We start from the raw sequence: 44,196 nt of genomic DNA on the forward strand, positions 1-44,196 counted from the left end.
GTACGCCTCACTATTATAAAGAACCGGTGCAACACACCACTCTTTTGGCATGGGAATGTTTTGATGCGTCGACCGCTGTCATTATATGACTCGGTTAATAACCAGTCAATGAAGGGATGCATCTCTTTGATGATGTTGCATGAAAAAAGAAATCTGAAAACACGTTTTGTGATTTCGTAACGGCTTTCAGATTTCTTTTTTGGGATATAAACAAGGACACTAATTGAGACTAGCTACGAATGAAGTTCAGGACCTCATCACGTTTCTGCTCCAGCAATTCCTGGGTTTTGGCCTCGGCGTTCAGGCGCAGCAGTGGCTCGGTGTTGGATGAGCGTACATTAAACCACCAGTCGCCATAGTCGAAGGTCAGACCGTCCAGATCATCCACTGATTTCGCGGTCTTCCCGAAGTGCTCCTGTAGCGATTTTAGCTTGCTCTGTGCGTCGCTGACCGTGCTATTAATCTCTCCACTACGTACCCAGTGATCGAGTGGCTTGATAATCTCGGAGAGAGGCTTGTCTTCAATTGAGACCAGTTCCAGCAAGATCAGCAGAGCGATCAGACCAGAGTCGGCGAACCAGTTGTCACGGAAATAGAAGTGACCGGAATGTTCACCACCGAAGATGCCATTGGCCTTGCGCATATCGGCTTTGATAAAGGAGTGACCGACGCGGGTACGCAGCCCTTTACCGCCTAATTCCTCGATCAATTCTGGTACGCTCTTAGAAACGATTAGGTTGTAGAGAATAGTTGAGCCTGGCTGTTTGCGGAGGAGGCTGTTTGCAACCATTGCCGTAACCATTGAGCCATCGACCAGATCTCCATGCTCATCAACCGGGAACATACGATCAGCATCGCCATCAAAGGCTGCTCCCAGGTCTGCTCCTACTTCACGCACTTTCTTCTGCACATCAACCATATTCTCTGGTTCAATCGGGCTGGCGGGATGATGGGGGAAGGTGCCATCCAGTTCAAAGTAGAGGGGCACCAATTCGCAGGGCAGGTGTTTGAAGACACGTGGCATGATCAAGCCAGCCATACCGTTGCCTGCATCTACCACAACCTTCAAGGGTTTAATCTTTGTGACATCGATAAAGGAAAGGGCATGCTGGACATAATCATCGATCACATCTTGCTGCGTGACCGTCCCTTTTTTGGCGGGCTCGGTAATGTTTCCACTGACCGCCAGATCCCGAATATCTCCCAGACCCGTATCCAGGCTGATTGGACGAGCTTCGGCACGGCAGAATTTGATACCGTTATATTTTCCGGGATTGTGTGAAGCAGTCACCATGGCTCCCGCAGGATACGAGAATTTGCCAACCGCGAAATAAAGGCCGTCCGTAGTAATCTGACCCAGTTCGATTACATTGACACCCTGGTCGCTGATACCTTTGATCAAGGATGCTGCAATCTGAGGGGAAGAGACACGCATATCGCGACCAACCGCAATCTCAGGTACATTGAGGTACTGAGCAGCGGCGCGCCCGATGAGATAAGCCGTCTCTTCATTCAACGTTTCTCCATAAACCCCACGTACATCATACGCTTTGAAGATAGAGGGATCAACTGTGGCATGAGAAGTACTCATGATTATGTGTGATTCTTCGCTGACTCTCTGTGGAATACACAGAGATGGGCGAAGAGTCATCTCCTTTCTTGACAGAACGCTATGTGAATGTAGCCAGAAATCCTGTATGGTTCTGAACTAACGCTTCTCACAGAGTAAGTGTTTTCCATATTTCAAGCAGCACCCATAGTTCGCCTGTGCTGCGGGGATCGTATATTTGTCCCACTTCGCTGAAGCCTACCTTTTGGAAGGCCCTGCGCGATGGATGATTTGCCAGCGCCGTCTCCGCGTACACGCGCCGTATGCCTGGCAAGGTGAAGAGATAGCGCACTAGCGTCCGAATCGCCTCTGGTCCATATCCCTGGCCCCATTTGTCTTTATTACCCAGACCCAGGCCGACTTCAACCTGTCCCAGCCGATTATCGACATTGAAATAGGTAATAGTGCCGATAGGGGTGCGTTGTTCATCTTCAATAATAAACCAGAATTGACGTCCATTGCCACGGACATAGTTGCGTTCAAAGGTTGGCAAAAACTCAATCATCGATCTCGAATAAGGACGATGCATATCGTAGCGCCAGACTTCGTCATCGCGCTCCCAGTGAAAGACGGTATTCGCATCCTTCAAGGCGGGGCGGCGCAAATGGATGCGTTCACCCTGTAAGAGCTGTTCCTGACCTGATCCTGTCGTTTTATCGCTTTGTAGCTCTGTCATAACAACCCCAGCGTACTTGCAAAACTCGTTCCTGCGGTCAAGGCTTCGACCCTAAATGCCTCTGCCACTGTCTGCCCAAGGTCCGCGAAAGTAGGGAGCACTCCCAGATTTACCCCTGACCGCACTGGCTCTCCGTAGGCCAGCAGGGGCACACATTCGCGTGTATGATCGGTACCGCGATACGTAGGGTCAACGCCATGATCCGCAGTAAAGAACAATGCATCGTCTGGACGCATACGTTTTTGTACCAGTGGAAGCCATTGATCCACCTCGCGTAAAGCCTGGGCGTAGCCCTGACTATCCCGGCGATGTCCCCACAACATATCAAATTCTACCAGATTCACGAAAAGGAGGCCAGTGAAGTCTTGCTCCAGGAACTTGAGTGTTGAGGCCATGCCTTCACGATTGGTTTCAGTATGATCACATTGGGTGATACTGCGTCCTGCGAAGAGGTCCTCAATCTTGCCCAGGCCAATCACATCTTTGCCTGCTGCCGCTAAGCGATCCAAGAGCGTAATGCCTGTGGGGGCCAGCGAGAAGTCGCGGCGATGTTCTGTGCGTTTGAAGGTGCCGGGCTTGCCAATAAACGGACGGGCAATCACTCGTCCGACCGCATGATTACCGGTAAGCATAGCACGTGCAATCTCACAGATATGATACAACTCAGCGAGCGGGATGATATCCTGGTGAGCAGCGATCTGGAAGACGCTGTCGGCCGATGTGTAGAGAATAGGCGATCCTGTGCGCATATGTTCTTCACCCAGCTCTCTAATGATCTCAGTGCCGGATGAGACCTTGTTCCCAATGACTTTGTGCCCGATCTTTTGCTCAAACTCTGCAACGATAGCGGCGGGGAAGCCATCGGGATAGGTTGGCAGGGCCTTGGAGAGGACTACCCCTGTCATTTCCCAGTGTCCGGTCGTGCTATCTTTGCCTGCCGCGGCCGAGGCCATACGTCCATAGGCACCTGCCACATCTGCCCGTGGGGGGGTCCCCAGGATGGGTGTGATATTGCCAAGTCCAAGACGACCCAGATTGGGGAGTTCCAGGCCACCGATTGCCTGCGCGCAGTGTTCAAGCGAACTGGCTCCTTCATCTCCATATGCTCGTGCATCGGGATTTTCGCCAGCTCCTACGCCATCCAGCACGATAACAATTGCTCGCTTTAGTTGTGTCATATTACTGTATCCTTGTCATTTCCAGTTTGCTAGCGGGGATCAGTGGTGCACCAATCAATGGTAACGCATAGTTATAAAAGGCCTGCGTGACCATAGTTTTATCTGCATTTAAGTAATGGTCTGGTATCAACCGTTGGACGTTCGCGACCGTATCAAGATCAGCCAGTCCAGTGGTGCAATGATAGTCTGGTTCGGTGTGTCGCACCAACGTTATCATCTTATCACTTTCGCCAGCCAGTAGGGCTTGTACACCCATCTTGCCGACGAGATAAGCCTCCTCCTGGTCCGGTTTGGAGATGCTGGTGGATGACATCCGTTGGAGATCCCCTGGTTTGTCGAAGCGGGCGCGGATCTTTAGTTCGCGTTTGACCAGTTCGACAAGATATTGGGCTGCTCCACTGAGCAAAGGATGCTGAAAAGCATCCAGGCCAGCCTGTCCGGCTGTTCCTAATGCCTGTCCTTTATCGTCACGCATCGCTTCGGCTACGACAATAATCACGTAGCCCAGACGTCGATAGATATCCTCAACCTGGGTCAGGAATGTCTGTTCGCGGAAAGGTTGTTCGGGTAAGAGCAAAATATGGGGTGCGTCTGTTTCGCTGCGCTTGCCCAATGCTGCAGATGCTGTGAGCCAACCTGCATCACGTCCCATTGTTTCGATAACCTTCACTGGATAATGCCAGGGAATTGAGAGCGTGTTCAGCGTGGAGTCTTGCGTCGCCTGGGCGATAAAGCGGGCCGCGCTTCCATAACCGGGGCAGTGATCGGTAAACGGCAGGTCGTTATCAATTGTTTTGGGAATACTGAGTATGTAGAGCTCATAATTGGCCTGACGGGCCGCCTGCGCGATTTGATGTGCGGTATCAGCCGAGTCGTTGCCACCAATGTAGAGCAGATAGCGGATGTCATAGCGTTTCAGGATCTCGATGGTGCGCTCCAGATCGTGGGGTTGCAATTTATAACGGCACGAACCCAGGGCGGCGGATGGCGTGTGTACCAGTTGAGGCCAGATAGAGCTCGGCTGCTGGCGTAGATCGATAATATCTTCTTTAAGCAGACCCTCAATGCCGTGATGCATGCCATAGATACCGTTGATGCGTTGACTGGTCAGAGCTGCCTCAACCGCGCCAACCAGGCTGGCATTAATGACCGCGGTGGCACCGCCGGATTGCCCAATGATCAAGTTTCCAGAATGTATAGATGACAAAGTAGTATCCTCTTCGTTTACTAGCTGTCGCAGCTATGATTTACCAACGTTATTATAACAATGCCACTGCTATGCGTCGAGTATTTATGGGAGCTTATCAGGAATTTCAGCATAATCGGCTGTGCGACTGTAAATATACTTCTATGCTCTGGTGCATGAAGCTACTCATCTTTTCATTCATCGAGCATCTTACACATTGGCGATAGTTCTGCCAGGGAGTGAGTTGGTATATGAGACAAAAAATTATCCTTGACTGTGATCCCGGCCATGATGATGCGATTGCTTTATTGTTGGCGGCCCGCCATCCAGCACTGGAACTGCTGGCCGTGACAACTGTAGCCGGGAATCAGTCGGTAGAGAAAACCTCTCTGAATGCGTTAAAGATCTGTTCGCTGGCTCATATTGAGCAGGTCCCTATTTCAAAAGGGATGAATCAGCCCTTGATTCGCCGGGCCAGGCATGCTGCCGATATCCATGGCGACTCTGGTCTGGATGGACCTGCTCTTCCCACGCCTTATCTTTCATTGACTTCCCAACATGCGGTCGATGTGCTGATTGATCTGCTCTTACAATCGGATGGAGATATTATTCTGATACCAACCGGACCCCTGACTAACATCGCTACTGCCATGCGACGCGCACCAGCAATTATCCCTAAAATCAAAGCCATCTCGCTGATGGGGGGGGCGATCAGTGTGGGGAATGTCACGGCCAGCGCGGAGTTTAATATCTGGGCTGATCCTGAGGCGGCAGCGCTTGTCTTCGCGTGTGGTCGACCAATCACAATGGTTCCCTTAGAGGTGACCCATCAGGCATTGGCAACGGAAGCAATCATGCAGCGTTTACAGGCTATGCATCAAGCGGTGCCAGATTTTGTCATAGATCTCATGCGCTACTTTGGTGAATCCTATCGGCAGGTTTTTGGCTTTGCTGCTCCTCCCCTGCACGATCCTTGCGCTGTTGCAGCGGTTATTGATCCTGATATCATAGTTTCTAAAGATATGCATGTAGATATTGAAACGCGTGGAGAGTGGACAGAAGGACGTACGGTCTGTGATCTCTATGGCAAGACTGGACTGCCTCCAAATGTACAGGTAGGCTATGCCTTGCACGTTGAACGTTTCTGGGATCTCTTGCTGGAGACGTTGGCACTTTATGCCTGAATGGAAACGCTGTTTGCGGTTAATATTTGTAGGATAGAGAGGCCCCAACCATGAGAGGAAGGGGCTGCCATTGCGACTCCAGGATGCAAAAGACAAGATCTTATTTAAATTTGATAATCCATTTCCCAGGGATCTTTGCCATTCCAGCCTTGCGTGAGTTCCTGGTGCTTTTCGAGCGTTTCACCGCCTTTGACGAGAAGTTCCGCTGGTTTGGAGACGACAACCGAGTTGGGGGGCACTGATTCCAGTACGAGCGTCATGCCACCGATTTTGCTGCCTTTGCCAATGGTGATAGGACCGAGGATAGCAGCTCCCACCCCAATCGTGACATCATCTTCAATGGTTGGATGGCGTTTGGGCTTGCGGAATGGGCTGGGTCGCCACCAACCTGTTGCTCCCAGCGTAACCTGATGGTAAAGCATGACGTTATCACCGATAACTGCCGTTTCGCCGATCACGACACCTGCTCCGTGGTCAATAAAGAAGCGTTTCCCAATTTGAGCTCCGGGATGAATTTCGATACCGCCCGTAAGCACACGTGCAAACTGTGATATCAGACGTGGGATAAAGGGAATGTGCGCTTTATAGAGTGCATGTGCCCCACGGTGGAACAGGATCGCCCAGAGTCCTTGATAAAGCAAGGCTTCAATGATGTTCTTACATGCCGGATCTTTTTCAAAGATAACATCGATATCGTCAGACCAGCGTGTTCTCTTGCGTGGCGTTTTCTCTGGAACGGGAATGAAGATGCCTGGTGGAAGTTCAGGCAACGATGAAATCTCCTCACCACCATCTATCATGGTCGGGCTTTGCTCGTTTTCTTGTGCATCCAGAGGAGTGCCTGTTTCCTGTGATGCACCATTAGGTCCCTGTGACATACCTGTTCGTGTCCTTTTCTCTCGATGACAATATCTGTCTAGGTCTTCTCTTTGGAGTGTAGGACAGGGATTTCTGCTTGTCAAGTCTGTTTAGTTCTCCATTTCAGCATCCAAAAATGGAAACTCAACGAATTTTTCGAATTTTGAGAAAAATTGCTTGATAAGCTATTGACAATTCGCAAGCACTCCGGTATACTGTCGAAGTGCTAAGAAATGAGCACACAAAACGTGGTGACCGTAGCTCAATAGGCGGAGCTCTGGATTGTGGCTCCAGTGGTTGTGGGTTCGAGCCCCATCGGTCACCCCACTAAAAACGCGCTGTATCCCTTAAAAGATACAGCGCGTTTTTTTATGTGTCTCTAGTATGTCTGCACCATATAAAAATAAAAAAGGCTGTGTTTATCAAGTTGATAAACATAGCCTGAAGAACATGATGTGTTTGATTCCCATGCTCTCCACGATCTCTGTGCATGAGTTTTCGCACCTGCGGTGCTCAAAACAGTTTTTAGTGTGTGGTGCAGGAAAGGTGCACAGCACCTTTCCTGCACCACACACTAAAAAGGGCGCAGGCGCACAAGCGCCTGCCAGTCAGGGAGCAGCAAGATCCCGATGATACTGAGAGTCTGACACATTCTGAGCAAATACAGCCCTCCCATCCCCATGCACAAAATTATAGTATGTGATACAGGAAATGTTCTTTGAACATTTCCTGTATCACATACTATAATTTGTTGAGCACCTTGCGTGCGAAAACTCATGTGCAAGAACAGATATTTTTCTCTACAGGACGATTGATCAATTTTCTTGACAAAGAGCTTTTGGGAACTTATGATTGTTTAACGATAATTATCCCATTAAAAGAAACACACAGCGCAACCCCTTTTATAAAGCCTGTGTCTTTTCTATCTACCCCAGATTTATTTCCGTCACCTTTTGCGTTTGGAGAAAAACATATGTTCGAACCGTTACGTTTCAATAAGCTCCTCAAAGCTATTCCGGGCTTAGACCATCTACAACTCACACCCAGGGCTGCGCATCACGCGAAATCTCCTATCTATGCCCATATCAGAGAAGAAGTTGATGTTGAAAAGGTCAAGCGTACAGCGCATGGCGCGCAGGAGACGCATATACATGAGGATATCAAAAAAGATATCAAAGTGACGCCAGCGCGTGGTCAGCATGCTACTGAAGTGCAAAAGAACGTCAGTAAAGATATCAAGATTAAGCAAGTGCAACAGGTCAATGGAAAAACTATTCATACCTCAGAAACACTAACCCATGTGCAAACGCAGACTTCTGAGACGTTAGCGCATGTTCATGCGACCTCGTTTGCCGTTGCCTCAATCGAGATGACCCCACCGCATCCACCACGTGAAGATACCCCGATCTATCTGCAAACGCATCGCCATCTGGTCTATAAATTGGATACGCCCTGTGCTATTTGTGGTGTACGCCAGAGCACCCTGCATGATTCCACAGAGAACCCGTTTGGTGCTCAGGACATAGAAACCCATCATTATCCCATTGAGCGCAGTTTACTCAACGCCTGTGATCCCAAAAAAATTCATCTGATGTTTCCCCAGGTAAAAGATCACCAGACATTAGAAGACTTTATTGATTCAGAAGCAAACATCATGGTGCTTTGTGATATCCATCATCGCCATCCCCACTATGGAATTCATCATTTGCTGGCGCAGGACTTCTTTATCCAACCTTATCTGTTTGGTGGTTATCAGGTTGTGGCGGATGCAGCAGATGCGGCGAAAGTATTAGCTACCAACGAACGTGTGATCCACACACATAGCGCCCATAATTAACTTCTGGTGCTGACAATGTTGTGTCTATAATCAATGGCAACAAATTCGAGTCGTCTATCGTCACTACTTTATGACTGTGGGTGTTATCCATCATGATTGCTGTGGTTTTAGGAAGTTTCACTGGATACGGGCTGACCCACAGTCATTATTCTCTTTTGCTGCAGCATATGCTCGCATAAAATAAGGGAACAAGGTCACGTTTCTGCTACGGCTGAGTAGATTATTACTATTACCTCAGCACTCTTTTTTTATAGAAGAGATGCCAGAGAAGCTGAGTTTTTAATCGATAAACTTATCGATTAGAGCCCTGAACAGGCATGCACAAGATGATATATTAAGACTTTGTCAGACCTATGCGGAGGCTGCTTTAATAGGAGTTTCCCGCATCCAGGTTTATTAAAAAAACTCCTTACCCTTACTTGGATCCCCTCCAAAGTTTCACCACCCTCATTGCTGCTCGTCGCGAACACAATAAAGACAGATACAAAACTATCCATACCTGGAGATTCACCATTTGCCAATAGAGCTCAACCTATACTTTATTAATCTATTATTAAATTTACTCAATTCACAGAATATACATGCCTTGACATATAAATCAGTATCGGGTACATATGAAGTGGCAAGTAGCCAACTGGAACTTTCCAGTGAGACTTCCTGATAATTGGTGAAAGGAATAACGTAATGGTTAACAGCAATCAAACACAGAGCGCATATCCAGAGTTTCTGTTGAAGGTAGAAGTTGACGAGTTGACCGATCTCGATTTACAGAATGTCTTTGGTGGTTGTGGTGGTGGTGGTGGCTACGGTTGTGGTGGTGGCTACGGTGGTTACGGTGGTTGTGGCTGCGGTGGCTACGGTGGCTACGGTGGTTACGGCGGTTTTGGTTTTGGTGGACGTGGTGGACGTGGACGTGGACGTGGACATCATCGTGGACGTGGACATCATCGTGGTGGACATGGGCACGGGCACGGGCACGGGCACGGGCACGGTCATTAGTTGTGCATGTTGCCATGCAGCTTATAGCATGGCAACCTCAGCTCTTACGTTTTTGCCGGATGTGGATGAGATGATAGCGGTATTGACAACGTAGCGTAAGAGTTTGATTTTCTCTTCAGTGGAGCACATGCAGTTCTCCGGTACTTTTTTTCAGACACTAGAGAGAATGGCAGTGCGCTCCACAGGAAGTTTGCTCCTGGTGGTACTCAGAACAGCGCCTATGGCAGTCACCATCTGTGTAATACAGAGGTACTGCCGGTGGGTGGGAGTGCAGAGAAAATGCAACAAGCACTGAAAGCTCCTTCTTTTATGCGAAGGTGATTGCTTCAGTGCTTGCTTCTGGTTGAAGAAAAAAATGAAGAGTCCGGATAAAATGAAATGCTAGAAACATGCTTGCCGCCATCCATCTGGCAGAGGATCCATACCAGGATACCCTGGTGATGGTTTGCTCTGTAAGAGAAGGTAGGCGCGCAAGACAGCGACTGAAAAAATCAGTCGAGGTAGTCTTGCAAGTGATGTGTTGTACTCAATTGACGAAGTTTGCGGAGCGCTTTAGCCTCAATCTGACGAATACGCTCACGGGTCACATTAAACGTCTTGCCGACTTCTTCCAGAGAATGGCTTTGCCCATCCACGAAGCCGAAGCGAATCTGAATGATCTTGCGCTCACGCTCGGAAAGATTATCCAATACCTTATTAATCTGCTCTTTCAGCAGTTGGCGGTCCGCGCCTTCCGTTGGGGTTGTTGAGGTCTCATCCTCTACATAGTCGCCCAGGTTCTTATCGCTATCCTCACCAATTGGTGTTTCCAGGCTGACAGGTTTCTGGTTGACGTGAATGATCTCCATCACCTTCTCGGGAGAAATGCCCATTTTATCGGCGATCTCCTGCGAGGTTGGTTCGCGACCCAATTCCTGTACCAGGGCACGGCTCACACGGCCCATACGATTGATCGTCTCGGCCAGATGTACTGGAAGGCGGATTGTGCGTGCCTGATTGGCAATGGCACGGCTGACAGCCTGACGAATCCACCAGGTGGCATAGGTGCTAAATTTATAGCCCTTCGTATAGTCGAACTTGTCCACTGCTCCGATCAAGCCAGTATTGCCTTCCTGGATGAGATCTTGTAATGACAAGCCACGACCCGTGTATTTTTTTGCGACACTCACAACCAGACGCAGGTTCGCCTCGATCAGATGGCGGTGTGCCTCTTTTCCACGCTCGATCGTGCGGCGGTCAGGGTGAACATTGAGTTGTCGGGCGCGTTCGCGCTCATTTTTACTTGCTTCAATTGCCTGGGCCAGGCGTACCTCTTCCGCTGCTGTCAGCAGGGGGGCACGTCCGATCTCACGCAAGTACATTGCAACCGAGTCATCAACATCGCTGGTACCCGCAATCAGGATACCATGTTTCTTAAAATGGGCACCCTCTTCAAGCTCTTCATTCTCCTCTTCCTCCTCCAAAAATGCCTCATTCTCTAACATGTGACTGTGAATATCCTCAATTACATCATATGCAGAGTCAGGGTGCACATTCTCCATGCCAAGTGGCAGGGAAGTCTGTGATTGCTCTTTATCTTGTTCTTTCAGCATAGTCGCCATTGGAATCTCCATTATAAGAATAATAACTGCATAAACCCAATGCCTATCAGTGAGTGAAGCGCAGCAAGCAACGCCAATGCGGCATTACTGACTGCACATAAAAAACGTGTAGAAGTGACATTCAAGCCAGATGATCTGGGCAGGCACTCTCAATTTGCTGGTAGTATGAATGTTAGACGACCGACATAGGGAAAACTTAAAGCTTTGTCCCAAAATTCACAGTAGCAAATCAGACATCGTGTAAATAAACGAGCGTAGTTGGGGAAATCCAGGAGTATACTGCCAACAATTGCGCCGATCTCATGCGTAGATGGTGTCGTGTAGTAGCGTACATCTCTTTTACTATCACTCTATCATAACACAATTGGGAGCTTTTCTATTCCCTTGTTCTACCTCTGTTTGATCCCTGACAAGCCCCTGGATATTTTCATATGTTCACTGCTGCAATCAGCAGGACTGTGCCTGGTAAGTGGCCGTTGTCGCCTCGTCCTTGTGCCTCCTGGAAACCTCTCACCCTGGCGCTCCCGCTTGCTGCGCACTACAGTGCGACTAGCATACGCTCAGCCATGATCCAGGCTCATTTCCTGTACACTTTGTGACAGATAGATGTTTCCATCGGAGAAGTGGGCGTCGTGTATCGTGCCATTTCGCAACCACGCTTGCGACAAGCTAAAGCTCATTCCGCCTTGTCTGGGATGGATGCCTCTCACTTTGTTTGTGTGAGCGTACCGTGAACCCGTCTCCATCCCTTGTCGCCAGAGTGTATGCCTGGCCCATCAGTTAGCCATTGAATGAGATACACTTTTGATAAAGTATACCATATCTGCTTGCCTGATCGCGCCATTTCCAAACTTTTCTGTGAGTATTTGGCTATTCCGTGACATTTTTGTGAATGACTTACCCTTTCCACGTTCCTCCCTGCCGACCCGTTTCGCTTGCTTGCCAGAGTTTTTTTGGGGTCGTTGCCTGGCATTCTCTCCACATACCAGTCAGATTTATCCGGGACTTTCTTCGGACTTTCTTCCTGACTGTCGTGTCTTTTTGTCCTTTTCATCATACCATCTCCTCATAATTCTCTCGTGAGGATTTCGTGAAAATAGTGCCAGTAGGGACGCTTCCTATGCTGTATTTTATATTAAATATCCTTGTTCGCTTTTCGCAAGCTATGATGAGTTACTAGTACTATAGAGAGTTTTGTGTCATAAAAGCAGAGGAAATGGTATGCTAAAGAGTGTCATGGTAGATGTTCATTGAAAGCATAATGGGGCTTTCCAAATTCACCAGAAAGGGTGCAGGAGGTGCAGGTGAAAAATCAGCGAACTGGAAAGCCCTGAGATGATGCCTATTTGTTTGCAAATGAGCAGGAATGGAGTAGTATATGAGTCAGCCTCAATCAGATCCTTCGCCACTGCGACGTTTTAGTGCGGATTTACCAGATGCCCGGGGGACACAGGTGAATCGTCTGCATAGCAGGATTGCTACCCAGCCTTTTCGTCCTTTACCATCTCCTACGGGCGCAGCTCCTTATCATGTGGTGCTGGCAGATATTGTGCCGGTGCAAACGATCCAGAGTATCGAGACGGCCAAAAAAATGGTCTTTCATACCATCGGAGATACCGGAGGGGTGAAGCGGCCAGAGGATCAGCAACTGGTGGTCTCGCATATGGAGCAAGATTTTTCGGCACCCGCGCTTGAGGATCACCCGGCCTTCTTTTATCATCTGGGCGATGTGATCTATTACTATGGTGAGGAAAATCAGTATTATGCTCAGTTCTATGAGCCGAATTCTCATTATCCCGCCCCGATCTTTGCCATCCCTGGCAATCATGATGGGGATCTCCAGGATCAGTCTGTGCCGTCATTACAGGCGTTTGTGGAAAACTTTTGTACGAAAGAGCCGCAACTGGCAACCGCATCTGGCGATGCCCCACGGGATACTATGACCCAGCCCAATGTGTACTGGACTCTGGATACACCGCTGGCTACCTTTATCGGTCTCTATACGAATGTACCGGAGGGTGGCGAACTGGATGATACACAGATTGCCTGGTTTCATAGCGAATTACAGCAAGCTCCTACGACCAAAGCATTGATTGTTGCGATGCATCATCCCATTTATTCGGCGGACAGCCATCATTCAGGTAGCCAGTATATGGAAGGTATTCTCGAGGCTGCCATGGATGCTACGGGAAGGATTCCTGATCTGGTGCTGACAGGTCATGTGCATAATTATCAACGCTTCACGCATCAGCACAATGGTAAAACTATCACCTATCTGGTTGTTGGCTCGGGCGGTTACTGGAATTTGCATACCATGCTCAGTGCCATCCGCAATCCTCCCACACCGATCGAATTCCCCTATCCTTTGCCTGATCGTCCTGATGTCAGTTTGCATGCTTTCAGTGATAACCGACATGGGTATCTTAAAATGACCGTTACTCCACAGGCTATCAGCGGTGAATACTATACCGTCCCTCGCTCACAGGAATCCTGGAGCGCGCCGGCAGTATTACTCGAACAATTTTCTATTCCTCTCTCCCTCGGTTGATATTCTGTTTGCAATCCCTCGCCTGGGGATATTCTCATACTATTAAAGGAAGCGGGATGATCAAGGATAGTCGGGATTCAGGTTTGTTCCCCAATTTTCTCTCCTATCCACACTGCCTGAGCGGCAAGTAGGAATAGTCTGGTTTCGATCAATGATCAGAAAACTGATCATTGATCGGTATTAGTAAATATGGATGATCTGGAAAATTTCTCTGGCGCGGAAAATGCGGCTATATTGCCGCCTAAAGTTGCGTTACTCTGTGTTGTTTGCGCTATAATAAGGTGCTATACACTACTGTATGCGATGCGAGTGAAATATAATCTTCCCTGGATATGAAATGCAGCTTTTCGTCTGGCTTGTTGGAAGAAGATTGAGGTAACGAGTGAACAAAATGGCTATCCCTATTCAGAACGCCCTGTCTACCATTGAAAAGGAGGAGCAGGTGCGCATTCTCTATGCCTGCGAGTCTGGTAGCCGCGCCTGGGAGTTTGCCAGCCCCAATAGTGATTACGATGTGCGCTTTTTATATGTACGCCCTCAGAAAGATTATTTGCGTCTGGATGCCTTGCAGGATGTGATTGAGCGCCCGATTGTGGATGATCTGGATATCAATGGTTGGGATATTATGAAGGTGCTCCGCTTATTGCGCAACTCAAATCCTCCCTTGCTAGAGTGGCTCTTTTCTCCTATTGTCTATCTCGAAAATTCGCGTTACATCGAGGAACTGCGCACGCTCGCCCGGCGCTCTTATTCATCGGTTGCGCTCTTCTACCACTATAGTCGTATGGCGTATCGGAGTTATCATCAATATATTGAAGGCAAATCTACTGCCTCGTTGAAGAAATATTTCTATGTGCTGCGTCCAATTGTGGCGTTACTCTTCCTTGAGCAGCATCAGACGCTTCCTGCAACCAGTTTTGTGCGCACATTGGCCGAGGTGGAATTGCCCGCCGAGGTGCGCGAGCATATTCAGCAACTGCTACAGGCCAGGCAAGCTTCTGAGGAGATTGGTACGGGTCCTGTTGATCCTGTTTTGAATAGCTTTATCGATGTGCAGCTTGCTAAATGGAACCGGGCTTCATTTGTGCAGCCTCAGGAGAAAAGCGGTTTTGGTGAGCTTAATACTCTCCTCCTTCATATCCTCAATGAGGATGCAGTCGTGCCTCAAGAAGTCTGATGCAGGGTCTCTCGTGAGGGCCAGCCAGTTGTTATTCAGTTGGATCGGCTAGCTGATGATTTGCAAAATAATCAATCATAAACTGGCGAAAGCAGCTCACAGCCTTCGAGCGATAGCGACTTTCCAACCATGCCAGACCGATAGTCCGTCGACAGATGGGTTTGTCGATACGCAAGATTTGTAATCTCGGGTTGGCCTGACTGCTCAGGCTTTCCCGGCTCATACCGGCGGCGAAGCCCAATCCCAATCCTGCCAGGACCAGTCCCTGGATCACTCCTGGTTCGTTGCCTTCAAAGACAATTTTGGGAGTAAAGCCTGCTTCCTGGCAATAGTAATCGGTAATATCACGCAAGCCATAGCCTGATTTGACGCCCACAAATGGCTCATTCGCAACCTCGCTCAGATCAATGCTGGTGCGTGTGCCCAGCCGGTGCGTCTTAGGTACATACAGGCAAATCTCTTCGGTAATCAAGGAGAGCCAGCCGATGCCGGGATGATTGATGCGGGGCGAGGTGAGGCATAGATCAATCTCGCCGCGCTCAAGCTGATCAATCATGGTTCGGTTGGTATGTTGATAGAGGCGAAAACTGATGTGGGGATGTTGCGTGCAGAACTCACTCAGTATCTTTGCCAGTAAGGTTACATTGACGGTTGAGACAGCGACATGTCCATGCTCCTGATCCAACATATCCTGAATCTGGCGTTTTCCCTCTTCAAGTTCAAAAAATGAGCGCTCGACCTGTTTGAGAAAGATCTTGCCAAAATCGTTGAGCCGGATTTGCCGGCCTCGACGCTCGAAGAGCTGCACCCCCAACTCTTCTTCCAGGCGCGCAATCATCTTACTCAATGAGGGTTGTGCGATGCTTAATTCTTCCGCCGCATGTGTCATATGTTCGTGGCGGGCGACGGTTTGAAAATATTTTAATTGCAGTAGATCCATAATTTTTTTCCTGCTATTTCTCGCTTATAGCTTCCAGGGAATAATGATATAGCAAATTATATATTGGAAATTATAAATATTCAAGCGTATACTAGGCGTATAAAACAGCACTAAACTCTTATCTCTCACTCTTCTTATAGTATTGTTTTCAAACAAGTATCGATGTGACAATGCTGACAAGCCGTTGCATGCGTAGTTTGAACCCCACAAAAAGTACCAATGACACACAGTGGTGAAGGTGATACAGCGTGGTAAAGGATTATATAAAGGATTTCTATGTCTCAAACGAAAAGTACACGGGCTGCTCGGCCCGTAGGCCCGCGTTATAAGTGGGTTGCGCTCTCTAACACGACTCTGGGCGTGTTGATGGCGACCCTGAATGGAAGTATTGTGTTGATTTCGCTGCCTGCGATCTTTAAAGGGGTTGGTGTCAGCCCGCTTGCTCCAGGCGAGTCGAATTATCTGTTGTGGATGTTGATGGGGTATATGATCATTACCGCTACACTGGTTGTGACCTTTGGACGTATCGGTGATATCTTTGGGCGTGTTAAATTTTATAATCTTGGCTTTTTGATTTTTACCATTGGAAGTATTCTCCTCTATTTTACGCCCGGTACCGGGAATACTGCTATCATCTTTATGATTCTTTTCCGCATTGTACAGGCAATTGGCGGTGGTTTCTTGATGGCGAATAGTACCGCTATCCTGACGGATGCCTTTCCGGCCAATCAGCGTGGTATGGCGCTGGGAATCAATCAGATGATTGCGACGCTGGGTTCGATTATCGGTCTGGTTGTGGGCGGTGTCCTTTCGGTGATTGATTATCGCCTGGTCTTCCTGGTGAGCGTGCCGGTCGGTATCTTTGGGACCATCTGGGCTTATCTGATGCTGCGTGAGACGACGCCAACTATGACCAAACGCCCGAGCATCGACTATATCGGAAATATTACCTTCTTTCTGGGTCTGACGATTGCCTTGATCGGCCTGACCTATGGTATTGAGCCGTACGGCACTTCCTCCATGGGGTGGGGAAATCCGTTCGTAATTGGTTCACTGGTGGGTGGGATTTTGCTGCTGGTCCTCTTTGTATGGATCGAACTGCATATTAAAGATCCGATGTTCCAGTTGCATCTGTTTAAGATTCCCGCCTTTACCTATGGCAATATCACAAACTTGCTTGCCAGCCTCTCGCGTGGCGGTTTGCAGTTCATCCTGATTATCTGGCTGCAAGGCGTCTGGCTGCCGCTCCATGGCTACAGCTTTGAGGATACTCCCCTGTGGGCTGGTATCTATATGCTGCCACAGATGCTGGGCTTTGTCGTGATGGGACCCCTCAGCGGCGTGCTGTCAGATCGTTTTGGCGCGCGTTTCTTCTCGATCTTTGGTCTGTTTTTGCAGGCTGTCGGTTTTATATTGCTGACGTTATTGCCGATCAATTTCAGCTATATCTGGTTTGCCCTGACACTGGTTATTATCGGTGTGGGACAGGGAATGTTCTCGTCGCCCAATACCACCGAGGTGATGAATAGTATGCCGCCATCCATGCGTGGAGCTGGCTCTGGCATGCGTAGTACCTTCCAGAATGCTGCTCAGGTGATCAGTATGGGTATGTTCTTTAGCGTGGTGACGGCTGGTCTGGCCTCCTCGCTACCGAGCGCTCTCTTTAACGGTCTCACCCAGGCTGGCTTGCCGGGCAAGATTGCGACCGGGATTGCACAGTTGCCCCCGGTGGCCGCCCTCTTCGCAGCCTTCCTGGGCTACAATCCTATGCAAACCCTCTTGCCCACAGCCGTGCAGAAACTGTTGTCACCTGCCAGCATGAGCAATCTGGCTGGCAAGACCTTTTTCCCTAATCTGATTGCGAGTCCTCTCAGTTCTGGCCTGCACATCGCCTTCTACGTTTCAGCCGCGATGTGTCTGGTTGGCTGTTTCATCTCGATGATCCGTATACGTCCCACGGTCATTGAGGATGAGAGCCTGGTTGAGCAGGTGTCCGAGCCTGTCTTCGATACAGTAGCTTCGGCTGCTGAGTAAGATTCTCGCCCTTTGCTTTCCATTTTCTATGGACAAAAAAGGAGCCGCAGTATTCAATGCTGCGGCTCCTTTTTTGCTCTGTTTGTTGCGACACCACTGTTTAGGGCTCGTCGACTGGCACTTCTCGTTCTGTCGGATCTGGATGTGAGGTCTCTTCGCGCAATATCTCTGGAACCGCCTGCTCGGCATGCCTGCGAGCGCACTCTTGCAGGAGCGACTGTTGGCCGGTCAGCCAATGTTGCAAATCGAGCGCCTCCTGTGGCGTGAGCGTCAGACGGACCCCTTCTCCTGTGATTGCCAGTGCCCCTTCTTGCTCATGTAATTCCACCACATGCTGACCTAAATCGCGTGTACTCACTGCTTCTTCCTTTCTACACATCTGGTACAGGAATAAATAACCATGGAGAGTGAGTATTCAGTTCCCCATGCATCTATCATAACATTTCTTTTGATACGTATATCCGTCCTCATCCGCTACAGGCCCGCTGCGGATCTCATCTCTGCCATAAGATTTACGCAGGCCTTAGCCATTTTGAGCGCCATTGACGCGAAACATCATACAGCGCGAAACATCATATATATCATATATAAAGAACAGAAAATCACCATTAAAAAGATACCTTTTTGGGAGTGATGATGCACTATTATCCATTCATATCGGTAGGAATTGTGCAGTAACTGCTTGTCATAAGCTCACTTTTTTCGTATACTTATGAGGCTATTGGCAGTCTTATACTATAGTACTATACTTATTTCTGCTCTAGTATTTTTATCAATGTTTTGGATAAACTCTCTTTATTGGCGTCATACTTTAGCAGAGGATAGCACTTCTTTTCAATGAAAGGTATCATATGACCGCCTCACTTAGAGCAACCGTTGTAGGTTTAAATGAGTATTCTGATCGACGCACAAAGGATGCCTGGCTAAAATTCGCCCGTGCGGATGCGGAGGCTATTGGTCAACTGCTCGCTTCCTCCAGCGCATTCCAGGTGGAGCGTGTGGATGTGTTGCTGGATGGGCAGGCCAACGAGTTCGCGGTACAGGAGAGCTTGAACTCGACCTTTTTCTCACGTCGACAGATGAGTAATACGGTGGCGCTCTTTTATTTCGCAGGCCATGGGACGCCCCATCCTTTGGATGATCGTATTCTTTTATGTTGTCATGATGTTGATCCTGCTAATCCCAATCATGGTGGCATCCGTCTCAATGATATTTATGATTTGCTACATAGGAGCGGCGCGGACTGCAATATTGCGATTATTGATGCTTGCTTTAGCGGAGATATTATCAATGTACAGGATATGAAGCGCGTTTACCATATTTCGCCGGTAGAGCAGGCGAAGAAGGCTATCGAGACGTTACAGGGGCGTGAGGATAAGACGATTGCTATTTTTGCCGCCTGTCGTTCTTCAGAGGAGGCACGCGAGACGAAAGAGCGCGGGCATGGCATCTATACCGATGAGATTCTTCAGGGCTGGCGCGATGGCCTGGCTGGCGATGAGCAGGGCGTTGTCAGTCTGCTGGGGCTGGCCCACTATCTTTCCCAACGCTTTGCCCGTGATCGCCAGGTCCCGCAGTTTACTATTCGCGGGGCCGGTCAAATCGAGCTACAGCGGGGACAACCTCGTTCCAGCGAGGCAGTGAAAGAAAAGATCGAGCCTCTCAAACCCGGTACTAAATTGACTAATGTGTATGGAGAGATTCACCTGCCAACCTTTATCCCACAACAAGCCGCTCACATTTCGCGCCAGCAGCTGATCATCGGTAGCGTTGCGCTGCTTGTTGCCTTGCTGCTTTGTAGTATTGCCACGGCGACTGTACCCGTATTAGGTGGCTTCTTCTTTGGTGCGTTCGCTCTATGGGGAATCATTGCCCCTATCCTGCTGATTGCTGTTACACGCTGGTCCATTCCTGTCTTTGTGGTGCAACTTGCCCTCCTGGGAGGATATGGCTTTGATCATTTCCAGTGGCGTATCCCGGTTATGAATCCCGCTCTGGCTTTTCTGGCTAGCTTTGAACCTATTTATTGGCTACTCTTACTACTTGAAACTGCTATGATTGTTTTTATGGCTTTCTATCTTTCTACACGCTGAATGCAGCTATGAGGATTCTATAGATTTTAATGAATAAAAAGCAATGGCAGGTAGTACCGTAAGGGTGGGGGATTATAGAAAGATGAAAGATGAAAAATGAAAGATGATTATGTATGAGTGTTGGTGATGGAGAGAGAAAAATTCACACGATTGGGATTGATCTGGGGACTACCTTTTCCGCTGTGGCTATCCTGGATCAAAATGGTCAGGCACAGGCGCTTCCCAACGCGGAAGGAAGTCTGACAACCCCATCGGTGGCGCTCTGGCATGAAGGGACCTTTGTTGTCGGTCAGTCCGCTTTGGATCTGGTACAATCTGCCCCTCTGGAGCAGCGCGAGCCATTGACGGCTTCTCTGGTGCGCGGCGTAAAGCGTATGATCGGACAACCGCCGGATGGTGGTTTGTTGACTGGTGGCTTTCGGACCACGCCTGTCGCGGTTTCGGCGGCGATTCTCGCCAAGCTGGCACGCGATGCATCAACCCAACTTGGCTTTCCCGTTAGCCAGGCAGTGATTACCGTGCCAGCTCATTTTGGGGATGGCGAACGGAGCGCGACAAAGGCTGCTGCAGAGATGGCCGGATTACAGGTCTTGCAGATGATGAATGAGCCAAGTGCCGCTGCGTTGGCCTATAGCCATGGGAAAGCGGTCCAGCCGGGCGTGGCACTGGTCTTCGATCTGGGTGGTGGCACCTTTGATGCTACTGTACTCCAGCACGATGAACAGGGGAATGCGCGGGTACTGGCGACACAGGGGATTGAAGAACTGGGCGGTATTAATTTTACCAATAAGCTGGCAGGCGAGTTGCAGCGTCGCTATGAGAGTCAGACGCAGCAGCGTTATCCCTCCGATCATCTTGCCAGTGATCTGTTAGTCGTCGAGGCTGAGAAGGCCAAATGCCAGTTAAGCGAGCAGAATGAGATTACTGTCGAACTCGCGCCCATTGGCGCTCCTGCTGCCAGTATTATCCTGACGCGTCGCCAGTTTGAGCGCCAGATCAATCTGCATTTGATCCAGTTACAGACAGCAGTAGAGATTGCACTGGAGCGGGCCCGGCTCACGCCTGAAAAGGTTGAGCGCGTGCTGCTCTGTGGCGGCTCATCGCGCATTCCAGCCGTACAAGCGATGCTGGAGGATCTGTTTGGGAAGCCACCTGAGCGTATTTTAGATCTGGATTTGAGTGTCGCCCTTGGGGCGGCTTATCAGGCGGCGAACTGTGAGCGTGTTCAGCAAGGGCAGGAAGCGGGCCTTCAGCTGCTCTCTGGCGGCCTGATCGTGGATTGTGTAAGTTACGCGGTCGGTATCGCGATCCTCAATGCACGCGGTGATCAGCAGGTCAAGCTGATTATGCTGCATGCGGGCGATCCACTCGATACCTGGAGTCCACCCTACGCGGTCCGCCTTGCCAGCGCATCCAGTAATTTTCCACCCATCGCGGTCTATCGCGGTGAAGAGACTCAGCTTGATGCGGCAGATTATTTAGGTGAGACGATTGTTACGCTGCCGCCTGGCTTGAATGCGGGAACCCGTGCCATGATCCAAATGTTGCAGGATCAAAGTGGCCTGATCCATATTCAAATTGTGATGAATGAACAGATTGTACCGGGCGCACTGCAACGTGTACAACACTGATTCGCATGCAAAAAGAGAAAGGATTCCCCGATGCCAAAGGATGAAAATAATACTATTGTTGAGCTGGATGATGAACATAATGTGTTCATTTTAACGGAAGAGCAGTTACATCCCAATCTGATCGGTTTCCATCGCGTACAGGTCGACGCGACTGAGAAATGTCTGATTTATCGCGATGGCCTCTTATTTAAGACACTTGGACCGGGGCCGCATCGCTGGTGGAATGGCTTCCGTCATAAATGGAAAAAGCAACGTATCAATATGCGGGTCGAGATGCTCCCTTTTTCCGTCAAAGGGCGCGTCAAGGGACCTGCTATGCCGCAGGACGTGCCGGGAGCCGCCGCTGTAGATCTGGCCTGCGATGTGACCGCAGCGCTTGATCTGGTTTGTAGGCTGGCCGACATTGATACATTTTTGCAATATCGCAATCCTCTCTCGGTTTTCTCCTCTTCCTTCCAGAATATGGTCGTTGAATTGATTGGGAATCTTCCCTACGACCAGTTGGGCAAGTGGGCCGTTGATCTGCGCACACAAATCTATGATCGCTTAACGCTTCCAGGACGCGATAATGCGGAGCGCCGCGTGGGTATTCGCGTTGAGGAGGTCTTTGTACGCGAGTTTAAGCCCAATACCGCGCATGATCGCAATATGATGGCGAACTATCAATTGGTGGAGCGTGTACGCCGTGAGGTTGCTGAGGCCGAGGCGAAAGAACAGGGTGCGGTCAAGACCGCTGCCTCTCTGCGTGCTCAGGGCGAATTGCTGAATATCGCGCCATCTATTCTGGCCTTGAAGGATACTCCAATTGGTATCGAGTTGCTCAAACATGATGCGAGCCTGCGCAATATGGCCTTCGCGGCGGGCCTCAATCCTGGTGTCAATATCCAACCTATTCGGGACACGACCGGACAACTGACTTCAGGGCAAACCGGCCAGATTGGATATCTAAATCCACCGTCCGCCGATCCTCGGGGCATACCAGCGCCACCTCCGGGAGCTTCAGGACCTCTCTATAATAGCGCCCAGCCTCAGGTCTCTGGACAACTGTATGACAATACGACGCTATCAAACACCTCACCCTTCTCCCCGCCCAGCAGCGGATCGCCATCCGGCGCACCTGCGTCAGGTGGAGAGCCAGTCGAGAGTGCCCGCCGCGCTCGTGAGTTGGAGGCGTTGCAACAGCAGGGATTTATTCCTGTGGGGGTGGGCAAGGTTGAGCCACTGCGCGATCAGAATGGCAATCCAACCACGCGTGAATGGGTCTTGATGGTCCAGTCCCCCCGTGCGGATGGTTTTCCTTTGATTGTTTTTCACTGTCCTGTGCTTTATCCTACCGTCGCACCAACTGTGCAGGTACGTCAGGCCACTGGAAGCCTGACCTGGACGGTACCCAATACTCTCAATAGCTGGCAGGCCGGTCGCCTGCTGGTAGAGATAGCGCAAGAGATCAATAACGATCTGCCGTAGCATGGACCATGTTCGTGGGCCGCTGGGTCGCATGTGAGAAGAGGTGCAATGCAACTACCGCAACCGTATATCCATACTTCGCCACGTATGATTGCTATGGTGGATCGACCGCAAATGGTTCCGCGTGAAGGTCCAATTGCGGATGCCGTCTATGGCTATCATACGCTCTGGGCTGCTGAAGTACCGTTTATTCCTGCCTATGTGCAGACAAACGAAAATACTTTTGAACAGGATACCTCGTTACATATTACACGCGTGCTTGAACGACAGGTGCGCTTTCTCTATGATCTGGCGCAATCGCGCGATAATCATTCGACCTTTGAGATGCGGCTGGTGGCGTGGCCGCAGGAAGGCGGCTATGCGCAGGTCGGTATTGCCTTCATCGGGAAGGTCTTTCATCCCGATGAGCGGATTTCGCGTCAGTTGGCGTTGGGATTATGGGATAAGTTCAGTGCCATCTTTCCTCACGAGGCTCCGCTCTCTTATCCTCTGGTGCCAATCCAGGAGGCGGCTGATCCCAATGGTCTTTCCAGCCATAGTTTCGCGGAATGGTTTGAGCCGCTTCCGCTGACACAGCTCACTGATCTGCGTAGCATCGTTGAATTGCGTAAATATGAGGATTGGCCGACGGTGCGGGGCATCGGTGGGGTCATGTATGCGCGAGACTATATTCCTCATCCTTTTGTGGCGGCCCTGGACTATACTGCTATGGCGCGGCTCTTCGAGACGATGGCGCGTCAACGCGAATTATGCATGGTTGCCATCACGCTTCGTCCACAGCGCCTCAGTGACCAGGAAATCATTGTCCTGCACGAGCTTGCGAGCTGGTATCAGAAATCATCCCAGGGGGAGACGGTCATCAGCGGGCCGCTGGTTGAAGCTATGCGCGAGCTGCAAAGCGATATCTTTGAAGCGTATGTGCGCAGGCGTGCTGACCTGGGCTTGAAGGTCTATGAAAATCTGGTGCGTGAGCAGCGTAGCCTCTTTCTGGTGCGCTTGCAAGTTGTGGGCGCTCCCATTGCACAGGATGATCTGATTGAGGCGCTGGGTTCAGAGGTGATGGCGAATGCTGGCAATGCTTATCCCAGCCGCTGGACGCGTGTTGAGCCAACGGCCCGGGATAGTCGTTGGGCACGCTTTAACCTGCAATGGTTGGAGTTTGTGCGTTGGGGCAACTCGCCCCTGGTCCAACAATATCCACCTCTCCTGCGCTTGCGCCAGCTTGTGACTGTCCAGGAGGCAGCGGGCGCGTTTCGCCTGCCGATTGCTCCCAGCCACGGTGGACTGGCTGGCCTGGATGTACGAGATGAGCCTTTTACCCCGCCGCGCATCCTGACTGCGCCGGGACAGGGCATTCCGCTTGGTCATATCCTGGATCGTGGCACTCCGACCGGGACTACGCTTGCGCTCCCATTTGCCAATTTGCAGCGCCCCACACTGATCCTTGGGGATGCTGACCGCCCGCGTGAGTTGGCTTTGCAGCACATCCTTGTTGGCCTGCTTGCCCGCAATATTCCCTGGATTCTGATCCGTGGGAGCGCTCCATTTGATAGTGATGCCACGCAGGTTCTGGGGGTGCGGCGTATCTCGCTTGATTCCCTGCTGGGAAGCGCAATACTGCCCCTGCATCCTTTCCTACCCCCACCTGGCATTACCTATCCTGCCTTTCTGGATAGTCTGGTCAGGGTGCTGGCGGCATCCTATCGACTGGATGGAGCCGCCAGTATTCTCTTGCGCCGCGCCCTGCACACGACCTATGAGGCGCAGGGATGGACGGCTACCACGCGTGGACAGGTTATTGAACTGGATGCATTGGCGTCCTGTCTGGAAAAGCTTGCTCTCAGTCCGGAAGTCCCAGTCGAGGTTGGTACCCTGCTGCGTACACGCTGCGTCCTGCCCCTGCGCGATCTGGCAATCGTTGCCGCGCCTTTGTTACATGCCAGTGCCACAGCGGCGAGCGACCTGTGGTCAGAAGCTACGGTCGTCGAACTCGGTGAACTGGGAAATGATCTGCATACCCGTGTCTTGCAAGGATGTTTATGGTCCTGGTTGGCGCTGGCGCTGAGTGCCCGGCCTGCCACCGCAGGGGATGGCGTACGTGGCATCATCGCATTGGAGGACGCACATGGACTCTTCGCGCCTATCAGTGACGAGCAACATGCTCATGAGCAGGCGAGCACAGCAATACTCTTGCCGCTCCTGCTCTCATTAGGACGTGCTCATGTGGGAACCCTGCTCAGCGACCGGCGTCCAGATCTCTTCTCCTCTGAGTTGATCAGTAAAGCCGGAGCCACGCTTATCACACAAAGTTTTAGTCTCAGTATGCAAAGATCCGCCGCTGCATTACTGAATTTATCCACGCGTCAGCAAGCGCGGGTAAGCCGCTTAAGCGAGCGCGAAGCCGTCATTTCTCTGTATGGAATGGAAACAGCCCTGATCAATTTATAGATCATGCGCAAAGAGGAGCAGGGAATGACGATCCCATAGGGGCGAATAGATGCGGGATTGTGAAGGGGGGTTGGGTTCCGAGGTCGGGTCCCGGTTCACTTTCCTATATTAGCAGCCAATAGCATGATAGAAGGGATTGTAATGAAGGATATCAGCAGCTTGCAAATTGATGCACGTTGCGTCAAGTGTGGACGGCTTTCAGGTGCGGACGTCACACTCTATGAGATGCGCAACCATTTGTTTATTTGTGCGGACTGTCAGCGGGAGGCGGAACAGCAGGGCAAGCAAATCGCCTGGGCTTCGACTGATACAGCTCCCGCTCCGCTCTCTTCTGCATCACAAGCTCAGACTCAGAGCGCTCAGACCATTGCCGGGCCGCGTCGCACAATCAGTCTCTCCCAGCCTCCGCCATTGCCGCCTGATAGTCTCTTTGCGGTCCTCTCGTTGCCGCTTGATGCGCCCCTCTCCACCATCGAGGCTGCGCTTGAGAAGAGTATGAAAGGTTGGATGCGTGCGCCCCGCTCGCCTGAGAAGACAACGATGCTGGATCGTCTGCAAGAATGGCAGGAACTGATCGAGGATGAAGAGCGCCTGGCTGCATACCGTGAGAGTATGAAGCCACAGCGCAAGGGAAACGCGCTCTCGGTCGGTGGCCGTCTGGTATTGACCACTCAGGAATTTGTGGCTGCCTGTGAGGCCAGTCAGGAGGGATGGGCGGATGGTGAGCGTTATCTGCGCATGGGACAGCTCAAGCATTGGGTGCTCTTCCAGCTTGGTGATGTGGCGCTGGCAACTGATATTGGGAATTATCAGACCTGGAATAAGGTGTCTGACTTCCATGCCTTCAATGAGGCGCTCTATCGGATGGACATGCAGCGCCCCTTCCGGCTCTACAGCGAGACAAAGTGGCAGCCATTAAGTACCCTTCCCAGCGCCAGAGATCCACAGGAGTTAGCCGCGCTGTGCGATCAACACTGGCATCTGGGGGAACGCAATCTCTTTGAAGGAGCCATGGTTTTCTGGCTGGCTGCCTGTCATCAGCTTCCCGATGTGCGCAGCTATTTTATTGAGCACCTGGCACGCTATGATCGCAAGAAAGATCAGCGCGGTGTCGGCCTGGAACTCTTATTGGAACACGCTGTACCGACATTGGAGAAACCCCAACTACGGGTGACCTTTGATGGCGAGGAAGATGGCTATGCGATTAAAAATTGGGATCGTGAGCTGAATCATAAGCTGGTGAACGTGAAAGTAGAGAATTTGACACGTGGTTTTGTCAGCTTCAAGCTGCGCCTGGATGCCAGCCCGCAAGGCGATTGGGTTGAATTGAAACCCGATAATCCCTTATTTGCCCATGGACTTAAAAAAGAGGCATTTCCTGTCCAATCCTTGCTCTCCTTCTGGCAGCTATCCCGGCTTGCGCGTGGCAAAAGCTATCAACGCAAACTGGTCCTCCAGACGCTCGCTGCTAAGAATGAGCTGGTGATTGTACAGGAGTTTCCGGTTACCATACGCACTCAGAGCTACTATCAGGGATTGCGCGGCAAGCTCTGGCTATGGGGATTGCGCGGCAACCTGCCGGGCCTGTTCTGGAATGCCCTCATTGCTCTGCTGCTCAGCTTTACCGTCTTCAAAATTCTGCCCCTCCTGGTTCCTGCCCCCTGGTATAGCACCTGGACAACCCCCTCTGACTTTATTTTTCCTCTACTCCAGATGTCGGTTGTTGAGGCTGTCGCGCCATTACAGTCGCTCGATCTGCTTGCCGTATTGATTTTTAGCGCTGTGATCGCTTTTGCTGGCCTTAGATGTGGTTATGCTAAAGGGCATCGCGACGAAAGTCCACGCAGTAACGCCCGTAGCTATCGGCGTTGGACAGGCTGGCTCTTTTTCTTTTTGATTGTTGGCGTAATCTGGCGCCTGCAATATCCCATTCTTTCCATTTACTTACAGGATAACAATAATCAGACGCTGCTGAATTGCGCGCCCTACCTGATTGGTGATGGTATACTCTGGCTACTCTGTTTTGTAATCATGCAAGTTATCGTTCTTATCCGTTCTCAATTAGAAAAATATTTACGCACGCGTTACGCAATGCTGTTGGATTTGCCAGGGAGGGAATAGGTATGATCAATCATAATACTGTGCAGGCGAGCGAAAGCTATTATGAAGTATTGGGCGTGGCGCAGGACGCCAGCCAGGATACGATCCAGCAAGCTGTGAAATCCTATCGGGAGCAGCTTGAGGCGCGCCTCAATAATCCATTGCAGATGAAAGCCGCCAGACAGACACTTACCAGCACGCTCCCGCTCATCGAGCAGTACTTGCTTGCCGGTGAGGAGGCGCGGGCGGCCTATAATCAGCTGCTGGAAGAGGCGCGTCAGAAAGCGCGGGGTGAGCTTGAAATCGAGGATACAGAGGGGCTGGATGACCAGTTGCCGCAGCCCTTCTTCTTTGATCCTTTTACGGCCTACGATACGGAGATGCCTGCCCTGACGTTGCGTCAGGTCGGCCTGAAGTTGGATGAGGAATGGCCGACTACCCATAAATGGATTATGCATACCACGCGTGATGTGCATGTACTGGTAGGCTATCTGATCTTCGCGGCAGGCCGTAAGCGACTCGCGCAGCAGATCGAACGTCTCATTGAGGCCATCTCTGAGCAGCGTATGAATATCAATGAGGGTATTGAGCGCTGCATCGCTATTCTTAATCCCGCTATTGAGCGTCCAGGTGTCGGAATACAGGGTCCCTTCTTTGACGGCGCGACCTATGTTTTCAACGCAGGTGACTGCCTGCCTGATCAAATTGAATACATTGAATTTACCCTCTATCATGAAGGGCTGCGTGGCTGTGTGTTTGGCACCCTCGCATCCACCACCTCGTGGATTACGCTGAATAATGGCTTGAGTGAGCAACGCTTTGCTTTATTGCCTTCGGGCAGCGATCCCGCGCTGGGAGCATACGAGCAAAAGTGTACCATCGCACTTCATCTCGACAGGCTGGAACCATATGAGAATTATGTCGGGCTGATGCTGCTCAAGATTGAGAATAGCGATCCACCGCGTGAGATTCCACTACAGATTCAGTTCCACCTGCAGGCACGTCCACCACGAGTGCAATTTCAACCAGCGGCACAGACCCTCTGGCTGGGTATCAAGCAACAAGGCGAGACGGCTACTGTCAGCGTACAGGTCGAGAACAAAGGGGATGAGGAACGCGTGCCGCTGACCGCAAGCATCAAGGCTACCAGCGCCATTGGCAGTGTCAAACCCAATCGTTTCCACCATCAAGATACCCTGACTCTCAGCGTCGATACCGCTGACCTGCCGCGCGGCCAACGCTTTGAGGTCAAATTTCCGCTTGACTACAGTTCCATCCCCGGCGCGCGTGGACCAGAGGTGATTACGCTCCAGGGCGCGCTCTATCCCACTTTCTGGCAAAGCCTGCGCGCACAGAGCAAGCTATCAGATCGTTTTTCGCGCGCATTTGGTTGCGCATTCCTGGTTGGGATCGTTTTTGCCCTGCTCAACTCTACGCGCCTGCTTGGTTGGTGGGATTTTTTTGTTGTTGCGCCGCTGGTCTGTCTCTGGTTTGGCTTTCAGATCAGCAATGCCATCACAATCCATCTCAAATGCGCTGGTAATCCTGCGCCAGCCGCCCGGCTTATTCCGTGGTGGTATCGCCTGGGCGTACCGCTTGCTTATGGGTTTATCCTTGCCACCATTTGCTGGTTCGTGCCTGATAGCACTGCTTCAATCATTATTAGCCTCTCAGGTGGCATTCTGATAGGGCTGCTCGGTGGATTTTCGCTCAGTAGCAACATCAGCTTTATCTACAATCAAGGCATATATCATTCCGGGGCTAATTCCGGGACCGAAACTGCTGCGTAGCGTATATGAGAGTCGAAGAAGAGGATAACTGTCCTATGATAACACAGACAACAGATAAACGAGCGGTGATCCTGACCGCGCTTGAGGTTGAGTTTCTGGCGGTACTGGCACATCTCCGCGCTGTGCGTGAAGAGATCCATAAAGGTACGGTTTATACTGTCGGGAGCTTTATTGAAGGTTCCCAGCGCTGGGAGATCTGTCTGGTACAGACTGGCGCGGGCAATAATGCGGCTGCCTTTGAGGCTGAGCGGGCCATTAATTATTTCCAGCCCCAGATTATCCTCTTTGTTGGCGTGGCGGGAGGGATTAAGGATGTCCGGGTCGGTGATGTGGTTGCGGCTACGAAAGTCTATGGCTATGAGTCAGGCAAGTCGCTTTTTCGTTCCTCATTCCGATCGCGACCGGATGTTGGCGAGTCCAGCTATGGTTTGATTCAGCGTGCCAGGGCGGAGGCGCGCAAGAACAACTGGCGTCAGCGTCTACTTTCTTCTACCACCGCAGCTAGCGCGCAGGCACAGGAGAGCGAGCCACCCATCGTTCTTGTTGGAGCGATTGCCGCTGGTGAAAAGGTTTTGGCCTCGGCTGATGCTCAGATCGTCACCTTCCTTAAAAACACCTACAACGATACCCTGGCCGTCGAGATGGAGGGACGCGGCCTCCTCAAAGCGGCCCATGCCAATGAGCCTGTCAAGGCATTGATCATTCGTGGTATCTCAGATTTGTTGGATAATAAGCAGAACAGTGATGCCCAGGGAAGCCAGCCACGTGCCGCCAGTGCCGCCAGCGCCTTCGCCTTTGAGATCCTGGCTCAGTTAGATCCTCCTGTAAATGCTTCAGCCAGCATGGATACAGCCGCGATTTCGGCGACGCAATCAGGCGCGCAAGCACACGTGCAGAGGTCGGCTCCTCCAGCCAGCCAGCAGGATAGCAATCAGGACAACCAGCCGTTGCAATTGGCGGATGTGTATATTTCTGAGGACAATCAGAAGACGCTGCTCGATCTAACATTCTATAACGCTGGAAGTCGTCCTATCCTGCTGACGCGTGTTTTGCTTGACATCCTTGATGTTGGTCCATTCTATCGCGAAGCGGAGGATAGCACACGTTCCTTTCTACCAGCCAGCCAGCAATATGAGGTTGAATTAGCGCCAGATATGCAGGGTCAGCAGCAAACGCTCAAGGTATCTCAACAGCTTCAACCCGGGGAGAGTGATCGCATTCAGCTTAATCTGGGACAATGCAATGATGATCCTGGCCTTGCCTATGTCTGGTATCGTATTAAGCTCACCATACCCTTTCATGGTCAGTCGGGAGTTGTGCTCGCATCCGAGCCGCTCTTGCTCTCCTTTCCGCCTGTCAACCTCAAACACCTCGATGTCTGGGATCAAAGGGATGAGAATTCCGCTGTCAATCTTGCAACCTTACAGCACATGTCTACCCTCACTGCCGAACGTAGTCGCTCAGTAGCTACCACAATCCAGAAATATCAGAGGTAGAATGGCCTGAGCTGAAATCGCTGATCTCCACGGCTTTCTGGCAAATCTTCGAGGGAATTAGGCTTTTGCCTGTCCTCGTAAAGGGCAATACCGTTTCAATACCGAGAATCATGACGAAAAACGTAGGTGCGGCCCGACGTCGCAACGGAGGTCCGCTTGCCCGTTTCTCGTAAGACCATCTCGCCCCAAAGCTCTCTCTAAGAGCCTGTAAAAAAACGAGCCTCGAAAACAAGCTGATCTGGCAGTCAAGCTTTCCAGTCATTCTTCTACTCAGAGCCAAAATGTCCCAGGAGAGATTTCCTCTTTTCTCCACAGATATGTTATACTTCCTTCAGGAGAGAACTTTCAGGTCAAAGGTAATCACCACACCTGCATTCATTACCCTGAGCAGAAGAAGTCTTATGTCTGAGAAGCAAGCTATTTTTCAACACACATCAACGCTCGCCTTTGAAACGTATACGCCCACATCTCCCATTCTTTCGAGCGTGCAGGCAGGATGGGAAGGAATCATTGTACGCACCTACCATGAGCCAATGGTGGTTGAGAGCGTGATTGCTCCTGCCGTTCCTGATGTCTCGCTGGTCATGGTCACTGGAGGGGCAATCCGCCTCGAAAGTCGAGATGTGGGTGGTTCCTGGGAAGCATTGACCCTCGTCGAGGGAGACTGGTTTTTAACCCCCGGAGGAGGGTTGCCCTATGAGTTGCGCTGGAGCAGCCTCTCTTCTCAACCGATCCAGACGCTCCACGTCCATGTGAGTACCGATCTGGTTTCTCGTGCTGCTCTCCAGCTCGCAGATCGCGATCCTGCCCGTGTGGAACTGGTGGAGCGTTCGGGCTTTCAGGACCTTTTGCTTGCTCAAATGGGACTGGCGCTGCGACAGGAATTGCATAGCCCTGCACCTGCGGGAAAACTCTATGCGGAAACTGCCGCCCAGATGCTTGCCGTTCACCTCTTGCGCCATTACCTGGCAACAGACGTTTCCATCAAAGACGTTGAGCCTCGACTCACGAGCCCGCAAATGAAGCGGATTATGGACTATATTCAGGCTCATCTCAACCAGAATCTCTCCCTGGAAGCTCTGGCACAACAGATCGGTTTCAGCGCCTATCACTTTGCACGCCTCTTTCGGCAAACCACAGGAGAAAGCCCACACCAATTTGTACTCTACAAACGCATTGAGGCTGCGCAGCGTCTGCTCAAAGAAACCGATCTCCCCCTTGCTCAGATCGCGTTAGAGGTTGGCTTTCCTCATCAAAGTCATTTTACCCACGCATTTAAACGCCGACTGGGCCTGACTCCGTACAGGTATCGGCAGGAGTCCTCAAACAGCGCACGTTTTCGATAGCGAGAGCAAGAATGCGCAAGAATCCTTCCTGTTCATCCATGTATCATAGCAGTATCAAATAGATGATTGATCTGCGCCACCCGGAACAAGAAAGAGTCAGTGACAGATGACTTTCTCGACGGAGATACTTCATGAACAACGCACCAGGACCCGGAAGATATCGGGCATGCGGTCGTGTTCCTGACTTCTGACGAAGCGAAGTTCATTACAAGTATTGATCTACCCGTCGATGGAGGCTATCTTGTGCTTGGCACGGAACGGGTGGCAACGAATATTCCTTATGAAGAACGATGAATGAAAAGGAGAAGAAGAATGTCAAATCAACAGCAACTCAACCAGAAAGAGCATTATATTCAGGTCGTCAAAGACTTTCAGCGTTTGCTCGAAGAAAAGAATCTCTCTGCCTGGATGGATCTGTGGGCTGATGATGCTATCAACTACTATCCCTATGGCTCCGGGATATTTCCTGAGAAAATAGTCGGCAAACAGGCAATCTATGAAAATTGGAAAGGGGTCTTTGAACTGTTTGAGAGCCTCAGCTTCCCTATTCACGACATCTATGTGGATGTGACAAAACAGACGGCCATCATGCGTTTTGATTCTCACAATATCATGAAAGGCGGCACAAGACGCTACGATAATACATTTGTCTGTATCCTCATCTTTAATGAAGAGGGCAAAATCAAGGAGTATTATGAATACTTCAACCCGATTACTCTGGGAGCCACCTTTGGTCTGCTGAGAGTCGAGCGTTTGCAAGGGAATGAGGCGCAGCAAGCGCAATAAACGTTGACTGAGATCGATTGGTCGTTCCAGATACAAAGTGCTCGTGTGCTTCGGCAGCACACGAGCACTTTGTATCTGGAACGACCAATTGTGGGGATATCTCTTCGTTTTCACGCGAATTTTTCTCGGTATTTAATTAGCAGTCTTTAATCAGAATTGCTAATTGTGGAATAAAATTATCTGCCACGGCGTTATTATAGGTATTCTGGCAATCTTGTACAGCAAGTGCTACACCGCAAAATAAAGTGTCTGAGAGGGAATAAAGCTAGCTGTAGGCTGGTTATAGTAAGTGAGTTAGCAATTATGAAAAGAGAGTGCTAAACACGGGAATAAGTATCCCAACCATGGTGTTATAGTAAGTGAGTTGGCAATTATGGTGATCGAGTGCTAAGACAGATACAATACAATACAATTCTCACCTATTTGTACAACCAATAAACCTTTCGATAATTTCCGAGGAGTCTGTACGAAGCGGATTCCTCTCTCTCTACATAAATATAAAAGTGAGGAGCCTACTTATTATGAAATGCGAACGCTGCCAGAAAAATCCTGCTCAGGTCCGTGTTGATCAGTTGATGGAAGGACGCCGTGTCTCCCATTTGCTCTGCCAGTCCTGCGTTGATGAGTTGATGAGCGTGATGGAGCAGGCGGATGGTGTTGAGAATTTTGGTGCTCCCTCTGGCTCTGCTAATACTAATGCTTCAGCCTTTGGGTCTCGCGCTGGTGGCGTCAATACAGCCACTGCCGAGCGCCAGGCGACACAAAGTAAAACCCCGACCCTTGATCAGTATGGCCGTGATTTGACCGCCGAAGCGGCTGAGGGAAAATTAGATCCCGCTGCTGGTCGTGAACGTGAGATACGCCGTGTCATCACCATTTTGGGACGACGCCAGAAAAACAATCCTGTCCTGATCGGTGAGCCAGGCGTTGGTAAGACCGCTCTGGTAGAGGGCCTGGCCCGTAAGATTATGGCTGGCTCGGTTCCTGCGAACCTGCGCGGCAAACGTGTGATTTCGTTGAACATGGGGAACATGGTTGCTGGTGCCTCCTTCCGTGGACAGTTTGAGCAGCGCATCAAATCGATCCTGGAAGAGCTACGCAATGCCCCAGAGATTATCGTCTTTATCGACGAGTTGCATACCGTCGTGGGTGCCGGAGCTTCCGAGGGTTCGGTTGGTGCGGCAGACATGATCAAGCCAGCCCTGGCCCGTGGCGAGCTGCGCTGTATTGGCGCGACCACTCTGGATGAATATCGCAAGCATATCGAGAAAGATGCCGCTCTGGAGCGCCGTTTCCAGCCTGTGCTGGTTGACGAGCCATCGGTAGAAGATGCCATCGAGATGCTGAAATTGCTACGACCCAATTACGAAGCCCATCATGGTGTCAGCATCACTGACGAGGCCATCGAAGCGGCTGTTAAGCTCTCTGATCGCTACATCAATGACCGCTTCTTGCCTGATAAGGCTATCGACGTCATGGATGAGGCAAGCTCTTCGCAGGTGCTTGAGGCCAATGAAAAAGGACTCTTGAGCCCTTCTGCGCTTGAAAAAGAGCTGGCTGACTTGCAGCAGCAGAAAGAGGCCGCCGCTGAGGCCGAGGATTATGAGCAAGCCGCTAAACTACGGCAGCAGGAATTGCTTCTCCTGCAGAAGCTGGAACATGCTCGCTCCGCTTCCGATGCCTCCTTCTCATTGCTCGTGACGCCTGAGCAGATTGCTCGCGTTATTGAGCTATGGACGGGTGTTCCGGTTAGCCAGATGTTGGAGAGTGAGCGTAAGAATTTGATTACCCTGGAAGCCGATCTACGGCAGCGTGTGATCGGTCAAAATGAGGCTATTAGCGCGGTTGCCCGTTCGATTCGTCGCTCGCGAGCTGGATTGAAAGATCCAAAGCGTCCGATTGGTTCGTTCCTGTTCCTGGGACCGACTGGTGTGGGTAAGACCGAGCTGGCAAAATCCTTATCCGCCGAGATGTTCGGAGGTGAGGACCATATGATCCGGCTCGATATGTCCGAGTACATGGAGCCACATACCGTCTCGCGTCTCTTCGGGAGCCCTCCCGGTTATGTCGGCCATGAGGATGGTGGACAGTTGACCGAGCAAGTACGTCGCCATCCCTATAGCGTGATCCTGCTGGACGAGGTCGAGAAGGCGCATCCTGAAGTCTTCAACTCCTTCTTGCAGATCATGGATGATGGTCGCCTGACCGATGGACAGGGTCGCACGGTTGACTTCAAGAATACCGTGATTATCATGACCAGCAACGCTGGCAGTGCGGATCTCAAACGGGCCGTCAATATTGGTTTCTCCACCGGGAAAGGTGTTGAGGCTAAGAGTGAGCAGTTTGAAGCGTTGCGCTCCAAAGCGATGGAGGGACTCAAACGAGCCTTCCGTCCAGAGTTCATCAACCGTATCGACCAGATTGTGGTCTTCCACAGCCTGGGACGTGAAGAGCTCTATCAGATCGTGGATCTGCTCTTAGAGCAGGTACGGGGACGCCTACAGGAGCAGCATATTGGCCTGACCGTCAGCGACGAAGCTCGTGACTTCCTGCTAGAGGTCGGCTTCGACGAAGAGTATGGAGCTCGCCCACTGCGTCGTGCCATCCAGACCCATGTCGATGACGCCCTGGCGGATGCCATCCTTGATGGAACCCTCAGCAGCGGCCAGCAAACCCTGTTGACCGTTGAAAATAACAAAATCGTTGTGAAAGAGCAGACGGCTATCGCAGCCTGATCCATACACCCTGCTTTTTCTCTCCTCCCCTGAGCGGATGAGATTGCCGAAAGGCCGTCTCATCCGCTCTGCATGTAATATCTCAACAGCGGTTATGCTCTCTTGCTTGAGCAAGGATGTAGGGGCAAGGTTACCTGTATGAGCATCTAAAATGCGTCTTTATTCGTACAAAATAAAAGGTTGCCGATAATTCTTTTCAAGGAATTGGAATAAGTCATGTATTCTTCCTGTTATGATAAGTACCTGGCAATCTTGGAGATAGACTGCTAACATGGGGAATAAAAGGTTCCATGATACCGTTATAATAAGTGAATGAGCGCTAAGCCAGGGTAAATCTTTACAGACACCTATCTGCATACCAATGCATGATCTTATGTATCCCGCTACTCATTCAATGCGTATCGCATATCTCGTGGAGATTTCACAAGAGATTTCCATTGCATATAGAAGAGTTAGGAGCATAAATACATGAAGTGTGAACGCTGTCAGAAGAATTCTGCTCAAGTTCGTGTGGAGGCCATGGTGAATGGCAAACGTGAATCCCATTTCCTCTGCCAATCTTGCGTCGAAGATATCATGGACGCGATGAATCAACTGGGCGGTTTTGACTCTCCTGATTCGGCTGGAGCTCCATTTGGTTCAATGTTAAACAACGCGACCTCTTCTACATCCCGGGCTGGTGGTATTAATACTGCCACGGCTGAGAAGAAGAAGCAGAGTAAAACTCCGACCCTTGATCAGTATGGACGCGATTTGACCGCCGAAGCAGCTGAAGGAAAATTAGATCCCGCTGCTGGTCGTGAACGTGAGCTACGCCGCGTTGTTACCATTTTAGGACGACGCCAGAAAAACAATCCTGTCCTGATTGGTGAACCAGGCGTTGGTAAGACCGCTCTGGTAGAGGGCCTGGCCCGTAAAATTATCTCCGAAGATGTGCCCGCGACCCTGCGCGGCAAACGTATTGTCTCGCTCAGCATGGGCAGTATGATTGCCGGTGCCTCTTTCCGTGGACAGTTTGAGCAGCGCATCAAATCGATCCTGGAAGAGGTGCGTAACGCCCCAGAGATTATCGTCTTTGTCGACGAGCTACATACCGTCGTCGGTGCGGGTTCGGCTGAAGGTTCGGTTGGTGCGGCAGACATGATCAAGCCAGCCCTGGCCCGTGGCGAGCTGCGCTGTATTGGCGCGACCACCCTGGATGAATATCGCAAGCATATCGAGAAAGATGCCGCTCTGGAGCGCCGTTTCCAGCCTGTGCTGGTTGACGAGCCATCGGTAGAAGATGCCATCGAGATGCTGAAATTGCTGCGACCCAATTACGAAGCCCATCATGGTGTTAGCATCACTGACGAGTCTATTGAAGCGGCTGTTAAGCTCTCTGATCGCTACATCAATGACCGCTTCTTGCCTGATAAGGCCATCGACGTCATGGATGAGGCTGGTTCAGCTTTGATGCTGGATGCCAGCGAAAAAGGTTTGCTAAATCCTTCTGCACTCGAAAAAGAATTAACCGACTTGCAGCAGCAGAAAGAGGCCGCCGCTGAGGCCGAGGATTATGAGCAGGCTGCGCAATTGCGCCAGCAAGAGCTTCTGGTCTTAGCGCAATTAGAGCGTGCCCGCCTGGAAAACCAGACAGTATCCCTGCTGGTGACGCCAGAGCAGATCGCGCAGGTTGTTGAGCTATGGACCCATATCCCTGTCAGCCAGATGTTAGAGAGCGAGCGTGCCAATCTTCTGACCTTAGAGTCTGATTTACGGCAGCGCGTAATTGGTCAGAATGAGGCCATTGCCGCCGTCGCCCGTTCGATCCGTCGCTCGCGGGCTGGATTAAAAGATCCAAAGCGTCCGATTGGTTCGTTCCTGTTCCTGGGACCGACCGGTGTGGGTAAGACCGAGCTGGCAAAATCCTTATCCGCCGAGATGTTCGGAGGTGAGGACCATATGATCCGGCTCGATATGTCCGAGTACATGGAGCCACATACCGTCTCGCGTCTCTTCGGGAGCCCTCCCGGTTATGTCGGCCATGAGGACGGTGGACAGTTGACCGAGCAAGTGCGCCGCCATCCCTATAGCGTGATCCTGCTGGACGAGGTCGAGAAGGCGCATCCTGAAGTTTTCAACTCCCTCTTGCAGATCATGGATGATGGTCGCCTGACCGATGGACAGGGTCGCACGGTTGACTTCAAGAATACCGTCGTGATCATGACCAGCAACGCTGGCAGTGCAGATCTCAGACGGGCCGTCAACATGGGCTTCTCCGCCAAGAAAGAAGGGGCCGATGAGAAGACTGAACAGTTTGAAGTGATGCGCTCCAAAGCGATGGAGGGACTCAAACGAGCCTTCCGTCCAGAGTTCATCAACCGTATCGACCAGATTGTGGTCTTCCACAGCCTGGGACGTGAAGAGCTCTATCAGATCGTGGATCTGCTCTTAGAGCAGGTACGGGGACGCCTGCAAGAGCAGCATATTGGCCTGACTGTCAGCGACGAAGCTCGTGACTTCCTGCTAGAGGTCGGCTTCGACGAAGAGTATGGAGCTCGCCCACTGCGTCGTGCCATCCAGACCCATGTCGATGATGCCCTGGCGGATGCCATCCTTGATGGAACCCTCAGCAGCAGCCAGCAAGCCCTGCTCACCATCGAAGACGGCAAAGTCATCGTCAAAGCCCAGGACACTATCGTTTCCTGATCCTTTGACAAAAACAAGAGAGTCAGCCTGCATATTCGCAGCTGGCTCTTTTTTGTAATCCCCCAGGCCTTCAAGATGTACAGAAGCCCAAAGCTCTGCTTTTTTCATTTCTGAAGACGTTTTTTGACGAGAAAGCCCTTTTTCTGCCTCTTCTCGCCTCTCTGAGCTACATTCCTCTTCCAACTTTTGGTTCCTACCATACTCAAACCCCTTTTACCCGCCGTAATCTAGAGATCCCATTTAGCGGCCATTTTCGCCCTCGCAGACGCAAAAGATGGGTGATTGATCAAATCTTTTATTTGATCTACATAAAGGGATGGTATTTTGTTCTCATAATCTTTTGATTGCGCCTCTGAATCAATTTGTTCAACCTTACGTATGCTATATTCCATTATCGATGTTCTATCAAGGGTTCGTTTGATCGCTGACTGCCATCCTGGAGGAAGTACTCTATCTCCTTCCTTTCCTTTTTCATCCTTAAACGTAAAGGGATTAGCTGTTCTTGAAACAAAAGCATATTGATTTGTTACGCCATCAGTGATACGACCTTTAATCACTGAAAATCCTATGAACTTTCCTTCTTCTGGTGTATCAGATGCATATTTTTCCCCTATCAATTTGGCAAATTGCGCATGACATGGTCTTGGTTTTCCATCAATCACCCGAAAATGCTCAATAGGAGAAAAGTTTATATTCCTCTTTTGGTAGATAGAATAGGGAACGTCGGTTTGATGTTCCCGTACGGCGTAAATTTTATCAGGGGTATCTCGGTTTCCTTGTGAAGGAGAAATCGGAGCAATAAACATTTTGTATTCCCCCTTTTCTCGGATATGTACCAATCCAGTGAATGCTTGACCACTTTTTGCGTTTAAAAATATCTCAAGGCTTTGACCATGAATACGAATTGCTTCTTTTGGAGGCTGAGGATGGGTTTCCAGTAACCTTTCTCTGTTCTCATTGTCACTACGGGCGGCTCCAATGGTTCGTGCTTCTAATATTTTATTAAGTGCATCTTTCTCTGAAAAGATTATATTATCTGTTTCTGGTATCTTTTCTTTCTTTAAGAAATTAGCTATGTTTTCTAGTACATCAACGCGATTATATTCCATTGCTTTTGCTGTTACTGTCTCTAATCTACCACTAAAAGCTTTTCTATCTAAATCGCTACCTGATTGTAATTCAAACATTTTTATTCTCCATAACTGTTCCACTCACTATTGAGATAAAAAAACAAAGGAAGCCTCACCTTGGGAATCTCAGGAAATAAATTTTTCTCTATAATATCACAATCTAAGTGCAATCAAGCAACAAACGCGAGATAAAACCTACTCAGCAGGCACAGACAATCCCAAAAAAGTTGCTTGATTGTACTTAGTGCAGGTTCAAAAAAACTCTTGTGCAATCAGGCGGAAACCTATAGCCCACATTCCGCATCCTAAAAAATGACTTTTTGCATATCAAAAAATGATGCTTTTACATCTTTTGCACAGGAGATAAAAGACGAGGAACAAGAACGTTTGATCCAGGGAAGGCAAAAGGGATAGTATCGTACGATTCACGGAGCCTCACCATAAAGGATGAGGCCTTCTTTCTTTGAGTGGGTTGAGTTGCTGCCGTGAGGCGGCAAAAAAACAAAACAACAAAACAAAACGCATCTTCACAAAACATATTTCTTAGGTTATACTCTATACGCAAGCTAAATTAAAAAATACAAATGCATTGCGCATTTATTGTTCAATAGAATAAAGTATCAATTTGCTGCTAGGGGTGCCGTTTCGGCTGAGAGGTAGGCAACTACCGACCCTTTGAGAGTTTGACCTGATCTGGGTAATGCCAGCGTAGGGAAGTAGCATCAACATTCTGACTTATGGTTGCGTTATAGATAGGATTGATCAATCGAGATATCTATCTTTGCGTCAATTTTGTCTGTAATGATTGGAGCCGCTCCCCGCCTCTGGGGTGAGCGGCTTTTTGTATGCCTGATGCTAACAGGCAGAAGTGCTGCTTGAGAAAGATTGATGCCTGGTCGATTGATCAAGTTTACGAGGTGTAAGATGGATGACACACAAACGGATACGCCGGTTGCGCCAGTTGCGCAGCACGCAAGACTATCCGTTGAGGGTGTGACAAAGATATATCGCTCCGGGAAGCGGACGGTTGAGGCGTTGTCTCCGGTCGATCTTAGTGTTGCGCCAGGCGAGTTTGTCTCGCTGATCGGCCCCAGCGGCTGCGGCAAGAGTACCTTATTTAATATTATCGCGGGCGTGGATACGCCAACCGCCGGGAGTTTGCTGCTGGATGGTAAGCTCACGAACACAAACGAGCGAGCAGGAAAGGTCGGCTATATGCCGCAGCAGCCGCTCTTATTGCCCTGGCGGACCGTGGAGGAGAATGTGATGCTGGGTCTGGATGTACGTCGTGTGCCGCGCAAAGAGGCCCAACAACAGGCCAGCGCCCTCCTCAAGCGCTTTGGATTGCTTGAATTTGCCAATAGCTATCCAGCGGACTTATCCGGCGGGATGCGCCAGCGTATCGCCTTGTTGCGTACTGTCCTCTTTAACTCATCCTTTCTGCTGCTGGATGAGCCATTTGGCGCGCTGGATGCCCTGACGCGCTTCACCTTGCAGATGTGGTTGCAGGATCTCTGGCAGAGTTTCCATTCCAGTGTGATCTTTATCACTCATGACGTACGAGAGGCCATCTTGTTGTCTGATCGTATCTACGTCCTGAGTGCGCGTCCGGCCTCGGTATTGCGAACCATCGAGGTTGACCTGCCACGCCCCAGACGGCAGGAAGATCTGGCGCAACCACAGGCGCTCCGTTTAGAACAGGAACTCTTATCCCTGCTAGTCAAGGAGCAGCCCTTATGACACTCAAACGCCTGGCTGGCTATGGGCCCGCCTTCGTCCTTGCCGTAGCCATCCTGCTCATCTGGCAACTGATTGTCAAAGGACATCTGATTACCGCGACCATCCTACCGCCGCCCACAGCTATCGTGCAGGCGCTGTTGGATAACTGGGATGTGCTCTCGGTCCATACTTTGCAAACCACTATGGAAACCGTATTGGGACTAGGCATTGCCACCATCCTGGGTGTTGTACTGGCGATACTCCTTGATCTCTCGCCCTGGATACGGCGTGCGGTCTATCCATTGCTCATCACCTCGCAGACTATCCCAATGGTAGCCCTGGCACCATTGCTGATCATCTGGTTTGGACTTGATCTCAGTCCCAAGATCATCGTAGTCGCGCTCTACTGCTTCTTCCCCATCGCCGTGGCCTTCGCCGATGGATTGGCAAGCACCGATCCCGAGTTGATGAAGTTGATGCAGAGTATGAAGGCGACACGCTGGCAAGCATTATGGCTGGTGCGCCTGCCGGGTGCCATGCCATCCTTTTTCTCTGGCCTGCGTATCGCTGCCACCTATAGCGTCACAGGAGCCATCGTCGGCGAATATGTCGCGGCCCAGCAAGGACTTGGTATTTACATGGAACTGGCGGCGCGCTCCAACGTCGTTGTGCTCGTTTTTGCCGCCATCGTCGTCACCGCTGTCCTCAGCTTGCTGCTCTTTGGGCTGGTTTCATTACTGGAACGCATTGCCCTACCCTGGCATCAAAGCCAAATCTCGAAACGCTAATTCTCAAGTGAGCAGCCATCTATTTTGAAAGGTTTGAATTCATGAAATCTCGCACACGACTCTGGTTAAGCATCGGCATCCCGGTCTTATTAATCGTCGTTATTGTCGGAGTTTATCTTGCCCAGCAACGCAGCAGTAACAGTGATAATACTGCTGCGCAATCATCCCAGACCACGATAGTCAAGAATCTCACCACCGTGCGGCTCGCCCTGGACTGGACCCCCAATACCAACCACACTGGTATCTATGTCGCGCAGCATGAGGGCTGGTATCAGCAAGCGGGCATCAAACTTGTGATCTTGCCCTATTCACAGAATGTCTCGCCGGATACCATGGTCAGCACCGGCAAGGCCGATGTTGGTATCAGCTCAACCGAATCGATTGTGGCGGATGCGGCTGTTGGTCAGCCTGTCGTCTCGATTGCCGCCATTCTACAGCACAACACCTCATCCCTGGCCGTGCTGGCCAACTCCGGCATCAACACGCCCCGGGATCTGGACGGCAAGACTTATGGAGCCTTTGGCGCGCCCTACGAAACACCTGTCCTGCGCCATATCATCCAGCATGCTGGTGGTAAAGGCAACTTCAAGAGCGTCACCCTGAATATCGACACCCTGCAAGCCCTGCAAAGTCATCGCATCGACTTCGCATGGATCTTTGATGGAGCGGAAGGCATTCAGGCCCAGCACGAAGGTATCAAACTCAAAACCTTCCCTATCATTGACTATGGCATCGCCGACTACTACACGCCCAACCTGATCAGCAGTCCACAGGAGATCAAGAGCAACTCGGATGTATTACATCGTTTCATGGCTGCCACTGTCCGTGGTTACGAATACGCTCGCACCCATAGCGACCAATCCGCCCAGATGCTCATCCAGCAGGCCCCCAAAGGCAGTTTTCCCGATCCAGCCTATGTTCTCGACAGCCAGAAATATCTCAGCACGCGCTACGCTGATAGTGGTCGCAAATGGGGCCTGCAAGACGCTCTAGCCTGGCACGGTTATCCACAATTTATTCTGGCAACCGGCAGTGTACAGGACGCCCAGGGCAAACCCATCACCAGCCTCAACCTCGACGCACTCTACACTAACCAATTCCTCTCCTGAAGACCGCTTCATCCATTGTTCGCACAACAGTCAACGTTAAGATGCTGGTTTATCTCCACAAATGCGGGGATAAACCAGCATCCATTACAACCTATTCACGAATTGAAAAATAGGTTCTAAATCCCTCGACATTTTTCTTTTCTCGAATTTCAAACCCACCGAGACAGAACAATGGCACATCGGCTGCTTGAATACAATGTGATGGCAAGCAGTAAGTTCAAATGTCCCATCTATTCAATCGTCATCTTTTTGAAAAAAGAGAGCATCACGTTCACTTCACCCTACGTAATATATAATCATAAGGGAAGTGAGATTATGCGTTTCCATTTTGACATCATCAAGCTCTGGGAATTGCCTACAGCAGTTCTGTTTCAAAAACATCTGAAAGGGATTCTTCCGCTCGCTCCCATTACTCAGGAAGGAGCCCGGCGGGAAGTCGTGGATGAGGCGATTAAGGCGCTGCTGAAGGACGATCCTGAAAACCAGAATAAAGATCTCCTCTCACTTCTTTATGGTATCTCGTCGTTAGTATTCGATGATCAGGCTGATAAACAGTGGCTGGACTGGAGGTTTCGCATGTTAGAAGATCTTTTAAATGACAGTTGGGCTTTCCGTGAACTCCGCCAACGCGGCGAAGAAATCGGCCTGGCAAAAGGTCGAGAAGAAGGTCGGATAGAAGGCATCCTGGAGAGTTTACGGTTACTTGTACAGCGTCTCTTTCCGTCGCTCTTAGCACTGTTGGAGGATTTCCCCCAAAAGTCTTTCACCGCGAAGGAGTTGAATGCCATACTGCTTCAGGTTGTTGCGGCTCAGACTGAGGAGGAAGCCCGGCAGTATCTGCTGACGGCTTTGCAGCAGCATTTATAAAGATAGCAGGGTAGGGTCGATTTAGCAGCTTCACCTTGTAGTTGTTCTAAGATAGTGTTTGATTCCCATCACGATGGGTATGCAGGCGCGAGCTTGGTCAAGAGGCGATGGCAGGAGGCGATTCTGATAAACGCCTCCGAACTTTCGGGCAAGCCCTCGTGATCGCGAGAGAGCCG

Annotated in this window: 31 protein-coding genes, 1 tRNA gene and 1 riboswitch; of the genes, 23 read left to right on the plus strand and 9 right to left on the minus strand. The window is 50.5% G+C overall.

Going from position 1 to position 44,196, the window contains the following annotated elements; translation table 11 throughout:
• Window positions 1-229: 229 nt before the first annotated feature.
• From F1593_RS06355 to F1593_RS06370, 4 genes are all read right to left on the minus strand, one after another.
• A complete protein-coding gene (locus tag F1593_RS06355; RefSeq protein ID WP_149400713.1) occupies window positions 230-1,591 on the minus strand; it encodes a phosphohexomutase domain-containing protein in 1,362 nt (453 codons plus the stop codon).
• Between the two features lie 127 nt (window positions 1,592-1,718).
• Window positions 1,719-2,285: a GNAT family N-acetyltransferase gene (locus F1593_RS06360; RefSeq protein ID WP_149400714.1), complete on the minus strand. Its 567-nt coding sequence runs from the start codon at window positions 2,283-2,285 to the stop codon at window positions 1,719-1,721.
• Window positions 2,282-3,463 carry a phosphopentomutase gene (locus F1593_RS06365; RefSeq protein WP_149400715.1) on the minus strand — a complete coding sequence of 394 codons (1,182 nt, stop codon included), beginning with the start codon at window positions 3,461-3,463 and terminating at the stop codon, window positions 2,282-2,284. Before F1593_RS06365 ends, F1593_RS06360 begins: the two co-directional genes overlap by 4 nt.
• A 1-nt stretch (window position 3,464) precedes the next feature.
• Window positions 3,465-4,670 (minus strand): 6-phosphofructokinase, encoded by a 1,206-nt coding sequence (locus F1593_RS06370; protein WP_235932506.1) that lies wholly within the window; start codon window positions 4,668-4,670, stop codon window positions 3,465-3,467.
• Between the two features lie 230 nt (window positions 4,671-4,900).
• Here F1593_RS06370 and F1593_RS06375 point away from each other — a divergent pair, with 230 nt between their 5' ends.
• On the plus strand, window positions 4,901-5,833 hold the full coding sequence (locus tag F1593_RS06375; protein ID WP_149400716.1) for a nucleoside hydrolase: 933 nt from the start codon (window positions 4,901-4,903) through the stop codon (window positions 5,831-5,833).
• Between the two features lie 104 nt (window positions 5,834-5,937).
• Here F1593_RS06375 and epsC read toward each other — a convergent pair whose 3' ends face one another.
• Entirely contained in the window at window positions 5,938-6,711 is a 774-nt protein-coding gene (gene epsC / locus F1593_RS06380; RefSeq protein ID WP_216368798.1) for a serine O-acetyltransferase EpsC, read from the minus strand.
• Between the two features lie 231 nt (window positions 6,712-6,942).
• Between epsC and F1593_RS06385 the strand changes: the two genes are divergently transcribed.
• From F1593_RS06385 to F1593_RS06395, 3 genes are all read left to right on the plus strand, one after another.
• Window positions 6,943-7,018: transfer RNA gene (locus F1593_RS06385), tRNA-His, on the plus strand.
• A gap of 646 nt (window positions 7,019-7,664) precedes the next feature.
• Window positions 7,665-8,528: a hypothetical protein gene (locus F1593_RS06390; protein ID WP_149400717.1), complete on the plus strand. Its 864-nt coding sequence runs from the start codon at window positions 7,665-7,667 to the stop codon at window positions 8,526-8,528.
• Between the two features lie 684 nt (window positions 8,529-9,212).
• Window positions 9,213-9,527 (plus strand): hypothetical protein, encoded by a 315-nt coding sequence (locus F1593_RS06395; RefSeq protein WP_149400718.1) that lies wholly within the window; start codon window positions 9,213-9,215, stop codon window positions 9,525-9,527.
• Window positions 9,528-10,018: 491 nt separating this feature from the next.
• On the opposite strand, the gene rpoD is transcribed toward F1593_RS06395, so the two are convergent.
• Window positions 10,019-11,128 carry an RNA polymerase sigma factor RpoD gene (gene rpoD / locus F1593_RS06400; protein WP_149400719.1) on the minus strand — a complete coding sequence of 370 codons (1,110 nt, stop codon included), beginning with the start codon at window positions 11,126-11,128 and terminating at the stop codon, window positions 10,019-10,021.
• A gap of 1,378 nt (window positions 11,129-12,506) precedes the next feature.
• Between rpoD and F1593_RS06405 the strand changes: the two genes are divergently transcribed.
• Together F1593_RS06405 and F1593_RS06410 are read left to right on the plus strand one after the other, a co-directional pair.
• The gene (locus F1593_RS06405; protein WP_149400720.1) at window positions 12,507-13,676 is read left to right on the plus strand and encodes a metallophosphoesterase family protein; all 1,170 of its coding nucleotides are present in this window, start codon (window positions 12,507-12,509) and stop codon (window positions 13,674-13,676) included.
• Window positions 13,677-14,067: 391 nt separating this feature from the next.
• The gene (locus F1593_RS06410) at window positions 14,068-14,853 is read left to right on the plus strand and encodes a nucleotidyltransferase domain-containing protein (RefSeq protein WP_149400721.1); all 786 of its coding nucleotides are present in this window, start codon (window positions 14,068-14,070) and stop codon (window positions 14,851-14,853) included.
• Window positions 14,854-14,884: 31 nt separating this feature from the next.
• Here F1593_RS06410 and F1593_RS06415 read toward each other — a convergent pair whose 3' ends face one another.
• On the minus strand, window positions 14,885-15,793 hold the full coding sequence (locus F1593_RS06415; protein ID WP_149400722.1) for a LysR family transcriptional regulator: 909 nt from the start codon (window positions 15,791-15,793) through the stop codon (window positions 14,885-14,887).
• Window positions 15,794-16,069: 276 nt separating this feature from the next.
• Between F1593_RS06415 and F1593_RS06420 the strand changes: the two genes are divergently transcribed.
• Window positions 16,070-17,827 carry an MFS transporter gene (locus F1593_RS06420; RefSeq protein WP_149400723.1) on the plus strand — a complete coding sequence of 586 codons (1,758 nt, stop codon included), beginning with the start codon at window positions 16,070-16,072 and terminating at the stop codon, window positions 17,825-17,827.
• A 100-nt stretch (window positions 17,828-17,927) separates the two neighbouring features.
• Here the strand turns inward: F1593_RS06420 and F1593_RS06425 are convergent, their stop codons facing one another.
• On the minus strand, window positions 17,928-18,185 hold the full coding sequence (locus tag F1593_RS06425; protein WP_149400724.1) for a hypothetical protein: 258 nt from the start codon (window positions 18,183-18,185) through the stop codon (window positions 17,928-17,930).
• Between the two features lie 493 nt (window positions 18,186-18,678).
• Between F1593_RS06425 and F1593_RS06430 the strand changes: the two genes are divergently transcribed.
• The 12 genes from F1593_RS06430 to F1593_RS06485 all read left to right on the plus strand — a co-directional run bounded on the left by F1593_RS06430 (window position 18,679) and on the right by F1593_RS06485 (window position 38,407).
• Window positions 18,679-19,920: a caspase family protein gene (locus tag F1593_RS06430; RefSeq protein ID WP_149400725.1), complete on the plus strand. Its 1,242-nt coding sequence runs from the start codon at window positions 18,679-18,681 to the stop codon at window positions 19,918-19,920.
• A 113-nt stretch (window positions 19,921-20,033) separates the two neighbouring features.
• Window positions 20,034-21,551 (plus strand): Hsp70 family protein, encoded by a 1,518-nt coding sequence (locus F1593_RS06435; RefSeq protein WP_149400726.1) that lies wholly within the window; start codon window positions 20,034-20,036, stop codon window positions 21,549-21,551.
• 30 nt (window positions 21,552-21,581) lie between these two features.
• The gene (locus tag F1593_RS06440) at window positions 21,582-23,018 is read left to right on the plus strand and encodes an SPFH domain-containing protein (protein WP_149400727.1); all 1,437 of its coding nucleotides are present in this window, start codon (window positions 21,582-21,584) and stop codon (window positions 23,016-23,018) included.
• Between the two features lie 48 nt (window positions 23,019-23,066).
• On the plus strand, window positions 23,067-25,466 hold the full coding sequence (locus F1593_RS06445; RefSeq protein ID WP_149400728.1) for a hypothetical protein: 2,400 nt from the start codon (window positions 23,067-23,069) through the stop codon (window positions 25,464-25,466).
• A 159-nt stretch (window positions 25,467-25,625) separates the two neighbouring features.
• Window positions 25,626-27,587: a hypothetical protein gene (locus tag F1593_RS06450; RefSeq protein WP_149400729.1), complete on the plus strand. Its 1,962-nt coding sequence runs from the start codon at window positions 25,626-25,628 to the stop codon at window positions 27,585-27,587.
• Window positions 27,588-27,589: 2 nt separating this feature from the next.
• Window positions 27,590-29,356, plus strand: coding sequence for a hypothetical protein (locus F1593_RS06455; RefSeq protein ID WP_149400730.1), 1,767 nt, complete (start codon window positions 27,590-27,592; stop codon window positions 29,354-29,356).
• 35 nt (window positions 29,357-29,391) lie between these two features.
• A complete protein-coding gene (locus F1593_RS06460) occupies window positions 29,392-30,852 on the plus strand; it encodes a 5'-methylthioadenosine/S-adenosylhomocysteine nucleosidase (RefSeq protein ID WP_149400731.1) in 1,461 nt (486 codons plus the stop codon).
• A 401-nt stretch (window positions 30,853-31,253) separates the two neighbouring features.
• Window positions 31,254-32,198: an AraC family transcriptional regulator gene (locus tag F1593_RS06465; RefSeq protein WP_172631913.1), complete on the plus strand. Its 945-nt coding sequence runs from the start codon at window positions 31,254-31,256 to the stop codon at window positions 32,196-32,198.
• 159 nt (window positions 32,199-32,357) lie between these two features.
• Window positions 32,358-32,492, plus strand: a complete 135-nt coding sequence (locus F1593_RS29800) for a hypothetical protein (RefSeq protein ID WP_149400748.1) — start codon at window positions 32,358-32,360, stop codon at window positions 32,490-32,492.
• 18 nt (window positions 32,493-32,510) lie between these two features.
• On the plus strand, window positions 32,511-32,984 hold the full coding sequence (locus F1593_RS06475) for a nuclear transport factor 2 family protein (RefSeq protein WP_172631914.1): 474 nt from the start codon (window positions 32,511-32,513) through the stop codon (window positions 32,982-32,984).
• Between the two features lie 521 nt (window positions 32,985-33,505).
• Window positions 33,506-35,719, plus strand: a complete 2,214-nt coding sequence (locus tag F1593_RS06480) for an ATP-dependent Clp protease ATP-binding subunit (protein WP_149400734.1) — start codon at window positions 33,506-33,508, stop codon at window positions 35,717-35,719.
• A gap of 468 nt (window positions 35,720-36,187) precedes the next feature.
• Complete coding sequence (locus F1593_RS06485) at window positions 36,188-38,407, plus strand: ATP-dependent Clp protease ATP-binding subunit (RefSeq protein ID WP_149400735.1); 2,220 nt, start codon at window positions 36,188-36,190, stop codon at window positions 38,405-38,407.
• A 227-nt stretch (window positions 38,408-38,634) separates the two neighbouring features.
• Here the strand turns inward: F1593_RS06485 and F1593_RS06490 are convergent, their stop codons facing one another.
• Complete coding sequence (locus F1593_RS06490) at window positions 38,635-39,594, minus strand: hypothetical protein (protein WP_149400736.1); 960 nt, start codon at window positions 39,592-39,594, stop codon at window positions 38,635-38,637.
• Window positions 39,595-40,160: 566 nt separating this feature from the next.
• Window positions 40,161-40,269, plus strand: a riboswitch (TPP riboswitch).
• A gap of 192 nt (window positions 40,270-40,461) precedes the next feature.
• Here F1593_RS06490 and F1593_RS06495 point away from each other — a divergent pair.
• From F1593_RS06495 to F1593_RS06510, 4 genes are all read left to right on the plus strand, one after another.
• A complete protein-coding gene (locus tag F1593_RS06495) occupies window positions 40,462-41,277 on the plus strand; it encodes an ABC transporter ATP-binding protein (RefSeq protein ID WP_149400737.1) in 816 nt (271 codons plus the stop codon).
• Window positions 41,274-42,044, plus strand: coding sequence for an ABC transporter permease (locus tag F1593_RS06500; RefSeq protein ID WP_149400738.1), 771 nt, complete (start codon window positions 41,274-41,276; stop codon window positions 42,042-42,044). The genes F1593_RS06495 and F1593_RS06500 overlap by 4 nt, the downstream gene beginning before the upstream one ends.
• 41 nt (window positions 42,045-42,085) lie before the next feature.
• A complete protein-coding gene (locus F1593_RS06505) occupies window positions 42,086-43,153 on the plus strand; it encodes an ABC transporter substrate-binding protein (protein ID WP_149400739.1) in 1,068 nt (355 codons plus the stop codon).
• A 315-nt stretch (window positions 43,154-43,468) separates the two neighbouring features.
• Window positions 43,469-44,020 carry an RpnC/YadD family protein gene (locus F1593_RS06510; RefSeq protein ID WP_149400740.1) on the plus strand — a complete coding sequence of 184 codons (552 nt, stop codon included), beginning with the start codon at window positions 43,469-43,471 and terminating at the stop codon, window positions 44,018-44,020.
• Window positions 44,021-44,196: the final 176 nt, after the last annotated feature.

The organism is Dictyobacter arantiisoli (genome assembly GCF_008326305.1).
In the GTDB taxonomy this organism is placed as follows: domain Bacteria; phylum Chloroflexota; class Ktedonobacteria; order Ktedonobacterales; family Ktedonobacteraceae; genus Dictyobacter; species Dictyobacter arantiisoli.

What these genes read in the sequence shown, in the direction of transcription:
- F1593_RS06355 (WP_149400713.1), bottom strand. Translation starts at nt 1,591, where the DNA reads ATGAGTACTTCTCATGCCACAGTTGATCCCTCTATCTTCAAAGCGTAT.
- F1593_RS06360 (WP_149400714.1), bottom strand. Translation starts at nt 2,285, where the DNA reads ATGACAGAGCTACAAAGCGATAAAACGACAGGATCAGGTCAGGAACAG.
- F1593_RS06365 (WP_149400715.1), bottom strand. Translation starts at nt 3,463, where the DNA reads ATGACACAACTAAAGCGAGCAATTGTTATCGTGCTGGATGGCGTAGGA.
- F1593_RS06375 (WP_149400716.1), top strand. Translation starts at nt 4,901, where the DNA reads ATGAGACAAAAAATTATCCTTGACTGTGATCCCGGCCATGATGATGCG.
- epsC (WP_216368798.1), bottom strand. Translation starts at nt 6,711, where the DNA reads ATGTCACAGGGACCTAATGGTGCATCACAGGAAACAGGCACTCCTCTG.
- F1593_RS06390 (WP_149400717.1), top strand. Translation starts at nt 7,665, where the DNA reads ATGTTCGAACCGTTACGTTTCAATAAGCTCCTCAAAGCTATTCCGGGC.
- F1593_RS06395 (WP_149400718.1), top strand. Translation starts at nt 9,213, where the DNA reads ATGGTTAACAGCAATCAAACACAGAGCGCATATCCAGAGTTTCTGTTG.
- rpoD (WP_149400719.1), bottom strand. Translation starts at nt 11,128, where the DNA reads ATGGCGACTATGCTGAAAGAACAAGATAAAGAGCAATCACAGACTTCC.
- F1593_RS06405 (WP_149400720.1), top strand. Translation starts at nt 12,507, where the DNA reads ATGAGTCAGCCTCAATCAGATCCTTCGCCACTGCGACGTTTTAGTGCG.
- F1593_RS06410 (WP_149400721.1), top strand. Translation starts at nt 14,068, where the DNA reads ATGGCTATCCCTATTCAGAACGCCCTGTCTACCATTGAAAAGGAGGAG.
- F1593_RS06415 (WP_149400722.1), bottom strand. Translation starts at nt 15,793, where the DNA reads ATGGATCTACTGCAATTAAAATATTTTCAAACCGTCGCCCGCCACGAA.
- F1593_RS06420 (WP_149400723.1), top strand. Translation starts at nt 16,070, where the DNA reads ATGTCTCAAACGAAAAGTACACGGGCTGCTCGGCCCGTAGGCCCGCGT.
- F1593_RS06430 (WP_149400725.1), top strand. Translation starts at nt 18,679, where the DNA reads ATGACCGCCTCACTTAGAGCAACCGTTGTAGGTTTAAATGAGTATTCT.
- F1593_RS06435 (WP_149400726.1), top strand. Translation starts at nt 20,034, where the DNA reads ATGAGTGTTGGTGATGGAGAGAGAAAAATTCACACGATTGGGATTGAT.
- F1593_RS06440 (WP_149400727.1), top strand. Translation starts at nt 21,582, where the DNA reads ATGCCAAAGGATGAAAATAATACTATTGTTGAGCTGGATGATGAACAT.
- F1593_RS06445 (WP_149400728.1), top strand. Translation starts at nt 23,067, where the DNA reads ATGCAACTACCGCAACCGTATATCCATACTTCGCCACGTATGATTGCT.
- F1593_RS06455 (WP_149400730.1), top strand. Translation starts at nt 27,590, where the DNA reads ATGATCAATCATAATACTGTGCAGGCGAGCGAAAGCTATTATGAAGTA.
- F1593_RS06460 (WP_149400731.1), top strand. Translation starts at nt 29,392, where the DNA reads ATGATAACACAGACAACAGATAAACGAGCGGTGATCCTGACCGCGCTT.
- F1593_RS06465 (WP_172631913.1), top strand. Translation starts at nt 31,254, where the DNA reads ATGTCTGAGAAGCAAGCTATTTTTCAACACACATCAACGCTCGCCTTT.
- F1593_RS06475 (WP_172631914.1), top strand. Translation starts at nt 32,511, where the DNA reads ATGTCAAATCAACAGCAACTCAACCAGAAAGAGCATTATATTCAGGTC.
- F1593_RS06480 (WP_149400734.1), top strand. Translation starts at nt 33,506, where the DNA reads ATGAAATGCGAACGCTGCCAGAAAAATCCTGCTCAGGTCCGTGTTGAT.
- F1593_RS06485 (WP_149400735.1), top strand. Translation starts at nt 36,188, where the DNA reads ATGAAGTGTGAACGCTGTCAGAAGAATTCTGCTCAAGTTCGTGTGGAG.
- F1593_RS06490 (WP_149400736.1), bottom strand. Translation starts at nt 39,594, where the DNA reads ATGTTTGAATTACAATCAGGTAGCGATTTAGATAGAAAAGCTTTTAGT.
- F1593_RS06495 (WP_149400737.1), top strand. Translation starts at nt 40,462, where the DNA reads ATGGATGACACACAAACGGATACGCCGGTTGCGCCAGTTGCGCAGCAC.
- F1593_RS06500 (WP_149400738.1), top strand. Translation starts at nt 41,274, where the DNA reads ATGACACTCAAACGCCTGGCTGGCTATGGGCCCGCCTTCGTCCTTGCC.
- F1593_RS06505 (WP_149400739.1), top strand. Translation starts at nt 42,086, where the DNA reads ATGAAATCTCGCACACGACTCTGGTTAAGCATCGGCATCCCGGTCTTA.
- F1593_RS06510 (WP_149400740.1), top strand. Translation starts at nt 43,469, where the DNA reads ATGCGTTTCCATTTTGACATCATCAAGCTCTGGGAATTGCCTACAGCA.